Source organism: Glacieibacterium arshaanense (genome assembly GCF_004681125.1).
Classification (GTDB): Bacteria; Pseudomonadota; Alphaproteobacteria; order Sphingomonadales; family Sphingomonadaceae; genus Polymorphobacter_A; species Polymorphobacter_A arshaanense.
Genome location: NZ_SIHO01000002.1, coordinates 905,509 through 961,452, shown reverse-complemented (window position 1 = coordinate 961,452; position 55,944 = coordinate 905,509). Strand labels below are relative to the sequence as shown.

Genomic DNA, 55,944 nt, shown 5'->3' with positions numbered 1-55,944 from the left:
AGCAAATCCTGTCGATGCTGCTGTTCGGCGACGGCTGTTCGGCGACTTTGGTGACCGCCGACGAAACCGGCATCGCGCTCAAGGATTTCCGCGCCACCACGATCGAGGATTCGAACGAGGCAATCACCTGGCGCATCGGCGACCAGGGCTTCGACATGCATCTGTCGGGCGAGGTCCCGGGCCGCATCCAGCGCGCGCTCAAGTTCGAGAACGAGCGCAACGACGACACCGGGCTACTGCGCGGGCTGCGGCCGGCGGACTATGACGTCTGGGCAGTGCACGCCGGCGGCCGCACCATCCTCGACGCGGTGGAGACCGGCTTCGAGCTGGCGCCCGATACGCTGAACTGGTCGCGCGGCGTGCTGCGCGACTTCGGCAACATGTCGTCCGCGACGCTGATGTTCGTGCTGCAGCGTATCCTCGCCGCATCGGGCACGACGGTCAAAAAGGCCGCCGACGGCTTCGCGGTGGCGTTCGGCCCGGGGCTGGCGGCCGAAAGCTTCCGATTCAAGATGGTCGGTTGACGTGCGCAGTTTCGCCGCCCGCTCGACCGAAGACGAGTGGATGGACGGCGAGGACGTCACCACTGCCGACTTTGCCGCGCTGATCCATGACCTCGCCATCGTCAACACGGTGACGCTGGCGCGGCGGCCGACATTGAGCTGGCTCAAGCGCGCGGCGCGCGACCTCGACCATTTCAGCCTTGTCGATGTCGGGTCGGGCGAAGGCGACATGCTGCGCGCGGTGCACGCCTGGGCGACCAAGGCCGGCAAGACCTGCACGCTGACCGGCATCGACATCAACCCGCGCAGCGAGGCCGCCGCGCGCGCCGCGACCGACTCGGCGCTCGGCATCGACTATGTCACCGCCGACGTCTTCGACTACCGGCCTGCCACGCGCCCCGACTTCGTCGTCAGCGCGATTTGCACGCACCACATGCCAGACGCGCTGGTGGCGCGCTTCCTCGCGTGGATGGACGCTGCTGCGGCGCGCGGCTGGTACAACAGCGACCTGCGCCGCCACTGGTTCGCCTATTACGGTTTCGGACTGCTCGCCCGCGTCGCGCGCTGGCATCCGACGGTGGTGCATGACGGGCAAGTTTCGGTGGCGCGGTCGTTCACGCGGGACGAGTGGGAGGCGCTGATTGCCGCGTCGGGTATCGACCGGCAGGGCGTGTCGCTGACGAATGAATTCCCGTTCCGGCTGTGTGTTGGTCGTATCCGGTGACCGAGACTGTCATCATCGGCGGCGGGCTGGCGGGCGCGGCAGCGGCGACGCTGCTGGCCCACGCCGGCAAGCCGCCGTTGCTGCTCGAACGCGACGCCGCGCCGGCTGACAAGATCTGCGGCGAATTCCTGTCGACCGAGGCACAGGCGCATCTGGCGGCACTGGGCTTCGATGTCGGACGCCTCGGCGGCGCACCGATTAGTCGTATCCGGCTGGTCGCCGGCGCGCGCAGTGCCGAAGCCGCGCTGCCGTTCACCGCGATCGGCGTTTCGCGGCGCGTCCTCGATGCGGCGTTGCTCGACCATGCGGCAGCGGCGGGCGCCGAAATCCAGCGCGGCGTTAGTGTGCGCGGCATCGACGGCGGCAGCCTCGCCACCAGCGCCGGGCCGGTCAACGCCGGGACTGTCCTGCTCGCCAGCGGCAAGCATGAAGTGCGCGGGGCAGCACGGGACACCAAGGGAACCATCGACGACCTGATCGGCTTCAAGCAATATTTCCGCGTCGATGCCGCCGCACATGCCGCGCTGGCGGGCATGATCGAGGTGCATCTGTTCGACGGCGGCTATGCCGGGCTGCAGCTCATCGAAGGCGGCGTCGCCAACCTGTGTCTGCTGGTGACGCGCGCGCGCTTCGCGGCGCTGGGCCGCAACTGGGACGCGCTGTTCGCGGCGCTGATGACCGAGCCGCTGCTCGCCCGCCGGCTGGCGGATGCGCAGCCGCTGCTCCCCAAGCCGCTGACGATTTCGGGCGTGCCATACGGCTTCATCCACCACGCCAGCCCCACCGACCCCGCACGGCTGTTCCGCATGGGCGACCAGGCCGGCGTCATCCCGTCGTTTTCAGGCGACGGCATGTCGATCGCGCTGCATTCGGGGCGGCTGGCGGCGCATGCGGTGGCGGCGGGTGCCGATGCCGCGACCTACCACGCGCGGCTGCGCGGCGACGTGGCGCGGCAGATCCGCCTCGCGACCTGGCTGCAGCGCGCCGGCTTTTCCGGCATCGGCCAGCGGCTGATGATCGGCGTCATCGGCATCGCCCCGGCGCTGCTCGGCGCGATTGCCGGCGCGACGCGCGTGCCCGAACCTGCACTCAAGCGCGCCGGACTGGCGATTTCCTGAAATCAACATTTGGCAAGCGCCGTCTGCGCTGCCATCGTGCCCCGACGCACCACGAATGTGGGCCAATGATTTCGGGGAAGGACGTTCGCCATCAATACGATGACCGATACCGCTGTGCCGGCGCGCGCCAAGGGGCTCGGGCTGCCGGCATGGAGCTGGGCGCTGTTTCAGGGCGCCCGCGACCCCTATGTCATCCTGATCACCATCTATATTTTTACCCCCTATTTCGTCACCACCGTCGTCGGTGACCCGGTCAAGGGCCAGGCGCTCGCGGCGTCGGCCGCAAAATATGCCGGCTGGGGCGTGATGCTGCTGGCGCCGATTCTGGGCGCCACCGTCGACCGCATGGGCAGCCGCAAACCGTGGCTCGCCGGCGTGATGATGCTGCTCATTCCATTGATTTTCTCGCTGTGGTGGACGCTGCCCGACGGCTCGGGGCTGAGTCCGATGACAGTGGTGACGATCACCGCGATCATCGGCGTATTGTTCGCCTTTACCGAGACGCTTCATAACGCGCTGCTGCTGCCCGCCGCCGGCATGGCGCGCGCGGGCGCGACATCGGGGCTGGCGCTGGCGTTCGGCAATTTCGTGTCGGTCGGCATGCTGATTTTCGTGCTGTGGGCGTTCGCGCTACCCGGTGTCGTCGACTGGAGCTTCATTCCCAAGGTGCCGATGTTCGGGCTCGACATCGCCGCGCACCAGCAGGACCGCATCGTCGCGCCGATTGTTGCAGTCGCCATGGCAATCGGCGTGCTGCCGCTGTTCCGCTTCGTCCCCGATGTGCCGCGCACCGGCATGCGCTTCGGCAATGCGGTGATCGAAGGCGCCGCCGACCTGGTCAACCTGTTCAAGGAAGCCCGCGGCCACCGCGACGCGATGATCTTCCTCGGCGCGCGCATGCTCTACACCGACGGGCTGACCGGCATCCTGGTGTTCGGCGGCGTCTATGCTGCGGGCGCGATGGGCTGGGGCACGCTCGAGCTGCTGATGTACGGGCTGCTGCTCAGCATCGTTGCCGTCGGCGGCGGGCTGCTCGGCGGCTGGCTCGATGGGCGCCTCGGGCCGAAGGTGGCGCTGCGGCTCGAAATCACCGGTGTCATCATTTCGCAGCTGATGACGCTCGGCATGACGCGCGACACCTTCTTCTACCAGCCGTGGCCGGCCGCTGACCATGCGCCGATCTGGGACGGCCCGATGTTCCGTACCATGCCCGAAATCGGCTTGCTGCTCGCGGGCTTCGTCGCGGCAATCACCGTGACCTCGGCCTATGCATCGTCGCGCACCATGCTGACACGCGTCGTGCCGCGCGACCGCGTCGGGGTGTTCTTCGGGCTGTTCGTCATCTCCGGCACCGCGACGAGCTGGCTGGCGCCGATGCTCGTCGAAATGGCCACCGAAGCCGGCAAGTCGCAGCGCATCGGCCTGCTGCCGATTTCGGGGCTGCTGCTGCTCGGGCTGATCGGGCTGTCATTCGTGCGTGGCGGCGGGCGCGTGGATCACCACGACGATTAGCCGCATGCCCCACGCTTGATTGAACCGGGCGATTGCGCGATGCTGCCATCCGGCTCGACATTCGAAAGGGCAACGCCGATGGCCAAGAAGCTCGACGACCTCGCCACCGAACTCAAGCAGACGGCTGCCAAGGCGGCCGAAGACGCCACCGAATTCCTGGCGCGCGAAGACACCCAGCAGACCATCAAATCGGTCAAACAAAAGGCCGGCGAGACCTATGACGACGCCGCCGAAGTCATCAACCGCGCCAACAAGTTCGGGCTCGGCAAGGACGTGCTGCCATTCGCATTGATCGGCGCGGCGGTGGCCATCCCCATCCCGGTGATCGGGCCGTTCATCGGCGGTGCCATCGGCGCGGCGATCGGTGCGTGGCGCGGCAGCAACCGCGCGGAGACCGCGCCGGATGCCGTCGTCGGTGCCATCGAAGCCACCCCGACCAGCGTCAAATCCAAACCCAAGGCGAAGAACGCCGATGTCGTTGCCGAAATCATGCGCTTCGGCGAACTGCGCGACAAAGGCTTGATTACGCAGGCTGAATTCGAGGCGCAGAAGGCGCGGCTGCTCGGCGAAGGTTAAGGGCCCCCGGCGGGCAGGGCCTTGGCCCTGCACCCATCAATTTGCGTGGGTGCAACAATTCAGGTGTCGGCTGTGGTGGCACTGCCCCAAACTATCGGGTGCAGGGCCAAGGCCCTGCCCGCCGGAGGCTCTAACCCTCAGTCCGCAATCGACTCGGTCGGATACACGCCCCACAACTGATTGCGCGGGATGTAGCCGCCCTTGCCGTCGCGGGTGATGCGGCACCAGGCGGCTTCGCACAGCGTCACGCTGACAATCGCGCCGGGTTCGATGCGCCAGACCGGGCGCGCCTGCAGGTCGGGGCCTTCGTAGAGCGTGCGGATGTTGCGCGTGACGATGGCGTGGCGCTCGCCGGTGAGCAGGTTCTTGTTCATCCAGCCGATGGTGCCGTCGCTGTCGCGGAGCTGGCGCCAGATGCCCCATTCCTTGATGACTTCGACGGGCAGCCCGGCGCGGACATATTCCCAGGCGATGGGGTATTGGTCGCCCGGGCCGGTGCGCAGATAGGCCTTTGACGGCTTGATCGACACGAAGCGCGGCACCGCCAGCCCCGAACGGCCATCGGCGAGTTCCTCGGCCGCGACCGGCGCGGCAGTCAATAAAATCAGGGCGATCCACAGGCGCATGATTTTGTCTTAGCGCGTTCGCACCGAAATAACAGCGCCTGTGTGCAGCAGGTGGCGCAGCGCCACGCTTGACGCGTGCGGGGCGGCTTAGTAGCGCTTGTGCCATGCCCAAAACCGCGCGCCCCAAGGTCATTGTCAGCCGCCGCCTGCCGCAGGCGGTCGAAACGCGCATGGCCGAACTTTTCGATGTCGAGCTGAACTTCGACGACACGCCGTTCGACCAAGCGCGACTGATCGATGCGGTGCGCCGCGCCGATGTGTTCGTGCCGACCGTCACCGACCATGTCGATGCCGCGGTGCTGGCGGAGGCGGGCGAGAAGCTCAAGCTCATCGCCAATTTCGGCGTCGGCATTGATCATATCGACCTGCATGCGGCGCGCGAGAAGAACATCGTCGTCACCAACACGCCCGGCGTGCTGACCGACGACACTGCCGACATGGTGATGGCGCTGATCCTGTCGGTGCCGCGCCGCATTGCCGAGGGCGAAAAGATCATCCGCGAGGGCAGCTGGGCCGGCTGGTCGCCGACCGGCATGCTCGGCCACCGCATCACCGGCAAGCGGCTAGGCATCATCGGCATGGGCCGCATCGGCCAGGCCGTTGCGACGCGCGCGCGCGGCTTCGGGCTCGCGGTGCACTACCACAACCGCGAGCGCCTGCCCGCAAGTGTCGAAGCAGGGCTGGAAGCGACATGGTGGCCGACGCTCGAGGCGATGCTGACACGCGTCGACATCGTGTCGATCAACTGCCCGCACACGCCCGAAACGCACCACCTCATCAACGACAAGGCGCTGCGGCTGATGCAGCGCCACGTCTACCTCATCAACACCGCGCGCGGCGAAATCGTCGATGAAGCGGCACTCGCGGCCGCACTGTCGCGGCGCGGCATCGCGGGCGCCGGGCTCGACGTGTTCGAGCATGAGCCGAAGATCCACCCCGACCTGCTCAACCTGCCCAACGTCGTGCTGGTCCCGCACATGGGTTCCGCCACGTTCGAAGGCCGCCAGGCGATGGGCGACAAGGTCATCGCCAATATCCAGGTCTGGAAGGATGGCCACCGGCCGCCGGACCAGGTTTTGGAAGGTTGGGTTTAACCCCTTCACAACCCCCGCAAAGGGCGTACACTCCGAGGCTCAACCCACTGGGAGAAGCCCCATGAACCCTGCTCGCCTCGCACTCACCGCCGCCGTTTTCGCCGCCGCGCTGAACACCGCTGCCTGCGAAACCAAGACCGGCAAGGGTGCCGCAGTCGGCGCCGCCGGCGGGCTTGCCGTGGGTGCGATTACCGGCAACCCGCTGGCGGGCGCTGCCGTCGGTGCTGCCGGCGGGGCGATCACCGGCGCGATCCTCAGCGACAGCGAAAAGAAAAAGGGTTGCTACGTCAACAACCAGAACCAGAAGGTCTGCCCGCGCTGAGTGGGCGACGGAACTCTTGGTGACGCCAACGGTTGAGTGGATGTAAATTCCTCAACCGGAGCGTCTCATGACAATTAACAGTTTCCCACGCGCGATCATGATGTCCGCGCTGCTCGCCGCCAGCCTCGGCACGACGGCGTGCGCGACCAAGACGGGTACCGGTGCGGCCATCGGTGGCGCTGGCGGGCTTGCGGTCGGTGCGTTGACGGGCAATCCGCTGGCGGGCGCGGCAGTCGGTGCGGCCGGTGGCGCGATTACCGGCGCGATTCTCGATAGCAATGACAAGAAGAAGGGTTGCTACATCAACAACCACAACCAGAAGGTTTGCCCGCGGTAGAGCGGGCCGCAGCTAAACCTAGCAATCCACCCCGCTCATCCCGAGTGAAGTCGAGGGACACGCCCAACCGTCGGTGTGTCCCTCGACTTCGCTCGGGATGAGCGGGGTGGTTTCAGTTTGAAGGCGGCAGATGTGAAGCAGCCGCTTGTGCGCCACCTGCGCTACGCGCCGGTCAGGATGCGATCCACCAACTGCTTCACAGTCGGCACGAACCCGTTCGAATAAAACGGGTCCTGCTTGAACCGATAGGCGCTATGCCCACCGAACATCAGATTCTGTTCGGTATCGCCGCCGTGTGCGATGTCCTGCAGGGTTTTCTGGATGCAGAAGCTGCGCGGGTCGGCGAGCTTGCCCGTCGTGTAGGTGTCGTAATCCTTCCACGCCGAAAAACCGCAGTGACTGAGGCAGCCCATGCAGTCCGACTGGTCCTGGCGGATGATGTCGCGGTCGGCGGGCGTCACGAACACCAGCGTGTTGTCGGGGGTCTTGAGCGCTTCGGTATAGCCCTCGCCCGCCCAGCCGCGTGCCTGCAGCAGCGCGTCGCGGTTGACGTAATATTTCTTCCGCCCCACGCCGACATCGAGCAGCAGCGGATGGTCGACGGTTTCGACCGCGGAAAACGCGATCTGGCGTTCGGACCGTGCTTCGAGCGCCCGCAGGAACGGGTTGCGCACCGCGCTTGAGTAAAATCCGGTCGGCGAGAACTGGTGCAGCAGGATGTCACCTTCCTCGAGCGTCATCAGGCGCTGTTTCCAGCCTTCGGGGATCGGGCTTTCGACCGTGAGCAGCGGCCGCGTGCCGAACTGGAACACCACCGTGCCCAGCTCCGGATTGTCGAGCCAGTGCGTCCATTCGTCGAGCCGCCAGACGCCGCCGGCCATGACGATCGGCACCTCGTCCGAAATGCCGCATTCGCGCATCACCTTGCGCAGCTCGACGCAGCGCGGATACGGGTCCTGCGGCGCGCGCGGGTCTTCGGCATTGGAAAGCCCGTTGTGGCCACCCGCCAGCCACGGGTCTTCATAGACCACGCCGCCCAGCCACGCCGATTCCTTCGAATAGGCGCGCTTCCACAGTGCACGGAACGCCCGCGCGCTGCTGATGATCGGGTAATAGAAAACCTGGTGATACGCCGCGAGCTCGGACAGCTTGTACGGCATGCCGGCGCCGCAAGTGACGCCGTTGACTAGGCCCTTGGCGCCTTCGAGCACGCCGACCAGCACCTGCTGCGCGCCGCCCATTTCCCACAGCACGTTGACGTTGATCGCGCCGATACCCTTCGACAGCGTGCCCTCGGCCATTTCATAGGCGCGGCGAACCTGCTGGACGCCGCCGTCGATGCCGTACTGGATCAGCTGTTCGTGGCGCTCGCGCCGCGTCATCTGCTCATAGACCTGCCGGATGATTTTACCCTCGGCGTCATAGCTGTCGGCATTGACCGCCGAAATCGTCCCGACGCCGCCGGTCGCCGCCCAGGCACCCGACGATTTGTGATTGGTCGCAGCAACGCCTTTGCCACCTTCAACCAGCGGCAGAACCTCGCGACCGCCCATGCGGAGTGCGCGCAACCCATTCAACATCGAAACGACCTTCTACGGTGCCGGACATCCCGGCTCGCGCACTCTATAGCGCGGCTTTGCCGAAATGCTTAGCTGAAAGCGACGGAAATGGAATTGAAGGGCCTCCGGCGGGCAGGGTCGCAGACCCTGCACCCGAATATCGGGTTCTCGCTGGAACAACATCGTCGGACGTCGAGGCACCGGCAACAATTGGGTGCAGGGTCTGCGACCCTGCCCGCCGGAGGCCCTAAAGCAACCGCGCCCCCAACTTGTTCTGCCAGAACGCCAATTGCTCCTTGAGCTGGCGTTCGCGCGTCGCGGCATGGTCTTCGTCGGGAATGGCTTCGAGCGGCTCGAATTCGAGCGCCTCGACGCCGTTCGCGTTGCACACCGCCTGAAGGTCGCGGTTGGTGTGGCTGCCGTTTTTCAGCGTGAACCAGATGCGGTTGGCAATGGTGGCGAGGTCGGGCGCCTTGCCGACCCAGGTATCGCCCGACTTGACGCAGCGCACCGCGAAGATGCCCGGTGCGGGTTTGCGTCCCTTGTAGGCGGCAATGGCGGCTTTGCGGTCGATCATCGGGGCTCCAGTCGAAAATCTGCCTAGAAGACGCTACGGCTCTTGTCAATTTCATCCGGATATAATTGACAGCTGACGCGACATGGCCTAGCGCGACTCCATGGATACAGACCCAACCTATACCATTTTCGCCGGCGACCACTGCCTCGGCAGCGGCACCCATGCGGCGGCGTTGCAGATCATCGCCGCACAACCCGGTGACGGGCCGACCGTGCTGGTGTTTGCCGATACCGATGGCCGCCAGACCGAACTCGACGCGCTGCCCGAGCCGGTGCCGCGCGGGCGCGGCCGGCCGAAGCTCGGCGTGACAGCGCGCGAAGTGACATTGCTGCCACGCCATTGGGACTGGCTGGCGGCGCAGCCCGGCGGCGCGTCGGTGGCGCTGCGTCGGCTGGTGGAATCGGCGCGGCGCTCGGACGCGGCGCGCGCACGGTCCGCGCAGGAAGCCGCCTATCGTTTCATTAACGCGATTGCCGGCAACCAGCCCGGCCATGAAGAGGCCTTGCGCGCGCTGTTTGCCAATGACCTTGACAGCTTCGCACAGCGCATCGCGGCGTGGCCGGCCGATATCCGCGGCTATGCGCTCAAACTCGCCGGTGCTGCCGGATAACCAAGCCGAATGAAAAGGGCCGCCTCCCTTGTAGGAAGCGGCCCGGTTCATTTGCCCGAAGGCAAAGTCTTAGTCGCGGCGCGGGCCACGGCCGTCGCGGCGCGGACCACGGTCCGAACGCGGCGGGCGGTCATCGCCACCTTCACGCGGCGGGCGCGTGTCGGGCAGTTCTTCGCCGGTTTCCTGATCGACGAGGCGCATCGACAGGCGCACCTTGCCGCGGTCGTCGATGCCGAGCACCTTGACCTTGACCTGCTGGCCTTCGCTGAGCACGTCCTTGACGACGGCAACGCGCTCGTTCTGGATTTCCGAGATGTGGACGAGGCCGTCCTTGGCACCCATGAAATTCACGAACGCACCGAAATCGACCATCGACACGACCTTGCCGGTGTAGATCTTGCCGACTTCGGCTTCCTGCGTGATGCCTTCGATCCACTTGCGCGCGGCGGCGATCTTCTCCGGATCGCTCGACGCGATCTTGACGGTGCCGTCGTCTTCGATGTCGACCTTGGCGCCCGTCGTCGCGACGATTTCGCGAATGACCTTGCCGCCGGTGCCGATAACGTCGCGGATCTTGTCCTTGGGCACCTGCATCGTTTCGATGCGCGGGGCGTGCGCCGACATTTCTTCACGCGTGTGGTCGAGCGCCTTGGCCATTTCGCCCAAGATATGGGCGCGGCCAGCCTTCGCCTGGTCCAAAGCGACCTTCATGATCTCTTCGGTGATGCCGGCGATCTTGATGTCCATCTGCAGCGCGGTGACGCCTTCCGACGTACCGGCAACCTTGAAGTCCATGTCGCCGAGGTGATCTTCGTCACCCAGGATGTCGCTGAGAACCGCGAAATCCTTGCCTTCGAGGATGAGGCCCATCGCGATACCGGCGACCGGACGCGTCAACGGCACGCCGGCGTCCATCATGGCGAGCGACGCACCGCAGACGGTTGCCATCGACGACGAGCCGTTCGACTCGGTGATGTCCGACAAAACGCGGATGGTGTATGGGAAGGCTTCCTTCGTCGGCAGCACGCCATGGACGGCGCGCCAGGCGAGCTTGCCATGGCCGATGTCGCGGCGACTGGGGGCGCCGAAGCGACCGACTTCACCGACCGAATACGGCGGGAAGTTGTAGTGCAGCATGAAGCGTTCGTAGCGCAGGCCGTCCAGACCATCGATCATCTGTTCGGCATCGGCGGTGCCGAGCGTCGTGGTGACGATTGCCTGGGTTTCGCCACGCGTGAACAGCGCCGAACCATGGGTGCGGGGCAGGAAACCGACGATCGCTTCGATCTGGCGCACCGTCTTGGTGTCGCGGCCATCGATGCGGCTGCCGTCCTTGAGGATGGCGCCACGGACGATTTCGCCTTCAAGCTTCTTGAACAGCTTGCCGGCCTTCTGCTGGGTGGCGCTGTCAGCATCGGCGAACAGCGGCTTCATCTTGGCCTTGGCTTCAGCGAGCGCCTGCTGGCGTTCCGACTTCTTGGTCAGCTTGTAGGCGGCGGTGATGTCCTTGCCGACGGCCTTCTTGATCTGCGCCAGCATTTCGGTGTTGTCCGGGATCGCGAGATCCCACGGATCCTTGGCGGCCTTTTCGGCGAGCGCGATGATCGCCTTGATCACCGGCTGGATGCCGCGGTGCGCGAACATCACGGCGCCGAGCATTTCGTCTTCCGAAAGCTCCTTGGCCTCGGATTCGACCATCATGACGGCGTCATGCGTACCGGCGACGACGAGGTCGAGGCGGCCTTCGGCGAGCTGCGCCTTGGTCGGGTTGAGGATGTATTCGCCGTCGGTGTAGCCGACGCGCGCCGAAGCGATCGGGCCCATGAACGGCACGCCCGACAGGCAGAGCGCGGCCGACGCGGCGATCATCGCCACCATATCGGCTTCGTTTTCGCCGTCATAGCTCAGCACCTGGGCGATGACGTTGATTTCGTTGTAGAAACCTTCGGGGAACAGCGGGCGGAGCGGACGGTCGATCAGGCGGCTGGTCAGCGTCTCATGCTCGGTGGCACCGCGCTCGCGCTTGAAGAAGCCACCCGGGATGCGGCCGGCAGCGCTGTACTTTTCCTGATAGTTGACGGTCAGCGGGAAGAAATCCTGGCCTTCCTTGACGCTCTTGGCTGCCGTGACGGCGCACAGAACGACGGTTTCGCCATAGGTGGCGAGCACGGCGCCATCGGCCTGACGGGCGATGCGGCCGGTTTCGAGGGTCAGCTTGCGGCCGCCCCATTCGAGTTCCTGCTTGTGGATATTGAACATGATTTTCGTCTTTCGTTTGCATGCGCCCGACCCGATGCCGTGCGCGGCCTACACTTCCGAAACCGTGGCACCATTGCCGTGGTTCGGAATACAAAACAGGCCCCCGGGTGTGCCGGAGGCCTGTCTATGCTTTGGAACTGCTGGTTACTTGCGCAGTCCGAGCTTGGCGATGAGCGCGGTGTAGCGCGCCATGTCGCGGCTTTTCAGATAATCGAGCAACGCACGACGACGGTTGACCATCATCAGCAGACCGCGACGCGAATGGTTGTCCTTGGCGTGGGTCTTGAAATGTTCGGTGAGCGTCTGGATGCGATCGGTGATGATGGCGACCTGCACTTCGGGCGAACCGGTATCGGTTGCGGTGCGGGCGTTTTCGGTAATGACAGCGGCTTTGCGCTCGGCGGTAATCGACATCATTGTCTCCTCAAATTACAAGTTGAACCCGCGCACGACCCGTATCGCGGTGGCATCAATGTCCACCAGAGCAACCGGAACAGGCCCGTCGGTCGCCAGATACAGCCCGTGGTATGCGGGGTGCCCGGGGAGCGTGCGTCCTTGACGGAGCGCGGTCGCTTCTTCGGGCGAGACTGCGTAAGCCGGGATGTCGTCCAGCCCTGCAGTCAGCGGCAAAACCGCCTGTTCAAGGCCGGCCTCCTGCAGCAAAGCCGCCCAATTGTCCAGCGAAATCGCTTGGGACAGCGTAAACGGCCCGGCGCGCGTGCGGCGCAAAGCGCTGACATGGCCGACGGTACCCGCCGCCAGCGCGATGTCGCGGGCGAGACTGCGGACGTAGGTGCCCTTCGAACAGGTGACTTCGAAACGCGCGGTATCGGTGTCGCAATCCACCAGATCGAGGGCGTGGATGGTCAGGTGGCGCGGCGCGAGTTCCACGGTTTCGCCGGCGCGCGCCAGCTTGTAGGCGCGGACGCCGTCGACCTTGAGCGCCGAAAAACCCGGCGGCACCTGGACGATGGGGCCGCGGAACTGCGGCAGCACCGCCTCGATCTGTTCGCGGGCCGGGCGCACATCGCTTTCCGCGACAACCTCGCCCTCGGCGTCATCGGTGGCGGTCGCCTGCCCCCAGCGCACTTCGAACGCATAGCCCTTGGTCGCGTCGAGCATCCGGCCAGCGAGCTTGGTCGCCTCCCCCAACGCAATCGGCAGCACGCCGGTCGCCAGCGGATCGAGCGTGCCACCGTGGCCGATCTTGGTCTTGGGGAAACCACCGGTGCGCAGGATGCGTTTGACCGCAGCAACACCTTGCGCGCTCGACAGGCCCAGCGGCTTGTCAAGCACCACCCAGCCGTGGATGCTCACATCCAGCGCCCGCGCGCGTTTAGCGCGCTCACATCCAAGCCCTTAGGGCGTCGGATTCCTCGCCGGGCAGCAGCGACAGGATGACGGTGTCGCGGATATGGCCGGTCCAGGTGATCTTGTTGCGGCGCAGGATGCCCTCGTGCTTCGCCCCCAGCTTGCGGATGGCGGCCTGCGAGCGGGTGTTGCGGACATCGACATCGAAGTGGATGCGGTGGAACCCCAGCGCCCAGGCGTGGCGCACCATTGCGGCCTTGACCGCGAAGTTGAAGCCGCTGCCGCGCACATGCGGCGCGAGATAAGTATAGCCGATCGCCACGACGCGGTTGCCGGGGTCAATGCCGTACCAGCTCGTGCAGCCGACGATGCCGTCACCGTCGAGCACGGCAAATGCCCGCTGGCCACCACCGGCGAGCTTGGTATCGAATTCACGGTCGAAATCTTCGCCGGTCAGGTTGGTCGAATAGATCGGCCAGATTTCGGTGTCGGCGGCGCACGCGGCGCGCAGGCCTTCGCGGTGCGCTTCGGCCAGCGGCACCAGCCGCGCCGGCCCCGCCGCGAGCGGTACGTGCAGCGTTTCGGGCGTCATGCGTCGTCGTCGAGCTCGTCATCGCGGATGTCCGACAGCCGGCGCGGCTTGACGTCGGGTTCAAGGTCGCGGGCGATGCGCGGGTTGCGCAGGATCGCATCGATTTTCGCGCCGGCATCGAAGCTTTCGTCGAGGCGGAACTGCATGTCGGGGGTGTATTTGGTCGCCAGCCGCTTGGCGACTTCGCCGCGGATGTAGCGGGTGTGTTCGCGCAATGCCTTGAGCACCGGCTCGGCGTCGGCGCCGCCGAGCGGCATGATGAACGCGGTGGCATGGCGCAGATCGGGCGATACGCGCACTTCGCTGACCGAGATGATGTGCGCGTCGAGCACCGGATCGCGGATTTCGCGACGGCTCAGCAGTTCGGCGAGTGCGTGGCGCACCTGCTCGCCGATGCGCAGCAAGCGGACCGAGCGGCCCTTTTCTTCAACCGGACGCGCCATCAGCGGGGCAACCTTTGCAACCATTCGACAATCGCCGCGCTCAGCGCGACGCGATGATCCGACAAATAGTGATCAGTCGGCCAGATGTAAGACGTGACCTTGGCACCTGGCACCGCTTCGACCGATTTGGCGAGCGCGGCGTTGACGGTGCCGAAGCCCGTCGAGCCGCCGCTGCCGGTGGTGCCGCCGAAAATCAGCAACGGCGCCTTGGCGAGGGCGGGGGCTTGCGCCTCGTTGTTCCAGCCCGCCGCGTTCGCCGCCATTTCGCCGAGCAGGCCCTGCGCGGTGATGCCCGAAATCGGCGGCATGCTTTCGGCGAGCCCCGCGACAATCGCCGCCTGCGCCTGCGGGTTCGACAATCCGGCCGCGCTCGCTGCGGGGTTCCAGGCGTCGATAAGAATGACACCCGCGAGTCCCGTATTATGCGCGGCGGTCTGCACCGTCATGAAGCCGCCCATGCTGTGGCCGGCGACTACAATGCGCTTGGGGTCGATGCGATACTTGGCGGCGTTGGCGGGGTCGCGCGCCCAGTCGAGCACGACCTGCGTGTCGTCGATCGCGTTGTGGATGCTGAACGCCCCTTGGCTGCCCCAGGCGCCGCGATAGTGGAACAGGATGACGTTCCAGCCGGCACGACGCGCGGCCTGCGCGACGTCACCGTTCTGCTCGACGCCGGGGAAGCCGTGCAGCAGCAGCATCGTCGGATGTGGGCCCTTGCCCTCGGCGAGGTAGATGCGGCCGTTCATGTTGGCACCGTGGCTGGCAATCAGCAGCGGCATCAGGTCGGCAGGGTATGCGGCGTTCATCGGCGGATCCGTGACCAATGCCGCCGGCACCGCGAGCGCAGGGGTGGCCAGCAGCAGGGCAGTCAGAAGGCGTAACATGGCGTGTCCTCAAATCCCCCTCGCCGCGAAGCGAGGGGGTTCGTGTTACAAAACTCTGACGCGCTCTTCGACTTCGAACGTCTCGATGAAGTCGCCAGCCTTGACGTCGCTCGAGCCTTCGAGCGTGATACCGCATTCGAGGCCCGACTTGACCTCGGCAACGTCATCCTTGAAGCGCCGCAGCGAGGCGATTGAGCCGTTGTAGATGATGACATCGTCGCGCATGACGCGGGCGCGCAGCGCTTTGCGGATGACGCCTTCGGTGACGCGGATACCTGCCGCCTTGCCGGTCTTGCCGGCCTGGAAGACTTCGAGCACCTGCGCACGGCCGACGACATTTTCGAGCATTTCGGGCCCGAGCTGGCCGGCGAGCGCCAGCTTGAGCTCGTCGATCAGGTCGTAGATGACGTCGTAATACTTCAACGCCACACCGTCGCGCTGCGCGAATTCACGCGCCTTGGCGTTGGCGCGGACGCCGAAGCCGATGATCGGCGCTTTTGACGCCGCCGCGAGGTTGACGTCGCTTTCGGTGATGCCGCCGACGCCCGAATGCAGCACGCGCACGCGGATCAGGTCGGTCGAGATCTTGTTGACCGCGCTGACAATGGCTTCGACCGAACCCTGGACATCGCCCTTGATGACGAGCGGATATTCCATCGCCTTCGCCGACTTGAGCGCCATGAACATCGAGGCCAGATCGGCCGGCGCACTGACGGTGCGCTTGGCGGTTTCCAGACCGGCACGGTAGCTTGCGACTTCGCGGGCGCGCGCTTCGTTTTCGACAACCATGAACGGGTCGCCGGCACGCGGCACCCCCGACAGGCCGAGGATTTCGACCGGCAGCGACGGGCCGGCGGTCTTCACCTGCACGCCCTTGTCGTTGAGCATGGCGCGGACCTTGCCCCACTCGGCGCCGACGACGAACACGTCGCCGACCTTGAGCGTGCCGCGCTGCACCAGCACCGTCGCCAGCGGGCCACGGCCCTTGTCGAGCTTGGCTTCGATGACGCTGCCTTCGGCGGCACGGTTCGGGTTGGCCTTGAGTTCGAGGATTTCGGCCTGCAGCAGGATCTTTTCGATCAGCTCGTCGAGACCGGTCTTCTTGACCGCCGAGACTTCGACATCCTGGACCTCACCGCCCATCGATTCAACCTGCACGTCATATTGCAGCAGTGCCTGACGGATGCGGCCCGCGTCGGCGCCGGCCTTGTCCATCTTGTTGATCGCGACGATCATCGGCACGCCGGCGGCCTTGGTGTGGTTGATGGCCTCGATGGTCTGCGGCATGATGCCGTCATCCCATGCCACGACGATGATGACGATGTCGGTGACCTTGGCACCGCGGCCGCGCATTTCGGTGAACGCTTCATGGCCCGGCGTATCGAGGAAGGTCACGGCTTCACCGCCGGGCAAGGTCACTTGATAGGCGCCGATATGCTGGGTGATGCCGCCGGCTTCGCCCTTGACGACGTCGGTGCCGCGCAGTGCATCGAGCAGGCTGGTCTTGCCGTGGTCGACATGGCCCATGATGGTGACAACCGGCGGGCGCTTGACGAGCGTTGCCGGATCATCGGCTTCGCCGACCATGCCGACTTCGACGTCGGCGTCGGAGACGCGCACGATGTTGTGGCCGAATTCGCTGATCACCAGCTCGGCGGTGTCCTGATCGAGCTCGGTTTCATACGACGAACCCGGCATGTCGAGCTTCGACAGCAAACGCACGATGTCGCTGGCGCGTTCGGCCATGCGGTTCGCGAGTTCCTGCACGGTGATCGATTCGGGGACGGTGACGTCGCGGACCTGCTTGGCCTGCTTGCCGCCCTGATGCGCGCGCTTGTCCTTTTCGCGTGAACGGCGCAGCGCCGCGAGGCTGCGGACGCGGACGCTGTCATCGTCGGTCAGTGCGCGCGTGACGGTGAGCTTGCCGCCACGGCGTTCTTCGCTGCGCGGGCGCGTCGGCGCACCGCGACGGCGGCCGGCTTCCTCGTCGTCGATGATCGGCGTCACCGCACTGATAATGCGGACACCCTTGACCTCTTCCTCGACGGGCTTGGGGGTCGGACGCGTCGCGAGTTCTTCCTCGATGCGCTTCTTTTCTTCAAGGCGCAGGCGCTCGGCCTCGGCGGCTTCGGCGCGCTCCTGGTCCTCGCGGATGCGGGCTTCCTCGGCGAGACGCATGCGGTCTTCTTCGGCCTGGCGCATCATCGCGGCGACGCGCTCCTGCGGCGTCAGCTTCGAAAAGTCGGGCGCCGGGCGCGGCTTGGCCTTAGGCGCAGGCTTCGCCGCCACTGGTGCGGGCGCGGCGGGTGCCGGTGCCGGAGTCGCGGCCTTGGTTTCAACCGGTGCAGCGACAGGCGCTTCGGCGACGGGCTCGGGTGCGACAGGCGCCGCTTCAACCGGCGCGGGCGCCGGTTCGGGTGCCGGCGCGGGCGCGGCCGGCTTGGGCACGACGCGTTCGACCGGCGTGAACATCACCGGCGGCGGCACTTCGCGCGCCGGAACGGGTTCAGGCAGCGGCGCCGGCGGCGGCGCAACGACAGGTGCCGCAACCGGGGCTGCAACCTCGACTTCGGCTTCCGCCGGCATCGGATCGCCGGGGCGCCGCAGGACGCGCTTCTGCTTGACCTCGACCACCACCGATTTGGTGCGGCCATGGCTGAAGCTCTGCTTGACCTTGCCGATTTCAACCGTCTTGTTGAGACCGAGCGGGGCGCGCATGCCGAGTTTGGGTTTGTTGTCGTCGCTCATTTAGAACCTTGATACCTTCAGTGTCCGGCAACGGGATATCCGTCACCGTTTCGTCGTTACGTGCCCCTATGGGCGGCGGCGTCTTCCGATAATCCCTCTTCGGACACAAAACCCGAAAAGGCGCGCCACCGTTCAACTGCCGCTGCCACTCGGGCGCAGGCGGCAGCATCGCAGACGGCGGCGTGTACTACATTTTCGCGTCCCAAAGCCATCGACAATTGCGCGCGCGGCACCGGCAACACCATCGACAGCACTTCGCGCGGCGAACCGCGGCGCTTGGCTTCTAGTTTGGAGATGCCGTCGGGCGCCGCGTCGCCGGCATGCAGCAGCAGCCGCACGCGGCCAACTGCCAGCGCATCGCCGATGCGGTCGGCGCCCCAGACGAGGTTGCCCGCCTTGTTTTCGAGCCCCAGCCGGTCGAGCGCGCGGCGCGCCAGCCCGTCGGCAATCTGGTCGGCCAGATTGTCGGGCAGCTGCACCGCGCTGGTCTTGAAGGCGCGCATCAGCAGCCCGCGCAGCTTGCCCTTGGCGAGTGAGGTTTCAATCAGCGGCCGGTCGGGCGACACCCAGGCGCCGCGCCCCGGCGACCGCGCACCAAGGTCGGGCGCAACATTACCGTCGGCATCGAGCGCCAGCCGGATCAACGCGCCACGCTCGCCGCGCGATCCGCTGAGGATGCACTTGCGCATGGCACCCTTGGCCACGGGCGCGATCGTCTCCGGATCGATGTCGGGACTTACTGTTGGGTCATTGTGGGGCATCCGCGTTAGCGTCCTCCCCGGCTGCGGCATCTTCATCTTCAAACCAGTGCTTGCGCGCCGCCATGATGATGTTGTTGCCGTCTTCGTCCGACAGGCCAAAGTCCTTGAGCAAGCCGTCGCGCTTCGCCACGAGTTCGTCGGTGGCGAGGTCGCCGAGGTCGTCGAGCGTCTTGATGCCCTTCTGGCCGAGCACGACGAGCATCGCTTCGGTCAGCCCGTCGATTTCGGCAAGTGCATCTTCGACACCCAGCGCCCGACGTGCATCGCGCGCCGCGGTTTCGCGGCGTTCGAGCGCTTCGGTAGCGCGGTTCTGCAGTTCGGCCGCGAGGTCTTCGTCGAAGCCTTCGATGTTAGCCAGTTCGGCGGTCTCGACGTACGCCACTTCTTCGAGCTCGCTGAAGCCTTCGGCCACCAGCAGCTGCGCCAGCGTTTCGTCGACATCGAGTTCGCTTTCGAACATCGCCGACTTCTCGGTGAATTCCTTCTGGCGGCGCTCGCTTTCGTCGGCTTCAGTCATGATGTCGATCTGTCGACCGGTTAGCTGCGACGCGAGGCGGACGTTCTGGCCGCGACGGCCGATGGCGAGCGAAAGCTGGTCATCGGGAACCACCACGTCGATGCGGTTGTCTTCCTCGTCCATCACCACCTTGGCGACTTCGGCGGGCTGCAGCGCGTTCACGACGAACGTCGCGACGTCGGGCGACCACGGGATGATGTCGATCTTTTCGCCCTGGAGTTCCTGGACGACGGCCTGGACGCGGCTGCCCTTCATGCCGACGCAGGCGCCGACGGGGTCGATTGACGAATCGCGGCTGATCACGCCGATCTTGGCGCGGCTACCGGGGTCGCGGGCGACCGCCTTGATTTCGATGACGCCGTCATAGATTTCAGGGACTTCCTGCGCGAACAGCTTCTTCATGAACTCGCCGGCAGCGCGGCTGAGGAAGATCTGCGGGCCGCGCGGTTCGCGGCGCACCGACAGGATCAACGAGCGCACGCGGTCACCGACGCGCAGCATTTCGCGCGGAATCTGCTGGTCGCGGCGGATGACACCTTCGGCCTTGCCGAGATCGACGACGACGTGGCCGAATTCGGCGCGCTTGACGACGCCGGTAATGATCTCGTTCACGCGGTCCTTATATTCTTCGTACTGGCGGTCGCGTTCGGCGTCGCGGACCTTCTGGACGATGACCTGTTTGGCGGCTTGCGCTGCGATGCGGCCGAACTCGATCGGCGGCAGCGGATCGACGATGAAATCGCCGAGCTTGGCGTCCGACTGCAGCTTGAGCGCGTCCTTTTCGCTGACCTGCTTGAAGAAATCCTCGGGCGCCTCGACGACTTCGAGCACACGCCACAAGCGCAGATCGCCCGACTTGGGGTCAAGCTTGGCGCGAATGTCGTTTTCCGAGCCGTAGCGCGCACGCGCGGCGCGCTGGATGGCTTCTTCCATCGCCTCGATGACGATCATCCGGTCGATCGACTTCTCGCGCGCCACCGCATCGGCAATCGCGATGAGCTCGGCGCGGTTGGCAGTGACAGTCGCAGTTGCAGGCTGGGCCATTGTACTAGTCCTCGTCAGTCAGGTCGTTGTCGTTCGCGACACTTTCGTCGCTTTCGATGATTTCGTCGGCGTCGCCGGCATCAAGCGGCCGCGTCGCGTTGATGAGCTTGTTGGTCAGCACCAGCTTGGCACCGCTGATGGCGGCGTAGGGCACGGTGACCGCGCCGATAGTCGGCATGTCGAAGCTGACGTTTTGCGCGGCGTCGATGCCGGTAATGGTGCCGTGCAGGCGCTTGCGGCCATCGACTTCGGGCTCCAGCTTGAGCCGGACTTCGTGGCCGATCCACTTGGCGAAGTCGGTGGGGCGCGTTAGCGGTCGATCAATGCCCGGCGACGACACTTCAAGCGCATATTCGCTTTCGATCGGGTCCTCGACGTCGAGCATTTCCGAAATCGCCCGGCTGAGCGTCGCGCACTGCGCCAGCGTCATCTGGCCGGTGGCGGGGTCTTCGGCCATCACCTGCAACGTCATTGCCGCCTTCGAACCGTTGAGCTGGACGCGCACGAGTTCGAACCCCAACTGGGTCGCAATCGGCGCAATCAGCGCGGACAAGGCAGCTATATCGCTCAAACGAACTCCGAAAATACCAAAAAGGCGGCGGGCCGGAGCGTTCCGGACCGACCTTCCAACCGATGACGATGTGAAGATGTCGCCGATATAGGCGCACTTCAGATGCGGAGCAAGCCGCCAATGTCGGTCAAAGCGGCGCTGCCCGGCGTTATTGCGGCGACGGTACCATGTCGGCGGCAATCCGTTCGATCATATAACCGTGGAACGGGTTGGCGCTGATCCGCATCAGCAGCGACGGCGGCACCACCAGCACGCCGCGTTCGCCGCGCACCGCGAGCGCGCCGAGCTGGATGCCGAACGATTCGCCGCTGGTGTTGGGCACGGTGCCGTAGAGCGGATCATCGAGCGCGAACGGAATCGCGATGTGCCCGACCGAATAGATTTCGCGCGGCCAGGTGACATCGAGCGGCACCACTGCGGTCTCGGTCGAACCGGCGGGCGTGTTGTGCGCCGCCACCGCATTGGCCTGCCCCTCGTTGGTCAGCAGCGTCACCGCATAGGTGCGCGGCGCCGGTGCCAGCAGCTTGTCAAGGTTCGGCGCGGCACTGGCGACGAGCAACGGCTTGAACACCGCGTCGCGGTTCATATCGACGAGCACCAGCTCGCTGCCGTTCGCCGGCAGCTTGTTGTAAAGCGCCGTCACCGTTGCCGACATGTCGACGGTCGCGTCAACAACTGACTGGAAAGTCAGCACCGGCGGCATCTCCTTGATGCGGCCATCGGCGACACGCGCATCGATGGCGTGCTGGACAAACTGCGTCATGGCGAACGACTGGCGCGCCGCGTTGATCGGAAAGCTGTTATATTTGAATGGGTTATATTCCGGCAGCAGGTCAAGCCACGCCGCCTTGGCGAACGCCGGGAATACTGCGGGCCAACCGGCGACACCGGCAAAGCGCGCTGCTCCAGTGATGCCGACTTGCGGCGACATCAGCACGACGCGGCCGGCCTGCGGCAGCGTCTTGTCGGTGATCGCGCTCAGCGCATAGTCGAGCGCCAGTGCACCGCCGTTCGAATAACCGACCAGATGCAACGGACCGCCGGGTACACGGCGGCGTGCCTCGCGCACCGCAAGCGCCGTCGCGGCGCGCCACTGTGCGGTGGTGATCTTGGTGAGGGCGGCGGGCACGGTGCCGTGGCCGGGCAGCCGCAGCGCCACCGCCAGCCAGCCGCGCGCCTGATACGCCTGCGCCACCGAGCGCACGCTGTACGGCGCATCGGTCAGCCCGTGCAGCAGCACGACAACGCCGACCGGCGTGCCGGCGGGTTCCAGAATGTACGAGCGGTTCCAGTCGTGCGCGAACTTGGGCGGATAGATCGGGCTTTGCGGGCAATAGCGGTTGGCGAGCGTGCAATCGGCGGCGGGCAGCTTGTCGCTGACCGCGGTCTTGACCTCGTTCATTACTGCGTCTTCGGCGCGCAGCCAGGTCGGCCAATCGGCGGTCGCAAGCTCCTCGGCGGTCAGTTCATGCGGCACATAGGTCTGCCACAGCCCCAGCGGCGCCCCGCGCTGCGAGTCCCAGGCGCGCACCGCAAAGATCGTCACCAGCACGACCGCGACGATAATTGCCAGCCATTTCAACCAGATAAGCATTATAGCCCCCCGCCCCGCTAAGTTTACAAACCCGTACACCCGTAAAGACTGACCAGATTCGGCCGCTAAGCCTCTGATTTATCGTCACCCAGCGGATGCTTACTGGTCACCAGATCGACAAGATGCTTGGTCTGGACATGCGTGTAAATCTGCGTCGTGGCAATATCGGCATGACCGAGCAAAATCTGCAGCGCCCGCAAATCAGCGCCGCCTTCGAGCAGATGCGTGGCAAAGGCGTGGCGCAGCACGTGCGGGCTGATGCGGTCGGGCGGGATGCCGGCGTCGGCCGCCAGCGCCTTGACCATCTGGTAGAGCCGGATGCGCGACAGATGCTTGGCGCCGCTCGGGAACAGATAGCGCGCGTCCTTGGGGACATTGACGGCATGCGCCTCGACAGCCGCCGCCGCACGGCTGCCGATCGGCACCAGCCGCTCCTTGCCGCCCTTCCCCGTCAGGATCGCGAAGCCGCGCCCAGGCTGCACCGCATGGCGCGGCAGGCTGACCAATTCGGTGGCGCGCAACCCCGAGCCGTAGAGCAGCTCGACCAGCGCGCGCAGCCGCAGCGTTGCGGGCGTTTGCGGATAGTCGTCGAGCGCCGCGAACAGCCGCGCAATGTCGCCGCCGTCCATCGTCTTGGGCAAAGGCCGTGCCGCGACCGGGCTCGGCAAGTCGCGCGCCGGGTCGTCGGCACGCAGGCCGTCGCGCTGCAGGAAACCGAAAAACCGCCGCAGCGCCGAACCCTTGCGCGCCACGCTGGCGCGCGCCAGCACCGACCAGCTCGCGCCCAATCTCGCCAGTGCGGCGCTATCGGCGGCGACAAGCGCGCCGCCCAGTGTTTCGCTGGCGCCGCGCAGGTCGCGTTCATAGGCGAGCAGTGTGTTGCGTGCCGCGCCCTGTTCGGCGGCCAGCATGTCGATGAACAGCGCGATGGCGCGTTGGTCGGAAATCGGCGCTGCCGCGGTCACCCGCGCGTCACAGCTTCGGCGACGATCATCCGCGCTTCATGCCCGCGCCCGACCGCCACCAGCGCCGCCACCAAATGCGCGAAATGCGCCGGCGGCACATCGGCCCAGGCGCCTTGCAGTGCACTCGCGGCGAGCACCGCGACCTCGCCGGTGCGGCCGGCCTTGGCCGCCGCATCGATGGCGCGCGTCCAGCTGTTCGCCGGTGCGTCGATTTCGTAATCGCGGCGCAGCCCGCCCCAGCCGTCACCGGCCTTGCCGAGGCCGCCGAGCCCGGCAAGCAGCAGTGCCGCGCGGTGCTTCGTCACCGCCTTGGGGCCCGACAGGCCCTTGGCCCAATCCTTGAAGCGGTCGGTGGTGACCGGCACGCGCGTTCCGGCATCGGCGGCAGCGAGCAGCGCCCAGCCATTGTCGCGCGTCGCGCCGCTGGCGCCGTCGATCACCGGCCACCAGCGCAACGCCGAATCGGCAGCCCCGGCGCTGAGCATCGCGCCGATCAGCATCGGCGCATCATCGGCGTAGCGCTTGTCGACGGGGAAGCTTGCCGCCGCCAGCGCAGTCTCGATCTGCCCGGCGTAATGGTCATCGGCACTGTCGCCGGCTTCCCACAGCGTCCGCATGCCGCTCAGCCGGTCGGCGGGCTTCGCGGCGACATAGGCCGCGCGCAGCGCTGCCGCGGGCGTCGCGTCAAACGCTTCGGTGTCGAGCCGCGCGGTTTCCATCGCGGCGAAATTGACCATTTCCTGCGCGGAAGCGACGCCCTGCACCGCCGCACGGCGCAACGCCGGGCCGCGGATTTCGTCTGACAGGCCGGGCGCGCGCACGACCCAGCCGCTCTGCTGGACGGGCAGCTTGGCATAGAATTCGGGCGGCACCTTGAGCCCTGCCGCCGTCGCCAGTCCGAAGCGGTACGGCGTCAGCGTATCGACTTCGGTCCAGTCGAGGTTGGCCGCGCGGCCGCCGGTGCCCGACAGCGTCGCCACGCGCTCGGCGAGCAACAGATCGAAGTCATTGGCGGTTTCGGCGTCGCGCAATTGGTCGAAGACGTTCGCCGCAGTGATGTCATCGCCGGTCATGCCGGCGCAGATGGCGTTCGCCAGCTTCCACAACGTATCGGTCGACAGCGCCTGTGCGGTCGGCGCCAGCGGGCATAGTCCTGGCAGGTCGGCGGCCGCGAGCGCCGCCTGTCCGGCGACGAGGTAGAGCTTGCGGCTGAAGCGGTCGAGCGGCACCGAATCGAGCAGCGCCTTGGCGCCATCGACTTCACCCATGCGCAGCAGCAGCCAGCCGCGTTCGGCGACCCAGTCGCCCGAATTGATATCGCGCGGCGTCAGGCTTTCGCTGAGCAACGCGCGGCGCAGCACGATGTGCGCCCAACGCGAGGCAATCGGCGTATCGATGCGGCGCATCACACCCGCGACAAAGCGCCCGTTCGAGCCGGCAAAGGTATTGAGCCCGTAGCCGGCGCCCGGCCCGGTCACCAATGAACCCAGTGGCCCGGCGATTTCGAGGCTGCGGCCGGTCGCGGCAATGGCGAACGGATCGATGACTTGCGCCGCAGCGGCCGCAGCCGCCGGATCGGGCAGCGGTCGTGGCCGAACAAATGGCGCGTCGGTGCTCGTCGCGCCGGCGTCGGGCGCGGCCGCGTCGGGCGCAGTGCCCGGCAGCGGTGCCGCAATATCGGCGGCGGGCTCCTCGAAGCCTTCGGGCAGCAGCGACTTGGGCGCGTCTTGCGCGGCGCCGGGTAGTGCGCACAGCAGAGCCGCACCGAGCAGCAGTGCAGTCAGCCCGGGGCGGGCGCGGCGCATGTTATTATTGCGCCAGCTTGGCATCCGGCACCGGCTGCTCGATCGTGGTGACCGGCGCCGGCACATCGGCGAACATCAGATAACCCGCACCGGCCACGACCAGCGCCAGCACCACCAACACAATCCACAACAACAAACGGCCCATAGTTCCTATCAATCCCGAATTTGGCCCCGCCGCAACGCGCGGGGGGCTTGGCCGCGCCACATGGCGGTGTATAGCGGGAGGCGTGATGAAGTGCGAAGCCAAAAACGACGACTCGTCGCCTCCGGCGGGCGGGGCAACGCCCCCGGCGGGCGGTGTGGTCGTACGTCCAGACCGATCAATCGTGCTGGTCGGGCTGATGGGGGTCGGCAAAACCACGATCGGCCGGCGGCTGAGCACGCGGCTCGGGCTGCCGTTTGTCGATGCCGATGCCGAAATCGAAAGCGCGGCCGGGCAGACCATCTCCGAAATCTTCGAACGCTTCGGCGAAGCGCACTTCCGCGACGGCGAGCGCCGCGTCATCGCCCGGCTGATCGAAGGCCCGCCCAAAGTGCTGGCGACCGGCGGCGGCGCCTTTGTCCATGATGAAACCCGCGCGCTGATCCTGTCAAACGCCATCGCCGTCTGGCTCGACGCAGATATCGCCACCCTGGTCGAACGCGTCGGTCGGCGCAGCAACCGGCCGCTGCTGGCGGGGCGTGACGCCAAGACCGTGCTCACCGAGCTCGCGGCAGTGCGCAATCCGCTCTATGCGCAGGCGCAAATCCATGTCGCCAGCAAGCCGGCGCCGCACGACATGACGGTCAATTCAATTGTCGAGGCGCTGGCCAAACTCAATTCCGCAAAGGCCCCGACCGCGTGACCGTGACCGTCGATGTCGCGCTGGGCGACCGCAGCTATCCCATCCATATCGGCGCCGGGCTGCTCGCCAGGGCGGGTGCGCTGCTGGTGCCACTGGCGCCGCGCGGCCGGCTGGCGGTGGTGACCGACGCGACCGTCGCGGCGCAGCATCTGGCGGCGCTGACACAGTCGCTCAACGAGGCGGGCATTGCTGTCGACCCCATCGTGCTGCCGGCGGGCGAAGCGACCAAGAACTGGGCCAATCTACAGCTGGTCACCGAAAAGCTGCTAGCGCTGGGTGTCGAGCGCGGCGACGCGGTGGTGGCGTTTGGCGGCGGCGTCATCGGCGACCTCACCGGCTTTGCCGCGAGCATCCTGCGCCGCGGCTGCCGCTTTGTGCAGATCCCGACCACCTTGCTCTCACAGGTCGATTCGTCGGTCGGCGGCAAGACCGCGATCAACGCCGCGGCGGGCAAGAACCTTGTCGGGGCCTTCTACCAGCCGTCGATGGTCATCATCGACCCAGATCTGCTCGACACGCTGCCGCCCCGCGAACTGCGCGCCGGCTATGCCGAGGTCGTCAAATACGGGCTGATCGACGATTTCGCCTTCTTCGAGTGGCTCGAAACCAATGCCGCGGCACTGCTCGCCGGCGATGCCGAAGCGCGCGTCCATGCCATCGCCACCAGCTGCCGCGCCAAGGCCGCAACCGTCGCCGCCGACGAACATGAAACCAACGGCCGCCGCGCGCTGCTCAACCTCGGCCACACCTTCGGCCATGCCTTGGAAGCCGAAACCGGCTTTTCCGACCGTCTGCTGCACGGCGAAGGCGTCGCCATCGGCATGGCGCTGGCGTTCGGCTTTTCGGCGACAACCGGACGCTGCAGCGGTCGCGATGCCGCGCGCGTCGCGGCGCACCTTGCCAGCGTCGGCCTGCCCGTCCTGCCGCGCAGCGCCGGCATCAGCGCGACCGGCAAATCGCTCGCGGCGCACATGCTGCAGGACAAAAAGATGAGCGGTGGCCGGCTGGCCTTCATCCTCGTGCACGGCATTGGCCAGGCCTATGTCGACAAGTCGGTGGTGCTCGCCGATGTCGAGGCGTTTCTGGACTCACCGCCGAGCTGGAACTGACGCCGGCGCGACGCGCTGGTGGCGGCGCCTAGTAAATCCCGCCCTCGTTGCGCAGGAAGTCGGCATCCGACCGCACGGTGCGACGGGCGTTGGGGTTGGGCGGCGCGACGGTGCGGCGCGGCTCGCTTTCGGGCTTGAAGGCTTCCCAGATGACGGCTGCGTGGCGCTCGGTCGACGGGGTGCCGCCGAACACGCGCTTGCCCGAGCGCCGGTCGATCTTGACCATGCGGATGCCCGGCGGGACGACGAACGGCATCTTCGGCGCGTCCTTCAACACCACCTCGCCGAACTGCCGCCAGATCGGCACCGCGATGGTACCGCCCTGCGCATAGCCGCCGAGGTTGCGCGGCTTGTCATAGCCCAGATACAGCCCGGCCACGAGATCAGGCGTGCCGCCGATGAACCAGACGTTGGTCGGGCCGCTGGTGGTGCCGGTCTTGCCGGCGAGCGGCCGGTCCATGCTGGCGAGGTTCATCGCGGTACCGCGCTGGACGACACCTTCCATCAGATGGACGATCTGGTACGCCGAGCGCGCATCGATCGCCTGCTTGGGCTTGCCGCCGGGGCGCGGCATCGACTCGCCGGCCCAGTCGGCGCGGTTGCAATCGGTGCACTTGCGCGTGTCGCGGCGCCAGATGACCTTGCCATTGCGGTCCTGGACCATGTCGATCAGCGACGGCGTGCCGGCGCGGCCGGCGTTGAACAGCTGCGCATAGGCGTTGGTCAGGTTGAGCACGGTGGTTTCACCGGCGCCGAGCGCGATCGCCAGCACCGGCTGGTAGCTGCCGACGCCGAGCGCCTTGGCGGTCGCCACCACCTTGTCCATGCCGGTGCTATAGGCAATGCGCACCGTCATCAGGTTGCGCGATTGCTCAAGGCCCCAGCGCATCGTCTGCGCGCCGGCATAGCCGCCGCCGAAGTTGCGGAAGCACTTCTTGCCGAGCGAGCGGCTCTGGAACACGCAATACGGCGCATCGACGAAAATCGACGCTGGCGTGAAGCCGTTTTCCAGCGCGGTGACATAGACGATCGGCTTGAACGTCGAGCCCGGCTGGCGCTGCGCCTGTGTCGCGCGGTTGAACGACGATTGCCGCGCATCCCAACCACCGACCATCGCCAGCACGCGGCCGGTGTGCGGGTCCTGCACGACCATGCCGCCCGAAACTGCCGGAATCTGGCGCAGCGCATAGGTGCCGTCGGCGGCCTTGCTGACCGGCACGACATCGCCGACCTTCAGATGTTGCAGCGCCGGTGTGCCGACACCCGCCAGCACTTGCGGCGCGCCCCAGGATGGCAGCGTGCCTTCGCTGCCATCGGTGAAACCGAGCCGCGCACTGCCGCCGTCCTTGGCGAGCACGACCGCGGCGCGCCATTCGTCATAGCCCGTCGGCAGGTTGACCGCGCGCAGCCGCCCAGCCCAGCCTTCGCCGGTTTCGATGTGCGCCGCCGCACCGCGCCAGCCGCGCGCCCGGTCATAACGCACCAGCCCGTCGCGCATGGCCTTTTCGGCGGCCTTCTGGATGAAAGGATCGATCGAGGTGCGAATCCACAAGCCGCCGCCATAGACGCTGTTGGGGCCATCGGCTTCGGTTTCGCCGAACTTCGCGATCAGTTCGCGGCGCACGTCTTCGAGGAAATAATCGCCGAGCCGCGACTTTACCGGCACGACATTGCGGATGGCGACCAGCGGTTCGGCGATGGCGGCATCGCGCTGCGCGGTGGTCAGATAGCCATTGGCCGCCATCTGGCCGAGCACCCAGTTGCGACGCGCCAGTGCCTTGTCGTGGTTGCCGACCGGGTTATAGTTCGACGGTGCCTTGGGCAGGATGGCGAGATACGCCATTTGCGCGGTGTCGAGTTGGCTGACGGTCTTGCCGAAATAGGCCTGTGCCGCCGCTTCGACGCCGTAGCTGTTGCGGCCGAGGAATATCTGGTTGAGGTAGAGTTCGAGGATCTGCTGCTTGGTCAGCGCCTGTTCGAGGCGCCGTGCCAGCACGGCTTCCTTGATCTTGCGCGCGAACGTCACTTCGTTGTTGAGCAGCAGGTTTTTCGCCACCTGCTGGGTGATCGTCGAGGCGCCGACGGGGCGCTTGCCGCTGCCCAGCGACTTGACGTTGGTCAGCACCGCCTGCGCGATGCCGAGATAGTCGAGCCCGGAATGGGTGAAGAACGTCTTGTCCTCTGCCGACAGATAGGCATGGATCAGCTGCGGCGGCATGTCCTTGTAGGGCAGGAAAATGCGGCGCTCGCGCGAATAGCTGGTCAGGACGGTGCCATCGGCAGCACGCACGGTCGACGGCAATGGCGGCGTGTAGCTGGCAAGATCGCCGGTGTCGGGCAGGTTGCGCAGCACCAGGAACACCCCGATCGCGCCAAGCAGCGCTAGGCTGCCAAACGCTACCCCCACCCAGCCCCAAAAGCTCAGGCGCGGAATTCGGAGCCATTTCGGGCGGGATGCAACAGTGACCACAGCGCAAGCCTATAGCAGGCGCGAAGCCTTGCTCAAGCGCCGCAGCATCAAATCGGCGCTATTTGCCGCGCCGCAGAAACGTCTCGACCGCCTGCGCGATGCCTTGCGCGATGGCCGCCTGACCTTCGGTCGAGATCAGGAAGCGCGCGTCCTCGACATTCGAGACATAGCCGGTCTCGAGCAGCACCGACGGCACGTCGGGCGCCTTGAGCACGTAAAAGCCGGCGAAATGGTGGAACTCGCCGCGAAAGCCGATGCGCGATTCGAGGCTGCGTTGCAGCGTTTCGGCAAACGCCACCGAGCGGTTGAGCGTATCGCGCCGCGCCAGATCGATCATGATGTCGCCGACGCCGGGGGCTTCGACGCCGAGATTGACACCGGCGATAATGTCGGACTGGTTTTCGCGCGCCGCCAGCCGCGCCGCGACCGCATCCGACGCGGTTTCGGAGAGCGTATAGACGCTGGCACCGCGCGCCAAAATGTTGGGGGCGCTGTCGGCGTGGATCGAAATGAACAGATCGGCCTTGGCGCGCCGCGCGATGGCGATGCGGCCGCCGAGCGGGATGAAGCGGTCGTCATCGCGCGTCAGCAGCGCCTTGACCTGCCCCGACCGGTTGAGCGCGGCGGCTGTGGCGCGCGCAATCGCCAGCGTGATGTCCTTTTCATAGCGCCCGGGCGGGATGCCGTCGCCTTCGGCCGGCGTCGCACCGACGTCCTTGCCGCCGTGCCCGGCGTCGATCATCACGATCGGCAGCTTGCCGCCACGACGCTGCGGCGCCGGAGATTCGGGCGCAGCGGCATCGGCTTCGGGTTGGTCGGCCTTGGCGGTTTCCGGTGGCGGCGGTGACGGCGCGCCGAACGCATCGGCAGGCAAGTCGAAATCGGCCGTCGCGGTGGCCGCCCGGCCCGCGGTCACAAACGGTGTCACCACCATCCGCGGTTTACCGAGCCGCGCGTTGAACTGGTCGCGCGATACCGGTGCCAATTGCAGCAACAACCTGCTGTCACCGGCCTGCCGCGCCGCAATGATCGTCATCGGCCGCGACAGTTCGATCACCAGTCGCACGGTTTGCGGATCGAACTGGCCGGCGCGGACGCGCACCACGACACCGCCGCCATCGACACTGCGGCGCACCGGTGCGACGCCGTCGAAATCGACGATCAGTCGCAGCGGATCGTCAAGCACGAAGCTTTTGGGCGCCGCAACCGCGCCATCGAGCACGACAGTGATTTCAGGCCGGGCGCCGCCACCGATTTCGATGCCGCGCAAATTGGCGCTCGCCGCAGGAACACCCGCCAACAACAGGAACATAAGGACAAGGCGCGACAGCATCGACTGCGAGCGTTACCGGTCGCCAGCCGCGCCGACAAGCGGGGCACTGCAACGTTGTAGCAACGGGCCGCTGCAACGCGATTGCAATGCTTTATGTTGTCGGGGTCGCATAAGGATGCTAGCAAGTCCCCGATGGCTCCGTACCGACGCGTTTTGCGCACACCGGCGACGGGCCGTTTCTAGAGGCGCCCGCGCCACTGGGGGAAGTTAGCGTTTTAGGTGCGGCGATATTGCCTGCCATTTCAGACGCCTACCCAATCCAGCGTCGGGCACTTCGCAGATATCGTTCGCCGCAACGGCCAGCCGGATATTCGTCCGTGGCCCGATGCAGCATCATAGTTAGGCCGCCATGTTTTCGATTCACACCAGCACAGCAAGGACCGCCCTTCGGGTCGGCCCGCTGTTGCGGTCGAAGCACATTGCCATGGTGGCCATGCCGCGTTTTACACAAACCCCGGGCCGCACCGTGCTGTCGCACGCGCAGGCCCCAAATTCGCGCGCCTGCGCGCCGGCCGGATCGGCCGGCGTGCCTGGCAGCGCCATGGAGCACATCAATGTCACAGCGTATGCTGATCGACGCCCGCCACCCGGAAGAAACCCGCGTCGCCGTCGTCAACGGAAACCGTATTGAAGAATTCGACTTTGAAGCCGCCGATCGCAAGCAGCTCAAGGGCAACATCTATCTCGCCCGCGTAACCCGCGTCGAACCGTCGCTGCAGGCGGCGTTTGTCGAATATGGCGGCAACCGCCACGGCTTTCTGGCGTTCAGCGAAATCCACCCGGATTATTACCAGATCCCGCGCGAAGACCGCGAAGCGCTGCTGCGCGAAGAACAGGCGCTGGCGCATGATGACAGCCATGACGACGCCGAAGCCACGGGCGAAGAAACCGGCGAAGACGGTGAGGAAATTGCCGAATCGGGCGGCCATGGCGACGACACCGACGCGCTGCGCCGCAAGCGTCAGGCGCTGCGCCGCCGCTACAAGATTCAGGAAGTCATCCAGCGTCGCCAGGTGCTGCTGATCCAGGTCGTCAAGGAAGAACGCGGCAACAAGGGCGCGGCGCTGACCACCTATCTCAGCCTCGCGGGCCGCTACTGCGTGCTGATGCCCAACACCGCGCACGGCGGTGGCATCAGCCGCAAGATTTCGAACCTGTCGGACCGCAAGCGTCTGAAGCAGGTGATGGCCGACCTCAAGCTGCCCAACGGCATGGGCGCCATCGTCCGCACAGCCGGGCTCAAGCGGTCGAAGACCGAAATCAAGCGCGACTTCGATTATCTGACGCGGCTGTGGGACGAAATCCGCGAAACCACGCTGTCGAGCACGGCGCCATGCCTCGTCCACCAGGACTCCGATCTGATCAAGCGCGCCATCCGCGACGTTTACGGCAAGGACATCGAGCAGGTCCTGGTCGAGGGTGCCGAGGGCTATGAGGCCGCGCACACCTTCATGAAGATGCTGATGCCGACGCACGCAGCAAAGGTCGTGCAGTACACCGACCCGGTGCCGCTGTTCCAGCGCTTCGGCGTCGAGGGGCAATTGGAGGCGATGTACCAGCCCGTCGTCCAGCTGCGCTCGGGCGGTTATATCGTCATCAACCCGACCGAAGCCCTAGTCTCCATCGACATCAACTCGGGGCGGTCGACGCGCGAGCACAACATCGAGGAAACCGCCTACAAGACCAACATGGAAGCCGCCGAGGAAATCGGTCGCCAGCTGCGGCTGCGCGACATGGCGGGTCTGGTGGTCATCGACTTCATCGACATGGAAGTCAGCGGCAACAACCGCCGCGTCGAACGCGCGATGAAGGACGCGCTGCGCCACGACCGTGCGCGCATCCAGCTTGGCCGCATCAGCAGCTTCGGCTTGATGGAAATGAGCCGCCAGCGGCTGCGCACCGGCGTGCTCGAAGCCTCCACGCACATCTGCCCGATGTGCGACGGTTCGGGCTATGTCCGCGCGATTCCGTCGGCGGCGCTCGCCGCGCTGCGCACGCTCGAAGCCGAAGCGCTCAAGGGCCGCGCCAGCGAATTCACGCTGCGTGCCAGTGTCGAAGTCGCGATCTATGTGCTCAACCGCAAGCGCGCCGAACTCGCCGAGCTTGAGCAACGCTACGGCATCGGCATCGAAGTCATCCCCGACGGCGAGCTGATGGCACCCAACTTCACGCTCGATGCCGCCGGTCCGCCGCCGGCGAAGCAGGTCGTGGTCAGCGCGCTGCCGCCGGTCACCGTGATTGTCGACGAGGAAGACGAACCCGAAATCGACGATGTCGAGGACGATGACGACGACGCCCGCGACCGCGCAGAGGACGATGAGGAAGACCGCATCGAAGCCGAAACCGCGCGCGCCGAAGGCCGCGAGCCGCGCCCGCGCGTCGGTGAAGGCGAAGCCGGTGGCCGCCGCCGTCGCCGTCGCCGCCGTGGTGGCCGTCGCGACGCAACGCCGACCGGTGATGCCGCTACCAGCGAAACCGGTGAAGACGGCGAGGCAGTCGCCGCAGCACCGACCGATGCCGCACCCGCTGATGGAGATGCACCGCGCAAGCGCCGTCGCGGTCGCCGTGGTGGCCGTCGTGGCGATGCACCGGTCGCAACCGAAATGGCCGCCGATATCGGCGAAGCCAGCGACGGTGTCGCCCCCGAACCCGAAGTGGCTGCCGAGGCGCCGGCCGAAAAGCCCTAGCGTCGTGGCCGCAGCCGCTAAGCCGATGCTCCGGCAGAAGTCGTCGAAACGGTCGAAACGGTGGAGGCCGTCGTTGAAACGACAGCCGACGCCGAGCCTGCCGCCAAGCCGGCACGCCGTCGCACCGCGCGCAGCAAAGCGGTCGAAGCCGCGCCCGAAGCCACCGTCGCAGTCGAAGCGGCGGCACCCGCTGCCAAGCCGGCGCGTCGTCGCCCGGCCAAGGCCAGCGCTGCGACTGCCGAACCGATGGTCGCTGCGGCCGAACCGGTGGTCACTGCTGCCAATGATCCGGCCCCGGCTGCGCCTGCCCCCGAAACTGTCGCGGCAGACGCCGAGCCTGCCGACACCGGTCCGGTGCGCAAGGGCTGGTGGCAGCGGACATTTGGCGACTGAACGGGCGGCGACTGAACACCGCCACCATGAACACGGCGTCGCGGCCGGTCATCGCTTTGCATGACCCGTCCGCGACGCCGGCTTCACGCTTGGTTCAGCGACCGGAGGCCAAGAGCCGTCGCATGGGTTATGCTGCAAGATTTGCCAAGAATCTGGTGACCGCCTGCGCGGCATCGCTGCTGCTTGTCCAGCCGGTGCTGGCGCAATCGATCAACGTACTGCGCGATGCCGAAACCGAAGCGTTCTTTCGCGACATCTCGAAGCCGATGATCGTGGCCGCGAATCTCGATCCCAAGTCGGTGCAGCTCATCCTTGTCGGCGACCCGAGCATCAACGCATTTGTCTGCTGCGGCCAGAATGTCTTCATCCACTCCGGGCTGATCCAGGTCACCGACAACGTCAACCAGCTCCAGGGCGTCATCGCGCACGAACTCGGCCACATCGCCGGCGGCCATAACATCCGGTCGAGCGAAGGCACCGGTCCGGCCACCAGCATCTCGATCCTGTCGCTGATTGCCGCGGGCGCGGCGATGGCGCTGGGCGCCGGCGAGGCCGGCATGGCGATCCTCGGCATGGGCCAGTCGGTGGCGCAATCGACCTATCTGTCGTTCAACCGCGATCAGGAAAGCCGCGCCGACCAGGCCGGTGCAGAGTATCTGCTCGCGGCGCAGCTGTCGGGCCAGGGCTCGCTCGACTTTTTCGGCAAGCTGGCGAACCAGGAGTACCGGCTGGCGATCCCGCAGACCAATTCGTACAATCGTACCCACCCGCTTTCGAGCGAGCGCATCGCCGCGCTGGCCGACGTCTATGCAAAGTCGCCGTATTTCCACAAAGGCCCCGACCCGGCGTTCCAGGCGCGATTCCTGCGCATCAAGGGCAAGCTGATCGGCTTCATCGAAGACCCGGTGCGGACGCTGGCGATGTTCCCGGCGAGCGACCAGAGCGTGCAGGCACGCTATGCGCGCGCCTATGCCTGGCAGCGCTCGGCATATCCCGATGCGGCGCTGGGCGAAATCAACAAGCTGCTCGCGACCGCCCCAAAGGACCCGTATTTCCTCGAGCTCAAGGGCCAGATCCTGCTCGAATCGGGCCGCAACGCCGAAGCCATCACCGTGCTGCGCGCCGCGGTCGCCAATGCGCCGAACGAACCGCTGATCGCGACCTTGCTCGGCCATGCGCTGATTTCAACCGAGATGCCCGCCGACATGGCCGAGGCCAAGCCGCTGCTCAAGGCGGCAATCGCCCGCGACAAGGACAATCCGTTCGCCTGGTACCAGCTCGGCGTCATCTATGACCGCGAAGGCGATACCCCGCGCGCGGCATTGGCGTCGGCCGAACGCTACTCTATGGAGGGCAACCGCAAGGGTGCGTCGGCCAATGCCCGCGTCGCACTTGCCGGCCTGCCGCGCGGTAGCGCCGACTGGATCCGCGCGCAGGATATTGCCTTGGCAAGCGCCTGCGAAGGTAACAAGAAGAAGTGCTGACCGGCACCGGCCCGACGATAAGGACTATTCGTGAAACACTTCAATTCGGAACGCAGCAAGATGCTGCTTGTCGGTGTGGCGGTTGCAGCGCTCAGCTTCGGCATCTTCGCGTCGGGCAGCGCCAATGGCGCCGCCAGTTCGCCGGCGACGCAATATTCGCCCGCCGAACGCGCCGCGATCGAAGCCATCGTCCGCGACTATATCCTGACACACCCCGAAATCATTCCCGAAGCCATCAACGGCATGCAAGCGCGCGAAGTCAGCAAGCTGCTCGCCAGCAACCGCGCCGAAATCGAAAAGCCGTTCGCCGGCGCGGTGGCGGGCAACCCCAATGGCGACACCACACTGGTGGTCTTCTTCGACTATGCCTGTCCCTATTGCCGCGCCAGCCACGCCGATGTCACCAAACTGATCGCCACCGACAAGAATCTGCGCGTCGTCTACCGCGACTTCCCGGTGCTTGGGCCGGCGTCGGACGAAGCCGCCGCCGCCAGCCTCGCTGCCGCGCAGCAGAACCGCTACGTCGCGTTCAACAACGCGATGTTCGAAGGCCCCGGGCGACCGACGCATGAACGCATCGTCGCGACGGTACGCGCCAGCGGGCTCAACGAAGTTGCCACCGCCAAGGCGATGCAGTCGGGTGCCGTCAAGGCCGAGATCGACAAGAACCTCGAACTCGGCCGTGCGCTCGGGCTGACCGGCACGCCAAGCTATGTCGTCGGCGATCAAATCCTGAGCGGCGCAGTGGGTTACGACGTGCTCGCCAAGGCCGTTGCCGATGCACGCGCCAACAAGGCCAAAACGCAGGGCTAGGCGCCGCCTAGCGGCAGTTGCCATCGCAAAAAAATGGCGCCGGAGCTTTCGCCCCGGCGCCTGTTTTCTGCGTCGTCGTCGCGGCTTAGCGCGAATAGAATTCGACGACGAGGTTGGGTTCCATCTTCACCGCATAGGGCACTTCGTCGAGCGTCGGGACGCGAACGTAAGTGGCCTTCGAACCGTCGACCGAAACATATTCCGGCACATCGCGCTCGGTCAGGCCCTGGGCTTCGAGCACCAGCGCCATTTCCTTGGCCTTCGAGCCGAGTTCGACGACATCGCCGACCTTGACCTTCGCCGAAGCGATGTTGCAGCGCTTGCCGTTGACCAGGATGTGGCCGTGGTTGACGATCTGGCGCGCGGCGAAGATCGTCGGCGCGAACTTGGCGCGATAGACGACCATGTCGAGGCGCTGTTCGAGCAGGCCGATGAGGTTCTGCGAGGTATCGCCCTTCATGCGCACGGCTTCGGCGTAGGTGGCGCGGAACTGCTTTTCGGTCACGTCACCGTAGTAGCCCTTGAGCTTCTGCTTGGCGCGCAGCTGGATACCGAAGTCGCTGAGCTTGCCCTTGCGGCGCTGGCCGTGCTGGCCGGGACCGTATTCGCGCTTGTTGACCGGCGACTTGGGGCGGCCCCAGATGTTTTCGCCCATGCGGCGATCGAGCTTGTACTTGGCATTTTGACGTTTGGACATGGTCGCTCCGATTTGCTGTAACTCGGCCGACAACAGCGTCAGGCCGAACCCCGGTCCCGCACCATCCGGCCTCAAAACCGGATGCGACGCCTGCTTCACCGGGGGTGCAGGGTCAATTGCGAAGGCGCGTCCTTAGGGGGATGGGGCGACGAGGTCAAGCAAAAGCGCCCAGTAGGGGTGTTTTCATTGACGCCGAGGCCCTGCGACTGCTAGGAGCGCGCCTTGCCTTTATCACCGGAGTTGCCCGATGGCGCGCGTCACCGTCGAAGATTGCGTCGACAAAATCCCCAACCGCTTTGAACTCGTGCTCATGGCCGGCCAGCGTTCGCGTCAGATTTCGAGCGGCGCCGAGCTGCTCGTCGACCGCGACCGCGATAAAAACCCCGTCGTCGCGCTGCGCGAAATCGCCGAGATCAAGGTGCATCCCGCCGAGCTGCAGGAAGCCATTGTCGCCTCGATGCAGCGCGTCGTGCAGGCTGAAGACGATGCCCCCGATGCGATCGGTTCGATTTCGGCTTCGGCTGAAGCGTTGCGCCTGACGGCTGCGCAGCCGCCGCGGAACCAGAACTTGGGTCCCGACTACGAATGAGCGCGGCCAGCGCGCAAGCCAAGATTTGCCCTTCGCGAATTTTGGCTTACGCGCGGACTCGCGCGAATTCCGGCCGGCGGGGTGGAGGCAATGCCGACGAGCCCGTCCGACGGCGTGGCTTTGCCACGACGCCCTTACTGCCCTTCCTACCCCTAAGCACCCACCCCCGCCACGCGTACCGCGCGTAGTGCCCCTCCCGTTCCGGGAGGGGAAAGAAGTAGCGGGTTGCGCGTTTCGCCCCCTGCCCCCACTATCGGTCCATGCTCCGCCAGTATGAACTTGTCGAACGCGTAAAATCCTATGACCCCGACGCGGACGAGGATTTGCTCAACCGCGCCTATGTCTTCTCGATGAAGGCGCACGGCTCGCAACTGCGCGCCAGCGGCGACCCCTATTTCAGCCATCCGATCGAAGTCGCGGGCATCCTCACCGACCTGCAGCTCGACGACGAGACCATTGCGACGGGTATTCTCCACGACACCGTCGAGGACACTGTCGCGACAACCGAGCAGATCGAGAAGCTGTTCGGCGCCAATGTCGCGCGGCTGGTCGACGGCGTCACCAAACTGAGCCGCATCGAAGCGCAGACCGATACCGAACGCGCCGCCGAGAACATGCGCAAGTTCCTGGTGGCGATGTCCGACGACATCCGCGTGCTGCTGGTCAAGCTCGCCGACCGCCTCCACAACATGCGGACGCTTGATTTCATCAAGAATCCCGACAAGCGCCGCCGCATCGCGCGCGAGACGATGGATATCTATGCGCCGCTCGCCGAACGCATCGGCATGTATGACTTCATGGACGAGCTGCAGGAACTGAGCTTCCGCCAGCTCGAGCCCGAAGCCTATGCGACAATCAGCAAGCGCCTCGAACAGCTGCGCGCCGGTGGCGGCGATGTCGTCAAGCGCATATCGAGCGGCATCCGCATGCTACTCGGCCAGGCCGGTATCGAGGCTGAGGTCGTCGGGCGCGAAAAGCGTCCCTATTCGATCTGGCGCAAAATGCAGCGCCGCCACATGGCGTTCGAGCAATTGTCCGATGTCATGGCGTTCCGCGTCGTCGTCGGTGATCCGGCGATATGTTACCGCGCGCTCGGCGTGCTGCACCGGCGCTGGCCGATGGTGCCGGGGCGCTTCAAGGATTTCATCTCGACGCCCAAGCGCAACGGCTATCGTTCGCTACACACCACGGTGATGCACAACGAGAACATGCGCATCGAAATCCAGATCCGCGACGCCGCGATGCACGCCGAAGCCGAGCTCGGGCTGGCGGCGCACTGGGCCTACAAACAGGGCGACGAGGGCGCCGCGGCGCGCGAATCGTACCCGTGGATCAGCGACCTGCTCGAAATTCTCGACCATGCCGCCAGCCCCGAAGAACTGCTCGAACACACGCGCATGGCGATGTTCCAGGACCAGGTGTTCGCGTTTACCCCAAAGGGCGAGCTGATCCAGCTGCCGGCGGGCTCGACCGCGGTCGATTTCGCCTATGCCGTGCACACCTCGCTCGGCGATAGCTGCATCGGCGCCAAGATCAACGGCCGCACGGTCGGCTTGCGCGACACGTTGGTCAACGGCGACCAGGTCGAGATTCTGCGCTCCAAGACCGCCACCCCCGATCCGGCGTGGGAGAGCTTCGTCGTTACCGCCAAGGCGCGGTCGGCAGTGCGGCGTCACGTCCGCAATCTGCAGCGCGAGGGCCAGCTGGCGATGGGTCGCAAACTGTTCGACGAAATTGTCGCGCGCTTGAAGCGCCCGCTCGACGACGCAGCGATTGCCGAAGCGCTGAAGCGGCTCAAGCTCGCCGACCGCAACGCGCTGTACATCGCGCTGGCGCGGCAGACACTGACCGATGCGGCACTGCTTGAAGCGGTGCTGCCGGGGTCTACCGTCGGGCTCGGCAAGGCCGGCAAGCGCGGCAGCAAGGCGGCGAGCGCGCGCGCCGGCCAGCAGGCGGCGATCCCGATCACCGGGCTGACGCCCGGCGTCGCCTACCGGTTGGAAGAGTGCTGCCACCCGATCCCCGGCGACCGCATTGTCGGGCTGCGCCGGCCGGGCACCGGTATCGAAGTCCACCGCATCGACTGTTCGATGCTCGAAGGCGATGACGGGCTCGAATGGCTCGACCTGCGCTGGGTCACCGACAGCGAAGTCGCCGTCGCGCAATTGATTGCTGTCGTCCACAACAAGCCCGGCGCACTGGCGGCGGTGACCGGTATCCTCGCGCACCACGGCGCCAATATCGTCAACGTTAACCTGCGCGACCGCGACCGCCAGTTCCACAGCTTCGTCATCGACATGGAAGTCGACGGGCTGGCGCATCTGACCAACATCATTGCGGCCCTGCGCGCAACACAGTCGGTGGTGTCGGTCGAGCGCGGTTAGTGCGCGCGCATGCACTGGCGCAGCCTGTGCAAAGTCGCTAATCCTCGGCGCCATGAACGACGAAGCCATTCTCGCCGAGTTCCGCGCCGCCAATGCGCTGCTCGAAGGTCATTTCATCCTGTCATCGGGGCTGCGCAGTCCGCGCTATCTGCAGTGCGCGCGCGTGTTGATGAGCCCGGCGCGGGCCGAACGACTGTGCAGTGCGCTCGCCGCCAAGCTGCCCGCCGCGGTGCGCAGCGAAGTCAGTGCGGTGATTGCGCCGGCAATGGGTGGGCTGATCTGCGGCTATGAACTGGCGCGCGCGCTGGGTGTCGATTCGATGTTCGTCGAGCGGCCGCAAGGCACGTTCGAACTGCGCCGCGGCTTCGCGCTGACGCCGGGGCAAAAGGTGCTGATGATGGAAGACGTCGTCACCACCGGGTTGTCATCGCGAGAAGCTATCGCAGCGATCGAGGCTGCCGGCGGCAAGGTCATCCATGCGGCATCGCTCGTTGACCGCTCGAACGGCAAGGCCGATCTCGGCGTGCCGTTCACGCCGCTGATCCGCCTCAATGTACCGAGCTACAGCGCCGATGCGCTGCCACCCGAACTCGCGGCGATACCCGCCATCAAGCCTGGCTCCAGAGCGTGACCAAGCTGCGGCTGGGCGTCAACATCGATCATGTCGCGACCATCCGCAACGCGCGCGGCGGGGCGTTTCCCGACCCGGTGCGTGCGGCGGAAGTCGCTGACAGCGCCGGCGCTGATGGCATTACCGCACACCTGCGCGAAGACCGCCGCCATATCACCGATGACGACCTCGACCGGCTGATCGGCACCATCAGCCTGCCGCTCAACCTCGAAATGGCGGCCACCGACGAGATGCTGGCGATTGCGCTGCGCCACAAGCCGCACGCCGCGTGCATCGTCCCCGAACGCCGTGCCGAGCGCACCACCGAAGGCGGCCTCGATGCCGCGGGCCAGCACAACAGCCTGGCGCCGATTGTCGCGCGGTTGAAGGCAGCCGGCATCCGCGTCAGCCTGTTCATCGCGCCCGAAAAAGCACAACTTGATGCGGCAGCACGGCTGGGCGCACCGGTTGTCGAACTCCACACTGGCCCTTACGCCCACGCCGAAGGCGATGCGGTGCCGGTCGAGCTGGCGCGGTTGCAAGCGGCGGCAACTTACGGTGCCGCGCTGGGCCTCGAAATCCATGCCGGCCACGGGCTGACCTACGACAATGTCGGGCCGGTTGCGGCGATCCCCGAACTTGCCGAACTCAACATCGGGCATTTCCTGATCGGCGAGGCGGTGTTCAGCGGGCTGCCCGCGGCGATTGCCGAAATGCGGGCGCGGATGGACGCCGCGCGTAAATGAGCGTCCCCAGATGAGCGTGATCGGCATCGGTTCTGACCTGTGTAACATCGACCGCATCGCCGGTTCGATCGACCGCTTCGGCACGCGCTTCCTCGACCGCATCTTCACGCCTGTCGAACAGGCGAAATCCGATCGTCGCCAGATGACCCGCGCCGCGACCTATGCCAAGCGCTTCGCCGCCAAGGAGGCGTGCTCGAAGGCGCTCGGCACGGGGTTTCGCAAGGGCGTGTTCTGGCGCGACATGGGCGTCGTCAACCTGCCGTCGGGCGCGCCGACGCTGCAGCTGACCGGTGGCGCCGCCGAACAACTGGCGCGCATCACGCCGGCAGGGCATAAGGCTGAAATCCATCTGACGATGACCGATGACCACCCCTGGGCACAGGCGTTCGTGCTGATTTTCGCGGTGCGGCTCGACGTCCCGCCACTCGATAAAGGCCAACCATGACCGAGAAGAAGAAAACCGACTGGGTGGGCGAGCTCAAGCAACTGGCGCTGCTCGGGCTGATCGTGTTCGGCATCCACAGCTTCATTGCCAAGCCGTTCTTCATCCCCAGCGAGTCGATGCTGCCGGGGCTGGTCACCGGTGACCGGCTGATCGTGTCGAAATACCCCTATGGCTATTCGACCATGTCGCCGAGCTGGATCAGCCTGCCGACTGTGCCGGGCCGCCTGTTCGGCCGCCTGCCCGAACGCGGCGACGTCGTAGTCATCAAGTCGCCGATCGACCATGTCGACTATATCAAGCGCCTCATCGGGCTGCCGGGTGATACCGTCGAAATGCGCGACGGCCAGCTGTGGCTCAACGGCGTTGCGGTGCCCAAGACGCCGCTGCCACCGGTCGATCTGGTGGTGTCGCCCAATACCGATTGCCTCGATCCGGCGGTTGTGCAGTACCGCATCGTCCGCCCCGACGGCGTCACCGTCTGCCGCTACCCGCGCTACCGCGAGACGCTGCCGAGCGGCGTCAGCTATGACGTGCTCGACCTGTTCCCGACGCCGCAGGACAACACGCCGCCGATGATCGTCCCCGAAGGCCATATCTTCCTGATGGGCGACAACCGCGACAACAGCGAAGACAGCCGCTTCCCCGCCGAAATGGGCGGGCTGGCGATGCTGCCGATCGAAAATCTGGTTGGCCGCGCCGAATTTACCACCTTCTCGCTCGATGGCTCGACGACGCTCAACCCGCTGAGCTGGTGGGGCGCGCTGCGCGGCGATCGCGCTTTCATGTCGCTGCGCCCACAGGTATCCGCGCCGCCGGCGAAGAACTGACGAAGATGGCGCGCAAGCCGGCCACGCCAAAGCCGCCGCCCGCACCCCTGACCGCGAGTCCGATCGAACCGCACAGCGAGCGCGGCCGCAACGCGCTGCGCGACGCCAGCATCTGGATCGGCATGGCGGCGTTCGTCTGGCTGGCGTGGAAGCTCGCGCCGATGCTGATGCTCATCATCGGCGGACTGGTCGTGGCCGCCGCGCTGCAGGGCGCCGAACGCCAGCTGGGCCGGATCTGGCGCGCGCCGATGCAGTTGCGCATGGCGGTGGTTGTCACGCTGCTGATGGTGGCGCTGACCAGTTTCGTGCTGTTCGCCAGCTACCAGCTCGCCGAACAATATGCCCAGTTGCGCAGCACGCTGACGGTGCAGTTCGCAACGCTGGCTGAATATGCGCGCGGCAACGGCGTCGACCTCGGCGAGGTCGGGCGCGACCCGTTCGGGACCGTACAGCACGAATTCGCCGGCTCGCTCGGCAGCGTACGCGAGACGCTCGGCAGTTTCCTCAGTGCCGTGGGCAGCATCGTGTTCATGCTGATGATCGGCATTTACGTCGCGGTCGATCCGCGCATTTATGAACGCGGCATCGAATGGCTGACGCCCGAAGCGCACCGTGCCGACATGGCCGAAACCGTCAAGGCGTGCGCGCGCACATTGCGGCACTGGATCGGTGGTCGCCTGCTGGCTATGGCGATCGAAGGCAGCATCATGTTTGTCGGGCTGTGGGCGGCCGGTGTGCCGCTCGCCGGGCTGCTCGGGCTGACATCGGGGCTGCTGGCGTTCATCCCGACGCTGGGACCGATGATTGCCGGCGTCGTGGTGGTGGCGATGGGGTTTTCGGCCGGAGTCGATACCGGGCTGTGGGCACTCGCCATATTTGCCTTCGTCCAGTTCCTTGAAGGCTATGTGCTGACGCCGATCATCGAGAAGCGCGTCGTCGATCTCGCACCCGCCGTCGTGCTGGCAGCCCAACTGCTGTTCGGCGTGCTGTTCGGCATCATCGGTGTCGCGCTGGCCGACCCGATCGTGGCGATGGCCAAGGTAGCGCTGTCGCACCGCAGCACGGCGACGCACACCGAAGAATAATCGGGTGCAGGCCTCGGGCCTGCCCGCCGGAAGCTCTTCCAAAGAAAAAGGGCGGGAGCTTGCACCCCCGCCCCCGATTCAGCTGCGCTGCGTCAAGCTTACTTGCCCTTTACGCCGAGCAGTTCGACTTCGAACACCAACACTGCGTTCGGCGGAATGACGCCGCCGGCGCCGCGGGCGCCGTAACCGAGTTCGGGCGGGATGGTGAAGCGGTACTTGCCGCCGGTCTTCATCAACTGCACGCCTTCGGTCCAGCCGGGAATGACCTGGTCGAGCTGGAACACCGCCGGCTGGCCGCGGGCGATGCTCGAATCGAAGACCGTGCCGTCGATCAGCTTGCCTTCATAATGGACAGCGACAGTGTCGGTCTTGGCCGGGCTCGGGCCCGTGCCTTCGGTCAGCACTTCATACTGTAGGCCCGATGCGGTGGTCTTCACGCTGGACTTTTCCTTGTTGGCCTTGAGGAAGGCGAGGTCGGCAGGGCGCACAGCTTCGACTTGCGCCTGCGTACCGGCCCAGACTAGCCCGAGCACGATGACGAGCAGCACCAGAACACCCGCGGCCAGCCATTTGGCTGCCCCCGAGGTCGGCGCGGCCCCGAGGGGCGGCGTCGTTGCCATGTTGCTTACTTGGTGCCGTCGCGCTCGGCGCGCTTGCGCTCGAGCTTGCGGGCACGGCGGACAGCGGCGGCCTTTTCACGGGCGCGCTTTTCCGACGGCTTTTCGTAGTGGCGGCGCAACTTCATCTCGCGGTAAACGCCTTCGCGCTGGAGCTTTTTCTTGAGCGCGCGCAGCGCCTGATCAACATTGTTGTCGCGGACGATAATTTGCAAAGCCGTTCACTCCATTCACGTCGCAGCGGCTGGCACAGCCCCCACGCTTGTCAATAATAAAGGGTTGCCGGAAACGGAGTGTCCCCGGCGCGAAGGCAGGGCCATAGCAGAGGGGTGGCGGCGGGTAAAGCGCCGAGAGTCGAATTGATCCGGCCCCGTCTCGCGGCGCGCCACGGACTGCGGCACCGCAGCACTGGCGAAACTTCCGCCGCCGCACTATCGTAGTGCCATGGAAACGCAAGACCTCACCCTCGACGAGCTGCGCCCGCGTCTGGTGCGCGCGATGCTGCCGCATGTGGCGTTCGACGGCTGGACGCCCAACGCGGTTGCCGCCGGGGCCCTCGACGCCGGAATCGATCCCGATATCGCGGCAATCACTTTTGAAAGCCCGGCCGCGATGGTCGAGGCCTATATCGCGATGGCCGACGCCGACATGCTCGCGGCGCTCGAAACCGCCAACATCGGCGCGCTGAAAGTCCGCGAGCGCATCACGCTGGCGTTGCGCACCCGGCTCGACCAGGCGGCGCCGCACCGCGAGGCGGTGCGCCGTGCACTCGCCGTGCTGGCGCTGCCCGCCAACCTGCCGCTGGCGGCAAAGACGCTGTGGCACACCGCCGACACGATGTGGCGCGCCGCCGGCGATACCGCGACCGATTTCAACCATTATACCAAGCGCATGACGCTCGGCGCGGTCTACAGCGCCTGCCTGCTCTACTGGCTCGACGATGACAGCGAAGACGGTGCTGCGACGCACGCCTTCATCGACCGCCGCATCGACAATGTGATGCGCTTCGAGAAGTTCAAGGGTCAGTTCAAGGGTCGCGGCGAAGGCGGCCCCAGTCTCGCGCGCTTCCTCGGACGATTGCGCTACCCCGCAGTTTGAGCCAGATTCGTTGGCGCGTTCTGCCGTTGATGGCCGGCGCGCTTCGACTAGATTGCTCTCCGCCCCTTCCGGGCTCGGGAGACAAGCTCATGTACAAACACCTGTTCAAATCCAACCCGGCGCTTCTCGTGGCCGCCGGGCTTTCACTTGCCGTCGCCGGCGGCGTCGCCACGATGGCAACCGCCACGGCACCGGTCGCCAAGACCGCGCCTGCCAAGGAAGGCGAGTTCCTGTTCGTCCAGACATCGAAGGGCATGACCTGGGATGCCGGCACCGGCACGCTGGCGCTGACCGGCGTCAGCCCGACGACCTTGTTCTTCACCGACCGGCCGAATCGCGTCGCCGGCAACATGACGACCGCATCGTTCGTGCCGTTCTGGAGCACCGGCAAGGACAGCTTCTCGAAGGATCCGCCCAACGCCGACCTGTCGATCCTCGAAAACGGCAAGCTCCAGCAAGTCGTCGTCGAACTGAAGTCGCCGGCACTCAAGGGCGACACGCTGACCTACAACGCCAAGATTATCGCCGGCAAAATGCCCGCCAAGGGCGCCAATGTCGCGGTGTTCATCGACATCATCGGCATGCCGATGACGCCGGTGTCGGTCGCCGGCGTGGCGCGCCGCAGCTACGCGCGCGCCGTGATCCATTAAGCAGCGTTGCCAGCGGCCGCGCAGGCGGCTAGTCGAACCGCAAGCCAAACAGGGGGCGGGCGGACCGAAAGGTCCTCCCGCCCCTATTTGCTGGCGCTGACACCGTTCAAGTGATAATCGTTCGCAATACCTCGCTGGAAACGCAATCAACGCATGATCAAGGCGGCCGACATCAACACCATGCAACGCGGCGATATCGCGGTCATCGTCGCGGTCGACCGGGCGCAACGTGACCCGGCCGGCGCGCAGCGCCTCCACGAGATGGGCTTTGAGGAAGGCGTCGATATCGAATTGCTGCATCGCGCGCCGCTCGGCGGCGATCCCTTGGCAGTACGCGTCGGCAACATGACGGTGGCGCTGCGCAAGTCGCTGGCAGCGCTGGTCGAAGTCGCACCGGACTTGCCCGCCGCGTGAACGCCGTCACGCCGCCACCGGTTGCCGCACAGCGGCCGCGCCTTGTCGCGCTGGTCGGAAACCCCAATGCCGGCAAGACCAGCCTGTTCAATGCGCTGACCGGATCACGCCAGAAGGTGGGCAACTACCCCGGCGTCACCGTCGAACGCAAAGCCGGCCGGCTGGCACTACCCAGCGGCGAGACCGTCGAACTGCTCGATCTGCCCGGCACTTACAGCCTCACGCCGCGCTCGCCCGACGAGGCGGTGACGCGCGACGTCGTGCTCGGCACCGCGGCGCACGAACGCCGCCCCGACCTCATCGTCGCGGTCATCGACGCGACCAATTTGCGCAACCATCTGCGCTTCGTGCTTGAACTGCGGCGGCTCGGGTTGCCGATGGTGGTCGCGCTCAACATGGCTGACCTTGCCGAACGCGACGGCACGCGCATCGATACCAGCGAATTGTCGACGATTCTGGGCATGGCTGTCATCCCGACCGTGGCAGTGCGGCGACGCGGGCTGGCCGAACTCGGCGCCGCCGTCGCGCCGTTGCTCGGCACAGGCACTACCGCTCACGCCGCACCGCCGGCCGCCGATATCCGGCTTCTGCAGCGCGAAGCCGGGGCGATTGCCAAGGCCGTCGTCGTCGAAGGCGGTGGTGCAAAGCGCTGGTCGCAGCGGCTTGATGCGCTGACGCTGCACCCGGTGGCGGGGCCCTTGCTGCTCGCCGCGCTGCTGTTCCTGATGTTCCAGGGTGTGTTCAGTCTCGCCGAAGCGCCGATGGAGTTGCTGGCCAGCGGCGTGGTCTGGCTGCAAGGGCTGGTGACCAGCGTGCTGCCAGACGGCTGGCTGCGCTCGCTGCTTGTCGATGGCGTGCTCGGCGGTGTCGGCGCGGTTGTGGTGTTCCTGCCGCAGATCCTCATCCTGTTCCTATTCATCCTGATCCTTGAACAATCGGGCTATATGGTGCGCGCGGCGTTCCTGATGGACCGGCTGATGGCGCGCGTCGGCTTGAACGGCCGTGCCTTCATCCCGCTGATCTCCAGCTTCGCCTGCGCCATCCCCGGCATCATGGCGACACGCACCATCGACGCGCCAAAGGACCGGCTGACGACGATCCTGATTGCGCCGCTGATGACCTGTTCGGCGCGGCTGCCGGTCTATGCGATCATCATCGCGGCATTCATTCCGGCGACCAAGGTCGGCGGGCTGTTCAACCTGCAAGGGCTGGTGCTGTTCGCACTCTACGGCTTCGGCGTCGGCGGTGCGCTGCTGGCGGCTTGGGTACTGCGCCGGACGGTGACCAAGGGCCCGACTCCGACATTCCTGATGGAAATGCCTAAGTACCAGTGGCCTGCACCGCGCGACATCGGCATCGGACTGTGGCAGCGCGCCTGGGCGTTTCTGGCACGCGCCGGGACGATCATCCTCGCTTCCACCGTGGCGCTCTGGGCGCTGGCCAGCTGGCCCAACCCGCCCGAAGGTGCCACGCGGCCAGCGCTCGAATACAGCATCGCCGGCAAGATCGGCGCCGGGCTGGAACCGCTGTTCCGCCCAATTGGTTTCAACAAGGAAATCGCGCTGGCGCTGGTGCCCGGCATGGCGGCGCGCGAGGTCGCGGTTAGCGCCTTGGGCACCGTCTATTCGCTGCAGGGCACCGACGCCGACCATGCCGAGCCGCTTGTCGGGGCACTGCGTGCCGCCTGGAGCCTGCCGACCGCGCTGGCATTCCTGGCATGGTACGTGTTCGCGCCGCAATGCATCTCGACGCTGGCGGTGACGCGGCGCGAAACCAACGGCTGGAAATGGCCGGCGTTCATGTTCGGCTACCTGTTCGCCATGGCGTATGCGGGCGCCGGCATCACCTATTGGGCGGCGCGCTGGCTGCTGGGCTAGTGCGCGTTGCGCGCGACGCTCGCTGCCATGGCCGCGAGTTGCGCATCGGTCGCCGGGGCCTGGTGGCGGGCTTTGTAGTCGGCGTAGCTCATCCCGTAGACCTCGCTGCGCGCCGCGTCCTTGTCGAGCGGAACACCGGCGTCGGCTGCGGCCTCGGCCAGCCAGTCGGCGAGGCAGTTGCGGCAGAACCCGCCATGGATCATCAGGTCGATGTTCTGGACATCGGTGCGCTGCTGCAAATGCGCCACCAAACGGCGGAAAGCGGCGGCCTGAATGGCATCATTGTCGCGTAACATACGTATGTCTCCGGTATGCAGGTGCAGTCTGACGCTATAAAGTAAGTTCAATCAAAGACTGCGAGGATATTTTGGCCCAACTGGTTTCGCCGCGTCGCCGCAAGGTCAAGATTCTCGCCACGCTGGGGCCGGCATCGAAAACCCCGGACATGATCCGCGCGCTGTACTTTGCCGGCGCCGACGCGTTCCGCATCAATATGAGCCACGGCGCCAACGCTGACCGCGCTGAACTGGTCGCCAATATCCGCGCGCTCGAAAAGGAAATCGGCCGGCCGCTGACCATCCTGGCAGATTTGCAAGGGCCGAAGCTGCGTTGCGGCAAGTTCGCGCAGCCCAAGGTCGAGCTGCTGTACGGCAAGACCTTCACCTTCGACCATGACCCGACACCCGGCGACGTGACGCGGGTCGAGCTACCGCACCGCGAGCTGTTCGCGGCGCTAGCCCCCGGCGCGCGGCTGCTGCTCGATGACGGCAAGATTGTGCTGCGCGTCCATCATGTCGATGCGGCGCGCATCGAAACGCGTGTCGAGGTCGGCGGCTTCCTGTCGAACCACAAGGGCGTCAACGTCCCCGATGTCGTCGTGCCGCTGCCGGCGCTGACCGCCAAGGACCGTTCCGACCTGGCGTTCGCGCTTGAACAGGGCGTCGACTGGATCGCGCTGAGCTTCGTCCAGCGCCCTGAAGACGTCGCCGAAGCGCGCGCGTTAATCGGCGGCAAGGCGTCGCTGCTGGCGAAAATCGAAAAGCCGCAGGCGCTCGACCGCCTCGCCGAAATCCTCGAACTCGCCGACGCGGTGATGGTGGCGCGCGGCGACCTCGGCGTCGAATTGCCGCCCGAACAAGTGCCGCCGGCGCAAAAGCGCATCGTCGGCATGGCGCGCACCATGGGCAAGCCGGTGGTGGTGGCGACGCAGATGCTCGAATCGATGATCGTCTCGCCCTCCCCCACCCGCGCCGAAGTCAGCGACGTCGCGACCGCCATCTACGACGGCGCCGATGCGGTTATGCTGTCGGCCGAAAGCGCCGCGGGCGCCTTCCCCGTCGAGGCCGTCGCGATGATGGACAAGGTCGCGTGCGAGGTCGAAGACGACCCACAATATTACGCCCGCGTCCATTTCCACGAGACCGAAACCGACGCCACCACCGCTGATGCGCTGTCGGCGGCCGCAGCGCAGATTTCACGCACCATCGGCGCGCGTGCGGTCGCGTGCTTCACCATTTCGGGCTCGACGGCGCGCCGCGCCGCGCGCGAACGCATGCTGGTGCCGGTGCTGTGCCTGACGCCCAAAAAGGCCACCGCGCGCCGCATGGGGCTGGTCTGGGGTGTCCACGCCGTCGAGACGCGCGACGTCAAGGACTTCGAGGAAATGGTCGAAAAGTCGAAGCGCATGGCGCTGCGCACGCAGCTCGCACAGGGCGGCGATGTACTGGTGCTGATCGCCGGCGTGCCGTTTTCAACGCCTGGCACGACCAATGTCATCCATGTCGTGCGGCTGACGGGGGATGAGTTGAAGGATTACGGATAGGGGAAGAGAAGGGCCTCCGGCGGGCAGGCCTGAGGCCTGCACCCATTTGAAGAGCGCATAATTGTTGGGTGCATGGCCTGGACCCTGCCCGCCGGAGGCTCTCGAAGACGTGAACGGGGGGCACAATGACAACCGAATTGCCACCGCAGTGGCAGGACCGGATACCCGAATCGAATCGTGCGCAGGCCAGCATCGACGCCGCCGCAATCAACAGCTTCCAGCGCGACTTCGCGAGGCGCGGCGACGGCAATCCGCACCGTGCCTTTCATGTCAAATCGCACGCCGGCCTGCGTGGTACGTTGCGGATATTGCCTGACCTGCCCGCCGTTGCGCGCCAGGGTATTTTCGCCGAGCCTCGTGACTTTTCGGCGCTGGTGCGGCTGTCGAACGGCTTCAGCGCCGCCAAGCCTGACTGGTTTCCCGACCTTGTCGGGCTGGCGGTGAAGGTCGAGGGCGTCGACGGCGACAAGCTGCTGCCCGGCGAGGCACGTGCGGCGACGCAGGATTTTCTGGCGCTCGACCGCGGCTATTTGCCGATCGAGCATGCCGGGCAGCTGATGGTGATTTCGCTGGCGACGGGCAATCTGCTGACGGCGCCGTTCAAGTTGTTGCGAGGCCTGGGCATCGCCAAGGGACTTGAGGTCATTTTCTGGACGATCGGCTGGTCGCTGCGCCGGCTGTTCCTGAAAAGCGTCGTGACCATCGGCTTTTCGGGCGTCGTGCCGGTTTCGGTCGGGCCGACGCCGGCGAAGTTCCATTGGCGGCCGCGCCAGTCAGGGCCGGCGCCGGGTCGCAGTCGCGGGTCTTGGACCGACTATCTCCGCGACGATCTACGGCGGCGTTTGGCAGTCGGCGACATCGGCTTCGACCTGTATCTGCAGTTCCATGTCGATGATGTCCGAACGCCCGTCGATGGTGGCTACGCCTGGGACACCGGCGTCGCGCCGATGGTCAAGGTCGCCGAGTTGGTGGTCAAGTCCTGCGACCTCGACGGGGCCGCGGCGCAGGCGAGCGAGGCCGAGGTCAACCGGATGGCGTTCAACCCCTGGCACGGCATCGCCGCGCATCAGCCGGTCGGCAATATCCAGCGCGTGCGCGGACTGATTTACCAGAAGAGTGCGGCGCTGCGATCGGCGGCGGCCGACCCGCGGCAGTCAGAGCAGCCCTAGGCGCTGCAATTCGGCGCGCAGCGGTGCGGCGCCGGTGAAATGGTGGCCGGGGAAGCCGGCGGCCTCGCCGGCGGCGACATTTTCAAGCCGGTCGTCAATGAACAGGCCTTCGCCCGGCGCCAGCCCGAAGCGGTCGAGCGCCAGCGCGTAGATTGCCGGATCGGGTTTGGTGAGCCGCTCGGTGCCCGACACGACGATATCGCGGAAATGGTCGAATACCGGCGCACTGGCGCGAAACGGCACCCAGAACTCGGCGCTAAAATTGGTGATGCCGAACAGCGGCACGCCGCGCGCGGCAAGGTCCTCGACCAGATCAAGCATGCCCGGCACCGGCCCCGAGATCGTCTCGAGCCAGCGCGGCACATAGGCGGCGATGAGATCGGCGTGGTCGGGGAACGCGGCAGTAAGTTCGGCGGTGGTTTGGCGCCAAGGGCGGCCGGCGTCATGCTGGAAGTGCCAGTCATGCGTCACGACGTTCGCCAGGAACCAGTCGAGCTGCGCCGGATCGGCGATCAGCTTGGCATAGAGAAAGCGCGGATCCCAGCCATAGAGGACGTTGCCGATGTCAAAGACGACAGCGGTAGGCGGCATGACAATGGGGGACGAATCAGGCGCAGGGCCGGAAACGCGGCTGATCAGCCCTGACGCGCCTTGAAACGGCGGTTGGTCTTGTTGATCACATAGGTCCGGCCGCGGCGGCGGACGATCTGGCAGTCGCGGTGGCGGCTCTTGAGCGACTTGAGCGAGTTACGAACTTTCATGGCGGTAGTCCCGTCGAATTCTGGTGTCGGTATGGAAAGGCGCGTTCCTAGGGGCGAGGCCCGGCCAAGTCAAGGCCGGAGGCCGATGTTCAGAGGTTAGAACATTCAGACATTGGAGCGTTGGGCCAGCCCGCGCTCCCACGCCAGCGCATGGCCGACGATGGTATCGAGATCGGCGTAGCGCGGCACCCAGTCAAGCTGCTGCAGGATAAGTTCCCCCGTCGCGACCAGTGCGTCCGAATCGCCGCCTCGACGCGGCGACACGACGCGGTCGAGCTTGACACCGGCCACGCGGTCGACTGCGTCGAGCACTTCGAGCACGGAGAAACCGCGACCATAGCCGCAGTTGAGCGTCAGCGAGGTGTCAGGGTCGGCCATCAACCGGTCGAGCGCCGCGACGTGTGCGGCCGCCAAGTCACTGACATGGATATAGTCGCGCACACCGGTGCCATCGGGGGTCGCATAATCGGTGCCATAAACCGCGACCGAGGCGCGCTTGCCGAGTGCGGCTTCGACGGCGATCTTGATGAGGTGCGTCGCGCCGGCGGTCGACTGGCCGGCGCGTCCCTGCGGATCGGCGCCCGCGACGTTGAAATAACGCAGCGCGGCGTAGTTCAGCGGGTGTGCGGCAGCGACATCGGCGAGCATCAACTCGGTCATCAGCTTCGATGTGCCATAGGGATTGATCGGCAGGCGCGGCGTCGATTCGTCGACGGGCACGCGTTCGGGCGAACCATAGACCGCCGCTGTCGACGAAAAGATGAAATGGCGGATGCCGTTACGCACCACCGATTCGAGCAGGTCACGCGTCGCGGCGGTGTTGTTGCGGTAATATTTGAGCGGGTCGGTGACCGATTCGGGGACGATGATCGACCCCGCGAAATGCATCACTGCATCGATGCCGCGCGCCGCAACGATGCTGTCGATCAGTACGCCGTCGCTGACATTGCCCTGATAAAACGCCACGTCTTCGGGCACCGCCCAGCGGAACCCGGTGCTAAGGTCGTCGATCACAGTTACAACCTGTCCGGCATCGCGCAGCGCCAGCACCGCATGGCTGCCGATATAGCCGGCGCCACCGGTGACCAGAACATTGGCAGGCATCAGATTTCCTTCGGTTTGCCGCAACGCCCAATGGTTCTTCTCGGGAAAACAGTGCGGGTGTGCAAGTCCTAAGCGTGTCGAAACAGATCGTGCTTGGCGGGATTCACCCGTGCGTCCATATTGCCGCCATTCATCCCCCCTGACAGGCTCGAGGAGTACCAACACCATGACGATCACCAAATCTGCCAATCGCCGCGCGCTGCTGGTGGCACCGCTTGCCGCACTGATGTTGCTGTCGGCCTGCCGCAGCGGTCCCGCCGATATCGAGGTGACGCGCTTCCACATGGGCCAGCCGGTCACCCGCGGCAGCATTGTTGTCGAAGCCAATGATCCGGCACTCGCCACCACAGTCGAGTTCCGCACCTTCCAGGCTGTTGTCATCGAGGAATTGGCGCGCATCGGCTTCGGTGCCCCCGTCGGCGGCGCGCCGTCGGAGTTCGTCGCCACGATGGCCTATACGCAGACAACGCAGTCGAGCCGCGCCGCGCCCGCCAACACGCAAGTCGGCTTTGGTTTCACCGGCAGCGGTACGGCGGCGCCAAGCACCGGCGCTGCTGTCGCCGTCCCCGTCGGTCGCCGCGACAATCTGGTGGCGGTCAACACGCTGTCGATGCAGATCAAGCGTCGCGCCAACATGACGCCGATCTGGGAAGGTCGCGCCTCGGTCACCGAAACCGCCGGCACCGACGCCGCTTCGATGAGCGCCACCATTCGCCCGCTGAGCGCCGCATTGCTCAAAGATTTCCCGGGCACATCAGGAACGACGGTCCGCGTTCCGCAATAAGCGCATCGACTCGCTTGGCGCGCGGCGGCGGGCAGGCCATACTGCCCGCGCGCCAGCACCGTGTGCGGCAATGGCGCGCGAGACGACAATGCCAAGGATGAACCCATGAAGCGCAGCACCCTCACCCGCCTTCTGGCCCCGACCGCCGCTCTGCTGGTTCTGGCCGGTTGCACGACCGGCCCGACCGGTACCAACGTGACGCGCTTCCACATGGGGACGCCGATCGCCAAGGGCAGCATCTTCATCGAACCCAAAGATCCGTCAAAGGCGAACGACCTTGAATTCCGCACCTATGCGGCGACGGTTTCGAACGAGCTCGCAGCCATCGGCTTCACGCCGGTGCCGACGCTGCTGTCGGCCGAATATGTCGGCATCCTGAGCTACGGCCAGACGTTTCAGGCGGTGACGCGCAATTCACCGGTATCGGTCGGCTTCGGCGTCGGTGGTGCCAGCTTCGGCAGCGGCGGCGGCGGTGTCGGCGTCAGCAGCGGAGTGAATGTACCCGTCGGCGGCGGCACCAATGTCATCGCGATCAACCAACTCGGGCTGCAGATCAAGCGCCGCAGCGAACAAACGGTCATCTGGGAAGGCACCGCCGTTTCTCAGGGCACCAGCGGCACGCCCGAGGCCACGCTGGGCGGCGCGGTCCCCGGTCTGGCGCGCAACCTCCTACGCGACTTCCCCGGGCCGGCGGGCAAGACGGTCAACTATAAGAACTGAGCGAGCGGCCTGCAGCGCGGCGCTTCAAAAGCGAGGACAATTTGAGCATTTCCATTTCGGCTGGCTTCGACAGCGGCAACATCATCGTGCGCCACATCAATGGCCCGGGCGATATCGAGCTCGAAATCCGCAAGGACGCGCATTCGGACTTCTACCAATGGTTCCATTTCCGGCTGACCGGCGCGGCCGACCAGGACTGCGTGCTGCGCATCGTCAACGCCGGTGGCGCTGCCTATCCGGGCGGCTGGGAGAACTACCGCGCCTGCATTTCGGAAGACCGGCTCGACTGGACACGCACCGACACCGACTACAAGAACGGCGTGCTGACCATCCGCGTCCGTCCGGCCGGCGACAGCATCTGGATCGCCTACTTCGCCCCCTACAGCATGGAACGCCACCACGACCTCGTCGCCGAAGTTGCAGGCGCGCCCGGCGTACGGCTCGAGGTACTCGGCCAGTCGCTTGACGGCCAGGACATCGACTGCCTGCACATCGGCAACGGCCCGCTGCACTGCTGGCTGTATGCGCGCCAGCACCCTGGCGAGAGCATGGCCGAATGGTGGATGGAAGGCGCGCTGGAACGGCTGATCGACCCCAGCGACCCCGTCGCGCGCAAGCTGCGTGCCGCCACGACGCTGCATGTCGTGCCCAACATGAACCCCGACGGATCTTCCCGCGGGCACCTGCGCACCAACGCTGCGGGCGCCAACCTCAACCGTGAATGGGCCGCGCCGACTCTGGAGCGCTCGCCCGAAGTGCTGCATGTGCTGAACGCGATGGTCGCCACCGGCGTTGATTTCGCGCTCGACGTCCATGGTGACGAAGCGCTGCCGTATAACTTCATCGCAGGGTTCGACGGCATCCCGTCGCTGACCAAGCGCCTGACCGACTTGCAGGCGGCATATGAAGCCAGCCTCGAACGACTGAGCCCCGACTTCCAGACCAAGATCGGCTATCCGGTGGCACCGCCGGGCAAGGCAAATCTGACGATGAGCACCAACGCCGTCGCTGAAAAGTTCGGCTGCCTGGCGATGACGCTTGAAATGCCGTTCAAGGACAATGCCGACCTGCCCGATCCCGTTGCCGGCTGGTCGCCCGATCGTTCGAAGCTGCTCGGGCGCGATTGCCTTGCGGCGCTGCTGGAAGTGCTGCCGAGCTTGCGCTAACGACTGGCCGTTACCCACCCCCGCTCGCCTAACGGCGAGTCGCCCCTCCCTTGCCGGGCGGGGATGCAGGAAGAAGATATGCCGACACTCGTCCTTATCCGTCACGGCCAGAGCGCCTGGAACCTCGAAAACCGCTTCACCGGTTGGTGGGACGTGCGCGTCACCGAAAAGGGCGCCGCCGAAGCGGCCGCCG

The 55,944-nt window shown here is 66.0% G+C and carries 58 protein-coding genes (2 of these 58 cut by a window edge); 32 read left to right on the top strand and 26 right to left on the bottom strand.

The window, feature by feature from the left end:
- The 5 genes from EUV02_RS10835 to EUV02_RS15800 all read left to right on the top strand — a co-directional run.
- On the top strand, positions 1-524 hold the 3' portion of the coding sequence (locus EUV02_RS10835; protein ID WP_135246232.1) for a type III polyketide synthase. 574 nt of this gene lie to the left of the window's left edge; the window shows 524 of its 1,098 coding nt (coding positions 575-1,098); its start codon lies off the left edge, out of view; the stop codon is at positions 522-524.
- Position 525: 1 nt separating this feature from the next.
- Entirely contained in the window at positions 526-1,227 is a 702-nt protein-coding gene (locus EUV02_RS10830) for a methyltransferase domain-containing protein (RefSeq protein WP_243445862.1), read from the top strand.
- Positions 1,224-2,345 carry an FAD-dependent monooxygenase gene (locus EUV02_RS10825; protein WP_135246231.1) on the top strand — a complete coding sequence of 374 codons (1,122 nt, stop codon included), beginning with the start codon at positions 1,224-1,226 and terminating at the stop codon, positions 2,343-2,345. The genes EUV02_RS10830 and EUV02_RS10825 overlap by 4 nt, the downstream gene beginning before the upstream one ends.
- 99 nt (positions 2,346-2,444) lie before the next feature.
- Positions 2,445-3,857, top strand: a complete 1,413-nt coding sequence (locus EUV02_RS10820) for an MFS transporter (RefSeq protein WP_135246230.1) — start codon at positions 2,445-2,447, stop codon at positions 3,855-3,857.
- Between the two features lie 15 nt (positions 3,858-3,872).
- Entirely contained in the window at positions 3,873-4,433 is a 561-nt protein-coding gene (locus EUV02_RS15800) for an SHOCT domain-containing protein (protein ID WP_207790157.1), read from the top strand.
- A 137-nt stretch (positions 4,434-4,570) separates the two neighbouring features.
- Here the strand turns inward: EUV02_RS15800 and EUV02_RS10810 are convergent, their stop codons facing one another.
- Positions 4,571-5,059 carry an SH3 domain-containing protein gene (locus EUV02_RS10810; protein WP_135246229.1) on the bottom strand — a complete coding sequence of 163 codons (489 nt, stop codon included), beginning with the start codon at positions 5,057-5,059 and terminating at the stop codon, positions 4,571-4,573.
- A gap of 104 nt (positions 5,060-5,163) precedes the next feature.
- Between EUV02_RS10810 and EUV02_RS10805 the strand changes: the two genes are divergently transcribed.
- The 3 genes from EUV02_RS10805 (at position 5,164) to EUV02_RS10795 (ending at position 6,812) form a co-directional block, all read left to right on the top strand.
- Complete coding sequence (locus EUV02_RS10805; RefSeq protein ID WP_135246228.1) at positions 5,164-6,153, top strand: 2-hydroxyacid dehydrogenase; 990 nt, start codon at positions 5,164-5,166, stop codon at positions 6,151-6,153.
- Positions 6,154-6,214: 61 nt separating this feature from the next.
- Entirely contained in the window at positions 6,215-6,475 is a 261-nt protein-coding gene (locus EUV02_RS10800; RefSeq protein WP_135246227.1) for a YMGG-like glycine zipper-containing protein, read from the top strand.
- Between the two features lie 67 nt (positions 6,476-6,542).
- The gene (locus tag EUV02_RS10795; protein WP_135246226.1) at positions 6,543-6,812 is read left to right on the top strand and encodes a YMGG-like glycine zipper-containing protein; all 270 of its coding nucleotides are present in this window, start codon (positions 6,543-6,545) and stop codon (positions 6,810-6,812) included.
- 161 nt (positions 6,813-6,973) lie between these two features.
- Here the strand turns inward: EUV02_RS10795 and EUV02_RS10790 are convergent, their stop codons facing one another.
- Together EUV02_RS10790 and EUV02_RS10785 are read right to left on the bottom strand one after the other, a co-directional pair.
- Entirely contained in the window at positions 6,974-8,392 is a 1,419-nt protein-coding gene (locus EUV02_RS10790) for an NAD(P)H-dependent flavin oxidoreductase (RefSeq protein ID WP_135246225.1), read from the bottom strand.
- A 226-nt stretch (positions 8,393-8,618) separates the two neighbouring features.
- Complete coding sequence (locus EUV02_RS10785) at positions 8,619-8,948, bottom strand: GIY-YIG nuclease family protein (protein ID WP_135246224.1); 330 nt, start codon at positions 8,946-8,948, stop codon at positions 8,619-8,621.
- A 100-nt stretch (positions 8,949-9,048) separates the two neighbouring features.
- On the opposite strand from EUV02_RS10785, the gene EUV02_RS10780 reads away from it, so the two are divergent.
- Complete coding sequence (locus tag EUV02_RS10780; protein ID WP_135246223.1) at positions 9,049-9,558, top strand: DUF2239 family protein; 510 nt, start codon at positions 9,049-9,051, stop codon at positions 9,556-9,558.
- 69 nt (positions 9,559-9,627) lie between these two features.
- Here EUV02_RS10780 and pnp read toward each other — a convergent pair whose 3' ends face one another.
- From pnp to EUV02_RS15675, 14 genes are all read right to left on the bottom strand, one after another.
- Positions 9,628-11,817 carry a polyribonucleotide nucleotidyltransferase gene (gene pnp, locus EUV02_RS10775; RefSeq protein WP_135246222.1) on the bottom strand — a complete coding sequence of 730 codons (2,190 nt, stop codon included), beginning with the start codon at positions 11,815-11,817 and terminating at the stop codon, positions 9,628-9,630.
- 144 nt (positions 11,818-11,961) lie between these two features.
- Entirely contained in the window at positions 11,962-12,231 is a 270-nt protein-coding gene (rpsO, locus tag EUV02_RS10770; protein WP_135246221.1) for a 30S ribosomal protein S15, read from the bottom strand.
- Between the two features lie 15 nt (positions 12,232-12,246).
- The gene (gene truB / locus EUV02_RS10765) at positions 12,247-13,128 is read right to left on the bottom strand and encodes a tRNA pseudouridine(55) synthase TruB (protein ID WP_243445892.1); all 882 of its coding nucleotides are present in this window, start codon (positions 13,126-13,128) and stop codon (positions 12,247-12,249) included.
- Between the two features lie 34 nt (positions 13,129-13,162).
- Positions 13,163-13,720 carry a GNAT family N-acetyltransferase gene (locus tag EUV02_RS10760; protein WP_135246219.1) on the bottom strand — a complete coding sequence of 186 codons (558 nt, stop codon included), beginning with the start codon at positions 13,718-13,720 and terminating at the stop codon, positions 13,163-13,165.
- Positions 13,717-14,163 carry a 30S ribosome-binding factor RbfA gene (rbfA, locus tag EUV02_RS10755; protein WP_135246218.1) on the bottom strand — a complete coding sequence of 149 codons (447 nt, stop codon included), beginning with the start codon at positions 14,161-14,163 and terminating at the stop codon, positions 13,717-13,719. Before rbfA ends, EUV02_RS10760 begins: the two co-directional genes overlap by 4 nt.
- Positions 14,163-15,047, bottom strand: a complete 885-nt coding sequence (locus EUV02_RS10750; RefSeq protein WP_135246217.1) for an alpha/beta hydrolase family protein — start codon at positions 15,045-15,047, stop codon at positions 14,163-14,165. The genes rbfA and EUV02_RS10750 overlap by 1 nt, the downstream gene beginning before the upstream one ends.
- A gap of 45 nt (positions 15,048-15,092) precedes the next feature.
- The gene (gene infB, locus EUV02_RS10745) at positions 15,093-17,795 is read right to left on the bottom strand and encodes a translation initiation factor IF-2 (protein ID WP_135246216.1); all 2,703 of its coding nucleotides are present in this window, start codon (positions 17,793-17,795) and stop codon (positions 15,093-15,095) included.
- 56 nt (positions 17,796-17,851) lie between these two features.
- Entirely contained in the window at positions 17,852-18,556 is a 705-nt protein-coding gene (locus EUV02_RS10740; protein ID WP_166430596.1) for a DUF448 domain-containing protein, read from the bottom strand.
- On the bottom strand, positions 18,543-20,117 hold the full coding sequence (gene nusA, locus EUV02_RS10735; RefSeq protein WP_135246214.1) for a transcription termination factor NusA: 1,575 nt from the start codon (positions 20,115-20,117) through the stop codon (positions 18,543-18,545). Before nusA ends, EUV02_RS10740 begins: the two co-directional genes overlap by 14 nt.
- Before the next feature lie 4 nt (positions 20,118-20,121).
- Complete coding sequence (locus EUV02_RS10730) at positions 20,122-20,688, bottom strand: LSm family protein (protein ID WP_135246213.1); 567 nt, start codon at positions 20,686-20,688, stop codon at positions 20,122-20,124.
- 148 nt (positions 20,689-20,836) lie between these two features.
- Entirely contained in the window at positions 20,837-22,282 is a 1,446-nt protein-coding gene (locus tag EUV02_RS10725) for an alpha/beta hydrolase (RefSeq protein WP_135246212.1), read from the bottom strand.
- 65 nt (positions 22,283-22,347) lie between these two features.
- Positions 22,348-23,247, bottom strand: a complete 900-nt coding sequence (locus EUV02_RS10720; RefSeq protein WP_279379516.1) for a tyrosine recombinase — start codon at positions 23,245-23,247, stop codon at positions 22,348-22,350.
- Entirely contained in the window at positions 23,244-25,052 is a 1,809-nt protein-coding gene (locus EUV02_RS10715; protein ID WP_135246211.1) for a hypothetical protein, read from the bottom strand. The genes EUV02_RS10720 and EUV02_RS10715 overlap by 4 nt, the downstream gene beginning before the upstream one ends.
- A gap of 4 nt (positions 25,053-25,056) precedes the next feature.
- Entirely contained in the window at positions 25,057-25,197 is a 141-nt protein-coding gene (locus EUV02_RS15675) for a hypothetical protein (protein WP_166430595.1), read from the bottom strand.
- 85 nt (positions 25,198-25,282) lie between these two features.
- Here EUV02_RS15675 and EUV02_RS10710 point away from each other — a divergent pair, with 85 nt between their 5' ends.
- Entirely contained in the window at positions 25,283-25,897 is a 615-nt protein-coding gene (locus EUV02_RS10710; protein WP_135246210.1) for a shikimate kinase, read from the top strand.
- A 2-nt stretch (positions 25,898-25,899) separates the two neighbouring features.
- A complete protein-coding gene (gene aroB, locus EUV02_RS10705; RefSeq protein ID WP_135246492.1) occupies positions 25,900-27,006 on the top strand; it encodes a 3-dehydroquinate synthase in 1,107 nt (368 codons plus the stop codon).
- 28 nt (positions 27,007-27,034) lie between these two features.
- On the opposite strand, the gene EUV02_RS10700 is transcribed toward aroB, so the two are convergent.
- Together EUV02_RS10700 and EUV02_RS10695 are read right to left on the bottom strand one after the other, a co-directional pair.
- Positions 27,035-29,413: a penicillin-binding protein 1A gene (locus EUV02_RS10700; RefSeq protein WP_243445861.1), complete on the bottom strand. Its 2,379-nt coding sequence runs from the start codon at positions 29,411-29,413 to the stop codon at positions 27,035-27,037.
- A 121-nt stretch (positions 29,414-29,534) separates the two neighbouring features.
- Positions 29,535-30,809, bottom strand: a complete 1,275-nt coding sequence (locus tag EUV02_RS10695; RefSeq protein ID WP_135246208.1) for an N-acetylmuramoyl-L-alanine amidase — start codon at positions 30,807-30,809, stop codon at positions 29,535-29,537.
- Between the two features lie 554 nt (positions 30,810-31,363).
- Here EUV02_RS10695 and EUV02_RS10690 point away from each other — a divergent pair.
- The 4 genes from EUV02_RS10690 to EUV02_RS10680 all read left to right on the top strand — a co-directional run bounded on the left by EUV02_RS10690 (position 31,364) and on the right by EUV02_RS10680 (position 36,186).
- Complete coding sequence (locus EUV02_RS10690; RefSeq protein ID WP_424022190.1) at positions 31,364-33,496, top strand: Rne/Rng family ribonuclease; 2,133 nt, start codon at positions 31,364-31,366, stop codon at positions 33,494-33,496.
- A gap of 60 nt (positions 33,497-33,556) precedes the next feature.
- Positions 33,557-33,889 carry a hypothetical protein gene (locus EUV02_RS16120; protein ID WP_424022189.1) on the top strand — a complete coding sequence of 111 codons (333 nt, stop codon included), beginning with the start codon at positions 33,557-33,559 and terminating at the stop codon, positions 33,887-33,889.
- Positions 33,890-34,011: 122 nt separating this feature from the next.
- Positions 34,012-35,373: a M48 family metalloprotease gene (locus tag EUV02_RS10685; protein WP_243445860.1), complete on the top strand. Its 1,362-nt coding sequence runs from the start codon at positions 34,012-34,014 to the stop codon at positions 35,371-35,373.
- A gap of 30 nt (positions 35,374-35,403) precedes the next feature.
- Complete coding sequence (locus EUV02_RS10680) at positions 35,404-36,186, top strand: DsbA family protein (protein ID WP_135246206.1); 783 nt, start codon at positions 35,404-35,406, stop codon at positions 36,184-36,186.
- Positions 36,187-36,271: 85 nt separating this feature from the next.
- On the opposite strand, the gene rpsD is transcribed toward EUV02_RS10680, so the two are convergent.
- On the bottom strand, positions 36,272-36,883 hold the full coding sequence (gene rpsD, locus EUV02_RS10675) for a 30S ribosomal protein S4 (protein WP_135246205.1): 612 nt from the start codon (positions 36,881-36,883) through the stop codon (positions 36,272-36,274).
- 247 nt (positions 36,884-37,130) lie between these two features.
- Between rpsD and rpoZ the strand changes: the two genes are divergently transcribed.
- The 7 genes from rpoZ to EUV02_RS10640 all read left to right on the top strand — a co-directional run bounded on the left by rpoZ (position 37,131) and on the right by EUV02_RS10640 (position 43,569).
- The gene (rpoZ, locus tag EUV02_RS10670) at positions 37,131-37,472 is read left to right on the top strand and encodes a DNA-directed RNA polymerase subunit omega (protein ID WP_135246204.1); all 342 of its coding nucleotides are present in this window, start codon (positions 37,131-37,133) and stop codon (positions 37,470-37,472) included.
- A 260-nt stretch (positions 37,473-37,732) separates the two neighbouring features.
- Positions 37,733-39,856, top strand: coding sequence for a RelA/SpoT family protein (locus EUV02_RS10665; protein WP_135246203.1), 2,124 nt, complete (start codon positions 37,733-37,735; stop codon positions 39,854-39,856).
- Between the two features lie 52 nt (positions 39,857-39,908).
- Positions 39,909-40,487, top strand: a complete 579-nt coding sequence (gene pyrE, locus EUV02_RS10660) for an orotate phosphoribosyltransferase (RefSeq protein ID WP_135246202.1) — start codon at positions 39,909-39,911, stop codon at positions 40,485-40,487.
- Complete coding sequence (locus tag EUV02_RS10655; RefSeq protein WP_135246201.1) at positions 40,484-41,212, top strand: pyridoxine 5'-phosphate synthase; 729 nt, start codon at positions 40,484-40,486, stop codon at positions 41,210-41,212. The genes pyrE and EUV02_RS10655 overlap by 4 nt, the downstream gene beginning before the upstream one ends.
- A gap of 10 nt (positions 41,213-41,222) precedes the next feature.
- Positions 41,223-41,657 (top strand): holo-ACP synthase, encoded by a 435-nt coding sequence (gene acpS, locus EUV02_RS10650; RefSeq protein WP_135246200.1) that lies wholly within the window; start codon positions 41,223-41,225, stop codon positions 41,655-41,657.
- Complete coding sequence (lepB, locus tag EUV02_RS10645) at positions 41,654-42,484, top strand: signal peptidase I (protein ID WP_135246199.1); 831 nt, start codon at positions 41,654-41,656, stop codon at positions 42,482-42,484. The genes acpS and lepB overlap by 4 nt, the downstream gene beginning before the upstream one ends.
- Before the next feature lie 5 nt (positions 42,485-42,489).
- Complete coding sequence (locus EUV02_RS10640) at positions 42,490-43,569, top strand: AI-2E family transporter (protein WP_135246198.1); 1,080 nt, start codon at positions 42,490-42,492, stop codon at positions 43,567-43,569.
- 98 nt (positions 43,570-43,667) lie between these two features.
- Here EUV02_RS10640 and EUV02_RS10635 read toward each other — a convergent pair whose 3' ends face one another.
- Together EUV02_RS10635 and rpsU are read right to left on the bottom strand one after the other, a co-directional pair.
- The gene (locus EUV02_RS10635; RefSeq protein WP_135246197.1) at positions 43,668-44,189 is read right to left on the bottom strand and encodes an FKBP-type peptidyl-prolyl cis-trans isomerase; all 522 of its coding nucleotides are present in this window, start codon (positions 44,187-44,189) and stop codon (positions 43,668-43,670) included.
- Positions 44,190-44,194: 5 nt separating this feature from the next.
- The gene (rpsU, locus tag EUV02_RS10630; RefSeq protein WP_135246196.1) at positions 44,195-44,401 is read right to left on the bottom strand and encodes a 30S ribosomal protein S21; all 207 of its coding nucleotides are present in this window, start codon (positions 44,399-44,401) and stop codon (positions 44,195-44,197) included.
- 229 nt (positions 44,402-44,630) lie between these two features.
- On the opposite strand from rpsU, the gene EUV02_RS10625 reads away from it, so the two are divergent.
- The 4 genes from EUV02_RS10625 (at position 44,631) to feoB (ending at position 48,225) form a co-directional block, all read left to right on the top strand.
- Complete coding sequence (locus EUV02_RS10625) at positions 44,631-45,284, top strand: COQ9 family protein (protein WP_135246195.1); 654 nt, start codon at positions 44,631-44,633, stop codon at positions 45,282-45,284.
- A gap of 89 nt (positions 45,285-45,373) precedes the next feature.
- Entirely contained in the window at positions 45,374-45,934 is a 561-nt protein-coding gene (locus EUV02_RS10620; RefSeq protein ID WP_207790156.1) for a hypothetical protein, read from the top strand.
- Between the two features lie 153 nt (positions 45,935-46,087).
- Positions 46,088-46,348: a FeoA family protein gene (locus EUV02_RS10615; protein ID WP_135246194.1), complete on the top strand. Its 261-nt coding sequence runs from the start codon at positions 46,088-46,090 to the stop codon at positions 46,346-46,348.
- On the top strand, positions 46,345-48,225 hold the full coding sequence (gene feoB / locus EUV02_RS10610; RefSeq protein ID WP_135246193.1) for a ferrous iron transporter B: 1,881 nt from the start codon (positions 46,345-46,347) through the stop codon (positions 48,223-48,225). Before EUV02_RS10615 ends, feoB begins: the two co-directional genes overlap by 4 nt.
- Here the strand turns inward: feoB and EUV02_RS10605 are convergent.
- The gene (locus EUV02_RS10605; RefSeq protein WP_135246192.1) at positions 48,222-48,521 is read right to left on the bottom strand and encodes a DUF1244 domain-containing protein; all 300 of its coding nucleotides are present in this window, start codon (positions 48,519-48,521) and stop codon (positions 48,222-48,224) included. The two genes, feoB and EUV02_RS10605, sit on opposite strands and share 4 nt — an antisense overlap.
- A 71-nt stretch (positions 48,522-48,592) precedes the next feature.
- Between EUV02_RS10605 and pyk the strand changes: the two genes are divergently transcribed.
- Both pyk and EUV02_RS10595 read left to right on the top strand, forming a co-directional pair.
- Positions 48,593-50,047 carry a pyruvate kinase gene (gene pyk, locus EUV02_RS10600; RefSeq protein WP_135246191.1) on the top strand — a complete coding sequence of 485 codons (1,455 nt, stop codon included), beginning with the start codon at positions 48,593-48,595 and terminating at the stop codon, positions 50,045-50,047.
- 125 nt (positions 50,048-50,172) lie between these two features.
- Positions 50,173-51,216: a catalase family protein gene (locus EUV02_RS10595; protein WP_135246190.1), complete on the top strand. Its 1,044-nt coding sequence runs from the start codon at positions 50,173-50,175 to the stop codon at positions 51,214-51,216.
- On the opposite strand, the gene EUV02_RS10590 is transcribed toward EUV02_RS10595, so the two are convergent.
- The 3 genes from EUV02_RS10590 to galE form a co-directional block, all read right to left on the bottom strand.
- Positions 51,202-51,807 (bottom strand): HAD family hydrolase, encoded by a 606-nt coding sequence (locus tag EUV02_RS10590; protein WP_135246189.1) that lies wholly within the window; start codon positions 51,805-51,807, stop codon positions 51,202-51,204. The genes EUV02_RS10595 and EUV02_RS10590 overlap by 15 nt on opposite strands.
- Positions 51,808-51,851: 44 nt before the next feature.
- A complete protein-coding gene (gene ykgO / locus EUV02_RS10585; protein ID WP_135246188.1) occupies positions 51,852-51,977 on the bottom strand; it encodes a type B 50S ribosomal protein L36 in 126 nt (41 codons plus the stop codon).
- 105 nt (positions 51,978-52,082) lie between these two features.
- A complete protein-coding gene (gene galE, locus EUV02_RS10580) occupies positions 52,083-53,081 on the bottom strand; it encodes a UDP-glucose 4-epimerase GalE (protein ID WP_135246187.1) in 999 nt (332 codons plus the stop codon).
- Between the two features lie 166 nt (positions 53,082-53,247).
- Here galE and EUV02_RS10575 point away from each other — a divergent pair, with 166 nt between their 5' ends.
- From EUV02_RS10575 to gpmA, 4 genes are all read left to right on the top strand, one after another.
- A complete protein-coding gene (locus EUV02_RS10575; RefSeq protein WP_135246186.1) occupies positions 53,248-53,865 on the top strand; it encodes a DUF4136 domain-containing protein in 618 nt (205 codons plus the stop codon).
- 105 nt (positions 53,866-53,970) lie between these two features.
- The gene (locus EUV02_RS10570) at positions 53,971-54,585 is read left to right on the top strand and encodes a DUF4136 domain-containing protein (protein ID WP_135246185.1); all 615 of its coding nucleotides are present in this window, start codon (positions 53,971-53,973) and stop codon (positions 54,583-54,585) included.
- A 41-nt stretch (positions 54,586-54,626) separates the two neighbouring features.
- Positions 54,627-55,751, top strand: a complete 1,125-nt coding sequence (locus tag EUV02_RS10565; RefSeq protein WP_135246184.1) for a M14 family metallopeptidase — start codon at positions 54,627-54,629, stop codon at positions 55,749-55,751.
- Between the two features lie 78 nt (positions 55,752-55,829).
- On the top strand, positions 55,830-55,944 hold the start of the coding sequence (gpmA, locus tag EUV02_RS10560; RefSeq protein WP_135246183.1) for a 2,3-diphosphoglycerate-dependent phosphoglycerate mutase. Its footprint extends 572 nt past the window's final position; the window shows 115 of its 687 coding nt (coding positions 1-115); the start codon lies at positions 55,830-55,832; its stop codon lies beyond the right edge, outside the window.

Excerpts from the sequence above, each read along its gene's own strand:
- infB (WP_135246216.1), bottom strand. The coding sequence starts at position 17,795 with ATGAGCGACGACAACAAACCCAAACTCGGCATGCGCGCCCCGCTCGGT.
- EUV02_RS10785 (WP_135246224.1), bottom strand. The coding sequence starts at position 8,948 with ATGATCGACCGCAAAGCCGCCATTGCCGCCTACAAGGGACGCAAACCC.
- EUV02_RS10790 (WP_135246225.1), bottom strand. The coding sequence starts at position 8,392 with ATGTTGAATGGGTTGCGCGCACTCCGCATGGGCGGTCGCGAGGTTCTG.
- rbfA (WP_135246218.1), bottom strand. The coding sequence starts at position 14,163 with ATGGCGCGTCCGGTTGAAGAAAAGGGCCGCTCGGTCCGCTTGCTGCGC.
- rpsD (WP_135246205.1), bottom strand. The coding sequence starts at position 36,883 with ATGTCCAAACGTCAAAATGCCAAGTACAAGCTCGATCGCCGCATGGGC.
- ykgO (WP_135246188.1), bottom strand. The coding sequence starts at position 51,977 with ATGAAAGTTCGTAACTCGCTCAAGTCGCTCAAGAGCCGCCACCGCGAC.
- nusA (WP_135246214.1), bottom strand. The coding sequence starts at position 20,117 with ATGGCCCAGCCTGCAACTGCGACTGTCACTGCCAACCGCGCCGAGCTC.
- EUV02_RS10690 (WP_424022190.1), top strand. The coding sequence starts at position 31,364 with ATGTCACAGCGTATGCTGATCGACGCCCGCCACCCGGAAGAAACCCGC.
- EUV02_RS10615 (WP_135246194.1), top strand. The coding sequence starts at position 46,088 with ATGATCAAGGCGGCCGACATCAACACCATGCAACGCGGCGATATCGCG.
- rpoZ (WP_135246204.1), top strand. The coding sequence starts at position 37,131 with ATGGCGCGCGTCACCGTCGAAGATTGCGTCGACAAAATCCCCAACCGC.
- EUV02_RS10715 (WP_135246211.1), bottom strand. The coding sequence starts at position 25,052 with ATGCGCCGCGCCCGCCCCGGGCTGACTGCACTGCTGCTCGGTGCGGCT.
- lepB (WP_135246199.1), top strand. The coding sequence starts at position 41,654 with ATGACCGAGAAGAAGAAAACCGACTGGGTGGGCGAGCTCAAGCAACTG.
- EUV02_RS10710 (WP_135246210.1), top strand. The coding sequence starts at position 25,283 with ATGAAGTGCGAAGCCAAAAACGACGACTCGTCGCCTCCGGCGGGCGGG.
- EUV02_RS10570 (WP_135246185.1), top strand. The coding sequence starts at position 53,971 with ATGAAGCGCAGCACCCTCACCCGCCTTCTGGCCCCGACCGCCGCTCTG.
- EUV02_RS10635 (WP_135246197.1), bottom strand. The coding sequence starts at position 44,189 with ATGGCAACGACGCCGCCCCTCGGGGCCGCGCCGACCTCGGGGGCAGCC.
- EUV02_RS10750 (WP_135246217.1), bottom strand. The coding sequence starts at position 15,047 with ATGTTACGCCTTCTGACTGCCCTGCTGCTGGCCACCCCTGCGCTCGCG.
- EUV02_RS10620 (WP_207790156.1), top strand. The coding sequence starts at position 45,374 with ATGTACAAACACCTGTTCAAATCCAACCCGGCGCTTCTCGTGGCCGCC.
- EUV02_RS15675 (WP_166430595.1), bottom strand. The coding sequence starts at position 25,197 with ATGGGCCGTTTGTTGTTGTGGATTGTGTTGGTGGTGCTGGCGCTGGTC.
- EUV02_RS10685 (WP_243445860.1), top strand. The coding sequence starts at position 34,012 with ATGGGTTATGCTGCAAGATTTGCCAAGAATCTGGTGACCGCCTGCGCG.
- rpsO (WP_135246221.1), bottom strand. The coding sequence starts at position 12,231 with ATGTCGATTACCGCCGAGCGCAAAGCCGCTGTCATTACCGAAAACGCC.
- EUV02_RS10595 (WP_135246190.1), top strand. The coding sequence starts at position 50,173 with ATGACAACCGAATTGCCACCGCAGTGGCAGGACCGGATACCCGAATCG.
- EUV02_RS10760 (WP_135246219.1), bottom strand. The coding sequence starts at position 13,720 with ATGACGCCCGAAACGCTGCACGTACCGCTCGCGGCGGGGCCGGCGCGG.
- pyrE (WP_135246202.1), top strand. The coding sequence starts at position 39,909 with ATGAACGACGAAGCCATTCTCGCCGAGTTCCGCGCCGCCAATGCGCTG.
- EUV02_RS10590 (WP_135246189.1), bottom strand. The coding sequence starts at position 51,807 with ATGCCGCCTACCGCTGTCGTCTTTGACATCGGCAACGTCCTCTATGGC.
- EUV02_RS10625 (WP_135246195.1), top strand. The coding sequence starts at position 44,631 with ATGGAAACGCAAGACCTCACCCTCGACGAGCTGCGCCCGCGTCTGGTG.
- EUV02_RS10695 (WP_135246208.1), bottom strand. The coding sequence starts at position 30,809 with ATGCTGTCGCGCCTTGTCCTTATGTTCCTGTTGTTGGCGGGTGTTCCT.
- EUV02_RS10740 (WP_166430596.1), bottom strand. The coding sequence starts at position 18,556 with ATGCCCCACAATGACCCAACAGTAAGTCCCGACATCGATCCGGAGACG.
- EUV02_RS10795 (WP_135246226.1), top strand. The coding sequence starts at position 6,543 with ATGACAATTAACAGTTTCCCACGCGCGATCATGATGTCCGCGCTGCTC.
- EUV02_RS10800 (WP_135246227.1), top strand. The coding sequence starts at position 6,215 with ATGAACCCTGCTCGCCTCGCACTCACCGCCGCCGTTTTCGCCGCCGCG.
- EUV02_RS10665 (WP_135246203.1), top strand. The coding sequence starts at position 37,733 with ATGCTCCGCCAGTATGAACTTGTCGAACGCGTAAAATCCTATGACCCC.
- EUV02_RS10820 (WP_135246230.1), top strand. The coding sequence starts at position 2,445 with ATGACCGATACCGCTGTGCCGGCGCGCGCCAAGGGGCTCGGGCTGCCG.
- EUV02_RS10780 (WP_135246223.1), top strand. The coding sequence starts at position 9,049 with ATGGATACAGACCCAACCTATACCATTTTCGCCGGCGACCACTGCCTC.
- EUV02_RS10805 (WP_135246228.1), top strand. The coding sequence starts at position 5,164 with ATGCCCAAAACCGCGCGCCCCAAGGTCATTGTCAGCCGCCGCCTGCCG.
- acpS (WP_135246200.1), top strand. The coding sequence starts at position 41,223 with ATGAGCGTGATCGGCATCGGTTCTGACCTGTGTAACATCGACCGCATC.
- EUV02_RS10810 (WP_135246229.1), bottom strand. The coding sequence starts at position 5,059 with ATGCGCCTGTGGATCGCCCTGATTTTATTGACTGCCGCGCCGGTCGCG.
- EUV02_RS10605 (WP_135246192.1), bottom strand. The coding sequence starts at position 48,521 with ATGTTACGCGACAATGATGCCATTCAGGCCGCCGCTTTCCGCCGTTTG.
- pnp (WP_135246222.1), bottom strand. The coding sequence starts at position 11,817 with ATGTTCAATATCCACAAGCAGGAACTCGAATGGGGCGGCCGCAAGCTG.
- EUV02_RS10575 (WP_135246186.1), top strand. The coding sequence starts at position 53,248 with ATGACGATCACCAAATCTGCCAATCGCCGCGCGCTGCTGGTGGCACCG.
- EUV02_RS10725 (WP_135246212.1), bottom strand. The coding sequence starts at position 22,282 with ATGCTTATCTGGTTGAAATGGCTGGCAATTATCGTCGCGGTCGTGCTG.
- galE (WP_135246187.1), bottom strand. The coding sequence starts at position 53,081 with ATGCCTGCCAATGTTCTGGTCACCGGTGGCGCCGGCTATATCGGCAGC.
- EUV02_RS10640 (WP_135246198.1), top strand. The coding sequence starts at position 42,490 with ATGGCGCGCAAGCCGGCCACGCCAAAGCCGCCGCCCGCACCCCTGACC.